General features: G+C 72.9%; 53 protein-coding genes and 1 riboswitch (2 of these 54 only partly in view). Of the genes, 22 read left to right on the forward strand and 31 right to left on the reverse strand.

Annotated elements, in window-relative coordinates:
• On the reverse strand, positions 1-356 hold the 5' portion of the coding sequence (locus QUG92_RS08205) for an SCO2097 family morphological protein (protein WP_289458672.1). 46 nt of this gene lie to the left of the window's left edge; only the first 356 of its 402 coding nucleotides appear in the window; its start codon is at positions 354-356; its stop codon lies beyond the left edge, outside the window.
• Between the two features lie 141 nt (positions 357-497).
• Here QUG92_RS08205 and QUG92_RS08210 point away from each other — a divergent pair, with 141 nt between their 5' ends.
• Complete coding sequence (locus QUG92_RS08210) at positions 498-1,616, forward strand: polyprenyl synthetase family protein (protein ID WP_182047848.1); 1,119 nt, start codon at positions 498-500, stop codon at positions 1,614-1,616.
• A gap of 77 nt (positions 1,617-1,693) precedes the next feature.
• On the opposite strand, the gene QUG92_RS08215 is transcribed toward QUG92_RS08210, so the two are convergent.
• Complete coding sequence (locus QUG92_RS08215; RefSeq protein ID WP_289458673.1) at positions 1,694-2,050, reverse strand: Rv2175c family DNA-binding protein; 357 nt, start codon at positions 2,048-2,050, stop codon at positions 1,694-1,696.
• 171 nt (positions 2,051-2,221) lie between these two features.
• On the opposite strand from QUG92_RS08215, the gene QUG92_RS08220 reads away from it, so the two are divergent.
• Both QUG92_RS08220 and pknB read left to right on the forward strand, forming a co-directional pair.
• On the forward strand, positions 2,222-3,493 hold the full coding sequence (locus QUG92_RS08220; RefSeq protein ID WP_289458674.1) for a LysM peptidoglycan-binding domain-containing protein: 1,272 nt from the start codon (positions 2,222-2,224) through the stop codon (positions 3,491-3,493).
• A 145-nt stretch (positions 3,494-3,638) separates the two neighbouring features.
• On the forward strand, positions 3,639-5,690 hold the full coding sequence (pknB, locus tag QUG92_RS08225; RefSeq protein ID WP_289458675.1) for a Stk1 family PASTA domain-containing Ser/Thr kinase: 2,052 nt from the start codon (positions 3,639-3,641) through the stop codon (positions 5,688-5,690).
• A gap of 110 nt (positions 5,691-5,800) precedes the next feature.
• Here the strand turns inward: pknB and QUG92_RS08230 are convergent, their stop codons facing one another.
• The 3 genes from QUG92_RS08230 to QUG92_RS08240 form a co-directional block, all read right to left on the reverse strand.
• Entirely contained in the window at positions 5,801-7,186 is a 1,386-nt protein-coding gene (locus QUG92_RS08230; protein WP_289458676.1) for a class II 3-deoxy-7-phosphoheptulonate synthase, read from the reverse strand.
• Between the two features lie 126 nt (positions 7,187-7,312).
• On the reverse strand, positions 7,313-8,065 hold the full coding sequence (locus QUG92_RS08235; RefSeq protein WP_289458677.1) for a lysophospholipid acyltransferase family protein: 753 nt from the start codon (positions 8,063-8,065) through the stop codon (positions 7,313-7,315).
• A gap of 40 nt (positions 8,066-8,105) precedes the next feature.
• Positions 8,106-9,059 (reverse strand): ROK family glucokinase, encoded by a 954-nt coding sequence (locus QUG92_RS08240; protein ID WP_182047844.1) that lies wholly within the window; start codon positions 9,057-9,059, stop codon positions 8,106-8,108.
• A gap of 174 nt (positions 9,060-9,233) precedes the next feature.
• On the opposite strand from QUG92_RS08240, the gene QUG92_RS08245 reads away from it, so the two are divergent.
• Entirely contained in the window at positions 9,234-11,081 is a 1,848-nt protein-coding gene (locus tag QUG92_RS08245) for an AMP-dependent synthetase/ligase (RefSeq protein ID WP_289458679.1), read from the forward strand.
• Between the two features lie 173 nt (positions 11,082-11,254).
• Here QUG92_RS08245 and QUG92_RS08250 read toward each other — a convergent pair whose 3' ends face one another.
• From QUG92_RS08250 to QUG92_RS08265, 4 genes are all read right to left on the reverse strand, one after another.
• Positions 11,255-11,383 (reverse strand): hypothetical protein, encoded by a 129-nt coding sequence (locus QUG92_RS08250; protein ID WP_259346265.1) that lies wholly within the window; start codon positions 11,381-11,383, stop codon positions 11,255-11,257.
• 137 nt (positions 11,384-11,520) lie between these two features.
• Entirely contained in the window at positions 11,521-13,056 is a 1,536-nt protein-coding gene (locus QUG92_RS08255) for a hypothetical protein (protein WP_289458681.1), read from the reverse strand.
• A gap of 180 nt (positions 13,057-13,236) precedes the next feature.
• The gene (locus QUG92_RS08260) at positions 13,237-13,740 is read right to left on the reverse strand and encodes a peptide deformylase (RefSeq protein WP_069711178.1); all 504 of its coding nucleotides are present in this window, start codon (positions 13,738-13,740) and stop codon (positions 13,237-13,239) included.
• A 1-nt stretch (position 13,741) separates the two neighbouring features.
• Positions 13,742-17,152 (reverse strand): pyruvate carboxylase, encoded by a 3,411-nt coding sequence (locus QUG92_RS08265; protein ID WP_289458682.1) that lies wholly within the window; start codon positions 17,150-17,152, stop codon positions 13,742-13,744.
• Positions 17,153-17,212: 60 nt separating this feature from the next.
• Here QUG92_RS08265 and QUG92_RS08270 point away from each other — a divergent pair, with 60 nt between their 5' ends.
• Positions 17,213-18,031, forward strand: coding sequence for a ParA family protein (locus tag QUG92_RS08270; protein WP_069711180.1), 819 nt, complete (start codon positions 17,213-17,215; stop codon positions 18,029-18,031).
• A 212-nt stretch (positions 18,032-18,243) separates the two neighbouring features.
• Here QUG92_RS08270 and QUG92_RS08275 read toward each other — a convergent pair whose 3' ends face one another.
• From QUG92_RS08275 to QUG92_RS08305, 7 genes are all read right to left on the reverse strand, one after another.
• Positions 18,244-18,768, reverse strand: a complete 525-nt coding sequence (locus QUG92_RS08275) for a MerR family transcriptional regulator (RefSeq protein WP_141718808.1) — start codon at positions 18,766-18,768, stop codon at positions 18,244-18,246.
• 235 nt (positions 18,769-19,003) lie between these two features.
• On the reverse strand, positions 19,004-19,708 hold the full coding sequence (gene ftsR, locus QUG92_RS08280) for a transcriptional regulator FtsR (protein ID WP_182047915.1): 705 nt from the start codon (positions 19,706-19,708) through the stop codon (positions 19,004-19,006).
• Complete coding sequence (locus tag QUG92_RS08285) at positions 19,708-20,187, reverse strand: FHA domain-containing protein (protein ID WP_182047916.1); 480 nt, start codon at positions 20,185-20,187, stop codon at positions 19,708-19,710. The genes ftsR and QUG92_RS08285 overlap by 1 nt, the downstream gene beginning before the upstream one ends.
• Before the next feature lie 193 nt (positions 20,188-20,380).
• A complete protein-coding gene (locus tag QUG92_RS08290) occupies positions 20,381-21,979 on the reverse strand; it encodes a chitinase (protein WP_289458683.1) in 1,599 nt (532 codons plus the stop codon).
• On the reverse strand, positions 21,979-24,426 hold the full coding sequence (locus QUG92_RS08295; protein WP_289458684.1) for a glycosyltransferase family 2 protein: 2,448 nt from the start codon (positions 24,424-24,426) through the stop codon (positions 21,979-21,981). Before QUG92_RS08295 ends, QUG92_RS08290 begins: the two co-directional genes overlap by 1 nt.
• A 413-nt stretch (positions 24,427-24,839) precedes the next feature.
• Positions 24,840-25,820, reverse strand: a complete 981-nt coding sequence (locus QUG92_RS08300; RefSeq protein ID WP_182046301.1) for a FecCD family ABC transporter permease — start codon at positions 25,818-25,820, stop codon at positions 24,840-24,842.
• Positions 25,817-26,869: a FecCD family ABC transporter permease gene (locus QUG92_RS08305; RefSeq protein WP_069711186.1), complete on the reverse strand. Its 1,053-nt coding sequence runs from the start codon at positions 26,867-26,869 to the stop codon at positions 25,817-25,819. The genes QUG92_RS08300 and QUG92_RS08305 overlap by 4 nt, the downstream gene beginning before the upstream one ends.
• A 189-nt stretch (positions 26,870-27,058) precedes the next feature.
• On the opposite strand from QUG92_RS08305, the gene QUG92_RS08310 reads away from it, so the two are divergent.
• Positions 27,059-28,567 (forward strand): S1C family serine protease, encoded by a 1,509-nt coding sequence (locus QUG92_RS08310; protein ID WP_289458685.1) that lies wholly within the window; start codon positions 27,059-27,061, stop codon positions 28,565-28,567.
• A 13-nt stretch (positions 28,568-28,580) separates the two neighbouring features.
• Here the strand turns inward: QUG92_RS08310 and QUG92_RS08315 are convergent, their stop codons facing one another.
• Together QUG92_RS08315 and QUG92_RS08320 are read right to left on the reverse strand one after the other, a co-directional pair.
• Positions 28,581-29,738 (reverse strand): hypothetical protein, encoded by a 1,158-nt coding sequence (locus tag QUG92_RS08315; RefSeq protein WP_289458686.1) that lies wholly within the window; start codon positions 29,736-29,738, stop codon positions 28,581-28,583.
• Positions 29,739-29,845: 107 nt separating this feature from the next.
• On the reverse strand, positions 29,846-30,106 hold the full coding sequence (locus QUG92_RS08320; RefSeq protein ID WP_289458687.1) for a hypothetical protein: 261 nt from the start codon (positions 30,104-30,106) through the stop codon (positions 29,846-29,848).
• A gap of 44 nt (positions 30,107-30,150) precedes the next feature.
• On the opposite strand from QUG92_RS08320, the gene QUG92_RS08325 reads away from it, so the two are divergent.
• The gene (locus QUG92_RS08325; protein ID WP_069711189.1) at positions 30,151-30,513 is read left to right on the forward strand and encodes an RNA-binding S4 domain-containing protein; all 363 of its coding nucleotides are present in this window, start codon (positions 30,151-30,153) and stop codon (positions 30,511-30,513) included.
• Positions 30,514-30,536: 23 nt separating this feature from the next.
• Here the strand turns inward: QUG92_RS08325 and QUG92_RS08330 are convergent, their stop codons facing one another.
• The 3 genes from QUG92_RS08330 to QUG92_RS08340 form a co-directional block, all read right to left on the reverse strand.
• Positions 30,537-31,484: a J domain-containing protein gene (locus tag QUG92_RS08330; RefSeq protein ID WP_182046304.1), complete on the reverse strand. Its 948-nt coding sequence runs from the start codon at positions 31,482-31,484 to the stop codon at positions 30,537-30,539.
• A gap of 209 nt (positions 31,485-31,693) precedes the next feature.
• Positions 31,694-32,446 (reverse strand): phosphotransferase enzyme family protein, encoded by a 753-nt coding sequence (locus QUG92_RS08335; protein WP_182046305.1) that lies wholly within the window; start codon positions 32,444-32,446, stop codon positions 31,694-31,696.
• Positions 32,447-32,615: 169 nt separating this feature from the next.
• Positions 32,616-33,554 carry an NUDIX domain-containing protein gene (locus QUG92_RS08340; RefSeq protein ID WP_289458688.1) on the reverse strand — a complete coding sequence of 313 codons (939 nt, stop codon included), beginning with the start codon at positions 33,552-33,554 and terminating at the stop codon, positions 32,616-32,618.
• A gap of 91 nt (positions 33,555-33,645) precedes the next feature.
• Positions 33,646-33,741, forward strand: a riboswitch (TPP riboswitch).
• Here QUG92_RS08340 and thiM point away from each other — a divergent pair.
• The 3 genes from thiM to thiD all read left to right on the forward strand — a co-directional run bounded on the left by thiM (position 33,730) and on the right by thiD (position 36,748).
• On the forward strand, positions 33,730-34,587 hold the full coding sequence (gene thiM / locus QUG92_RS08345; RefSeq protein ID WP_289458689.1) for a hydroxyethylthiazole kinase: 858 nt from the start codon (positions 33,730-33,732) through the stop codon (positions 34,585-34,587). It overlaps the preceding riboswitch by 12 nt.
• Entirely contained in the window at positions 34,584-35,252 is a 669-nt protein-coding gene (gene thiE, locus QUG92_RS08350; protein ID WP_182046308.1) for a thiamine phosphate synthase, read from the forward strand. The genes thiM and thiE overlap by 4 nt, the downstream gene beginning before the upstream one ends.
• A 17-nt stretch (positions 35,253-35,269) precedes the next feature.
• Complete coding sequence (gene thiD / locus QUG92_RS08355; protein WP_289458690.1) at positions 35,270-36,748, forward strand: bifunctional hydroxymethylpyrimidine kinase/phosphomethylpyrimidine kinase; 1,479 nt, start codon at positions 35,270-35,272, stop codon at positions 36,746-36,748.
• 77 nt (positions 36,749-36,825) lie between these two features.
• Here the strand turns inward: thiD and QUG92_RS08360 are convergent, their stop codons facing one another.
• The 4 genes from QUG92_RS08360 to QUG92_RS08375 all read right to left on the reverse strand — a co-directional run bounded on the left by QUG92_RS08360 (position 36,826) and on the right by QUG92_RS08375 (position 38,737).
• The gene (locus QUG92_RS08360; protein WP_289458691.1) at positions 36,826-37,335 is read right to left on the reverse strand and encodes a metallophosphoesterase family protein; all 510 of its coding nucleotides are present in this window, start codon (positions 37,333-37,335) and stop codon (positions 36,826-36,828) included.
• Positions 37,332-37,820, reverse strand: a complete 489-nt coding sequence (locus QUG92_RS08365; protein WP_289458692.1) for a MarR family winged helix-turn-helix transcriptional regulator — start codon at positions 37,818-37,820, stop codon at positions 37,332-37,334. The genes QUG92_RS08360 and QUG92_RS08365 overlap by 4 nt, the downstream gene beginning before the upstream one ends.
• 88 nt (positions 37,821-37,908) lie before the next feature.
• A complete protein-coding gene (locus tag QUG92_RS08370; protein WP_289458693.1) occupies positions 37,909-38,370 on the reverse strand; it encodes a VOC family protein in 462 nt (153 codons plus the stop codon).
• Between the two features lie 55 nt (positions 38,371-38,425).
• Positions 38,426-38,737: a GNAT family N-acetyltransferase gene (locus tag QUG92_RS08375; RefSeq protein ID WP_353062841.1), complete on the reverse strand. Its 312-nt coding sequence runs from the start codon at positions 38,735-38,737 to the stop codon at positions 38,426-38,428.
• Between the two features lie 41 nt (positions 38,738-38,778).
• Between QUG92_RS08375 and QUG92_RS08380 the strand changes: the two genes are divergently transcribed.
• Positions 38,779-39,426, forward strand: a complete 648-nt coding sequence (locus QUG92_RS08380) for an NADPH-dependent F420 reductase (RefSeq protein ID WP_182046313.1) — start codon at positions 38,779-38,781, stop codon at positions 39,424-39,426.
• A gap of 163 nt (positions 39,427-39,589) precedes the next feature.
• Positions 39,590-40,729 (forward strand): hypothetical protein, encoded by a 1,140-nt coding sequence (locus tag QUG92_RS08385; protein WP_289458694.1) that lies wholly within the window; start codon positions 39,590-39,592, stop codon positions 40,727-40,729.
• A gap of 44 nt (positions 40,730-40,773) precedes the next feature.
• Here the strand turns inward: QUG92_RS08385 and QUG92_RS08390 are convergent, their stop codons facing one another.
• Positions 40,774-41,631, reverse strand: coding sequence for a LysR substrate-binding domain-containing protein (locus QUG92_RS08390; RefSeq protein WP_069711201.1), 858 nt, complete (start codon positions 41,629-41,631; stop codon positions 40,774-40,776).
• A 148-nt stretch (positions 41,632-41,779) separates the two neighbouring features.
• Here QUG92_RS08390 and QUG92_RS08395 point away from each other — a divergent pair, with 148 nt between their 5' ends.
• Positions 41,780-43,105 carry an MFS transporter gene (locus tag QUG92_RS08395; protein ID WP_182046315.1) on the forward strand — a complete coding sequence of 442 codons (1,326 nt, stop codon included), beginning with the start codon at positions 41,780-41,782 and terminating at the stop codon, positions 43,103-43,105.
• Between the two features lie 294 nt (positions 43,106-43,399).
• Here the strand turns inward: QUG92_RS08395 and QUG92_RS08400 are convergent, their stop codons facing one another.
• The gene (locus tag QUG92_RS08400) at positions 43,400-44,053 is read right to left on the reverse strand and encodes an NAD(P)-dependent oxidoreductase (protein ID WP_289458695.1); all 654 of its coding nucleotides are present in this window, start codon (positions 44,051-44,053) and stop codon (positions 43,400-43,402) included.
• Positions 44,054-44,144: 91 nt separating this feature from the next.
• Here QUG92_RS08400 and QUG92_RS08405 point away from each other — a divergent pair, with 91 nt between their 5' ends.
• From QUG92_RS08405 to QUG92_RS08440, 8 genes are all read left to right on the forward strand, one after another.
• Positions 44,145-44,507, forward strand: a complete 363-nt coding sequence (locus QUG92_RS08405) for a winged helix-turn-helix transcriptional regulator (protein ID WP_289458696.1) — start codon at positions 44,145-44,147, stop codon at positions 44,505-44,507.
• 125 nt (positions 44,508-44,632) lie between these two features.
• Complete coding sequence (locus QUG92_RS08410) at positions 44,633-45,661, forward strand: NADPH:quinone reductase (RefSeq protein ID WP_182046318.1); 1,029 nt, start codon at positions 44,633-44,635, stop codon at positions 45,659-45,661.
• 96 nt (positions 45,662-45,757) lie between these two features.
• A complete protein-coding gene (locus tag QUG92_RS08415) occupies positions 45,758-46,930 on the forward strand; it encodes an ROK family transcriptional regulator (protein WP_289458697.1) in 1,173 nt (390 codons plus the stop codon).
• Positions 46,931-47,085: 155 nt separating this feature from the next.
• Entirely contained in the window at positions 47,086-48,201 is a 1,116-nt protein-coding gene (locus QUG92_RS08420; RefSeq protein WP_182046320.1) for an ABC transporter substrate-binding protein, read from the forward strand.
• A 160-nt stretch (positions 48,202-48,361) separates the two neighbouring features.
• Complete coding sequence (locus QUG92_RS08425; protein ID WP_182046384.1) at positions 48,362-49,126, forward strand: ATP-binding cassette domain-containing protein; 765 nt, start codon at positions 48,362-48,364, stop codon at positions 49,124-49,126.
• Positions 49,123-50,391, forward strand: a complete 1,269-nt coding sequence (locus tag QUG92_RS08430) for a sugar ABC transporter permease (RefSeq protein ID WP_289458698.1) — start codon at positions 49,123-49,125, stop codon at positions 50,389-50,391. Before QUG92_RS08425 ends, QUG92_RS08430 begins: the two co-directional genes overlap by 4 nt.
• A 93-nt stretch (positions 50,392-50,484) precedes the next feature.
• Positions 50,485-51,357 (forward strand): patatin-like phospholipase family protein, encoded by an 873-nt coding sequence (locus QUG92_RS08435; RefSeq protein WP_182046322.1) that lies wholly within the window; start codon positions 50,485-50,487, stop codon positions 51,355-51,357.
• Between the two features lie 86 nt (positions 51,358-51,443).
• Positions 51,444-53,543: a S9 family peptidase gene (locus QUG92_RS08440; protein ID WP_289458699.1), complete on the forward strand. Its 2,100-nt coding sequence runs from the start codon at positions 51,444-51,446 to the stop codon at positions 53,541-53,543.
• A 97-nt stretch (positions 53,544-53,640) separates the two neighbouring features.
• On the opposite strand, the gene QUG92_RS08445 is transcribed toward QUG92_RS08440, so the two are convergent.
• Positions 53,641-54,834, reverse strand: coding sequence for an acyl-CoA dehydrogenase family protein (locus tag QUG92_RS08445; protein WP_289458700.1), 1,194 nt, complete (start codon positions 54,832-54,834; stop codon positions 53,641-53,643).
• Between the two features lie 63 nt (positions 54,835-54,897).
• Here QUG92_RS08445 and QUG92_RS08450 point away from each other — a divergent pair, with 63 nt between their 5' ends.
• On the forward strand, positions 54,898-55,518 hold the full coding sequence (locus QUG92_RS08450; RefSeq protein WP_289458701.1) for a QsdR family transcriptional regulator: 621 nt from the start codon (positions 54,898-54,900) through the stop codon (positions 55,516-55,518).
• 102 nt (positions 55,519-55,620) lie between these two features.
• On the opposite strand, the gene QUG92_RS08455 is transcribed toward QUG92_RS08450, so the two are convergent.
• The 3 genes from QUG92_RS08455 to QUG92_RS08465 all read right to left on the reverse strand — a co-directional run.
• On the reverse strand, positions 55,621-56,187 hold the full coding sequence (locus QUG92_RS08455; RefSeq protein ID WP_434533043.1) for a class I SAM-dependent methyltransferase: 567 nt from the start codon (positions 56,185-56,187) through the stop codon (positions 55,621-55,623).
• 157 nt (positions 56,188-56,344) lie between these two features.
• On the reverse strand, positions 56,345-56,956 hold the full coding sequence (locus tag QUG92_RS08460) for a hypothetical protein (RefSeq protein ID WP_289458703.1): 612 nt from the start codon (positions 56,954-56,956) through the stop codon (positions 56,345-56,347).
• A gap of 111 nt (positions 56,957-57,067) precedes the next feature.
• A protein-coding gene (locus tag QUG92_RS08465; protein ID WP_289458704.1) for a VOC family protein crosses the window boundary here: on the reverse strand, positions 57,068-57,121 show its end. 384 nt of this gene lie beyond the right edge of the window; only the last 54 of its 438 coding nucleotides appear in the window; the start codon falls outside the window, past its right edge; its stop codon occupies positions 57,068-57,070.

A 57,121-nucleotide genomic window follows, 5' to 3' on the forward strand; every position in this document is an offset into this window, starting at 1 on the left:
CGGTCCATGAACGAACCACCGGACGACGACGGCCGCGCGGGACGGCGGGAACCGGCACCACCGGCACGCGGCGCCTTCGCCCCGGCCTTCGGCATCCGCATGCCCGGGCGCAGCGCGTACAGCACGCCGGCGAGCATCACGACGAAGCCCGGCAGACCGAGCAGCGGCTGCTTGAACACCAGCGCGAGGACGACGATCGCGATGCCGACCAGTGCACCGAGCACCCCGATCGTGATCGTGGTGTAGCTGGCGCGACCCTGGCGGCGCGTGACCCGCGCCACGAAGTCGGAGTCGTTCTGGTAGAGGCTCCGCTCCATCTCTTCGAGGAGTCGCTGCTCTTGCTCCGAGAGTGGCATCTCGTTTCCCTCTTGTTCTCGGGGATGCTGTCCTGAGGATGCTGTCCTGGGTGACGGCTGGTGGACCGCGCTGCCGCCGGGTTGTGGCAAGCGCTGAGTGGACCGATTCTATGACTCGACCGCTCCACTAGGGTAGGTACCGTGGCTGAGAGTACGCGATTAGTGGACCTCGTATCGGCGCGTCTCGACCGGGCACTCGACGAGCAGCGCGAGCGCCTCGTCGGCATCAGCCCCGACCTCGCTCCGTTCGACCGGTACGCCCGTGACCTGCTGTCCGGCGGCAAGCGCTTCCGGGCACTGTTCTGCTACTGGGGCTGGCAGTCCGTCGCCGGTCGGTCGGGCTCGTTCGACCCCCTCGCGGAGGGCTCGCGCCAGACCACCGCCGAGGCGGTCGTCACGGTCGCCGCGGCGCTCGAGGTCTTCCACGCCGCCGCCCTCGTGCACGACGACATCATGGACCGCTCGGACACCCGCCGCGGTCGTCCCGCCGCGCACCGCCGCTTCGAGTCCCTGCACGAGGAGTCCGGCTGGGTCGGCGACCGCGCGCTGTACGGCACGAACTCGGCGCTGCTGCTGGGCGACCTGCTGCTCTCGCTGAGCGACGCCGTCTTCGACGAGGGCCTCGCCCTGCTCGACCCGGCCCGCGCGCGCATCGTCCGCCAGGAGTTCCACACCATGCGGCTCGACGTCACGGCGGGGCAGTACCTCGACGTGCACGAGGAGACCGCCTGGCCGTCCATCGACGAGGCCGAGCACCTCGTCCGGGCCCAGCGCGTCATCGTCTTCAAGTCGGCGAAGTACTCGATCGAGGCGCCGCTCGTGATCGGCGCGCTCGTCGCCGGCGCCTCCCCGGCGCAGCTCGAGGGTCTGCGGTCGTTCGGACTCCCCCTCGGCGTGGCGTACCAGCTGCGCGACGACCTGCTCGGCGTGTTCGGCGACCCCGAGGTGACCGGCAAGCCGGCCGGGGACGACCTGCGCGAGGGCAAGCGCACCGTCCTCATCGCCTCGGCCCGGAAGTCGCTGGCGCCCGGTCCGCGGCAGCTGCTCGACGAGCTGCTCGGCGACCCCGACCTCGACGAGGGTCAGGTCCAGATGCTCCGCGCGACGTTGACCGAGTCCGGGGCGGTCGCCGCCGTCGAGCGATCGATCGACCGGCACGTGCAGCGCGCCAAGGCCGCCCTCGAGGCCACCCCGCTCACGCCGTCGGCGCGGGAGCAGCTGATGGCGCTGGCCGACACCGTGAGCCGCCGCGTCGCGTAGACGCGACCGACCGACGGACGGACGGGAGGCCCGTGGCGACGTCGCCACGGGCCTCCCGTCCGTCAGGTGGGTGACGATCAGAGCAGGGACTGCGCGACGCGCCGCACCTCGGACTTGCGGCCGGCGCGCAGCGCCGCGATCGGCGAGGTGCCGAGCGCGGGCTCGTCCGAGAGCATCCAGCGGACGGCCTCGTCGTCCGAGAACCCGTTGTCGCCGAGCACGATGAGCGTGCCGCGGAGCTCGGGCAGCGGCTCGTCACCGTCGAGGAACTCGCCGGGCACCCGCAGCACGCCGCCGACGCGGGCGGCCAGCAGGGTCTTCTGCTCGAAGAGGCGGTGGATGCGGCCCGGGCTCACCCCGAGCAGCTCCACCAGGTCGGGCACCGTCAGCCAGCGCTCGGAGAGGGTCGTGTCGTCGGTCGGTACAGCGCTCACGGCTCCATGTTGCCAGAGCGGTCGCCGTCCGCGGTCCCCCACGATTGGTCACACGAGTCACACCCGCAACATCCGGCTCTCTGGTTGACTTGGGAATCACGCCATGTCAGCGTGGAGCCACCTGTGAGTGCTCGCACCCGCGCAAGGCTCACCCAGGACAGGAGAAACCCCGTGGACAACGCTGCAGACGACGCCGCCCGGCGCGCCCGATCCGCCCGGTTCGCCACCATGCCCATCGTCCTCGCGGGCACGATCGCGGTGACCGCGGGCCTGACCGGGCCGGTGGCGCACGCCGAGCCGCGGCACGACGACGACGACGCGGGGAAGCGTCACGTCGACGAGGACCGGAACGTCGGCCACCGCGCCGTGTTCGACACCGCGGTCGCGCGACCCTCGACGACCGTGGTCACGCCGGTGGTGGCGGTCTCGAAGGCCCCCACGACCTACACGGTCCGCCAGGGCGACACGGTGTCCAGCATCGCCGCCCGGTTCGGCCTCTCCGCGCAGGAGGTCCTCGTGCGCAACGGCCTCGGCTGGAACACGATCATCCACCCCGGCCAGACGCTGCACCTGTCCTCGAAGCCCGCGGCACCGACGGCCGCGCCCGCCTCGACCGGCAGCACGGGCAGCTACCACGTCAAGCAGGGCGACACCGTGTCCGGCATCGCCGCCCGCGCGGGTGTGTCGACCTCGTCGATCCTGTCGGCGAACGGGCTGACCCAGCGCTCGGTGATCTACCCGGGGCAGACGCTGCAGGTCCCCCGCGCCGGGTCGGCCGCGAAGCCCGCGCCCGTCGCGAGCAGCGCCCCCGCCGCTCCAGCCGCGCCGGCCCGCGCGTCGAGCGTCAAGATCGCGGCCGGCGACACCATCGGCGGCATCGCGGCGAAGCACGGCGTGTCCGTCAAGGCGCTCCTCGCCGCGAACGGCCTCAGCTACACGAGCACGATCTACGCCGGGAAGACCCTCGTGCTCCCCGCGGCGACCTCGAAGCCCACCACGACCCCGACCGGCGGCGCCGTGACCACCGCGGTCGGCAGCGTCAACGGCGTCGAGCTCACCGGCGAGCAGCGTCGGAACGCCGCGACCATCGTCGCCGTCGGTCGCACCCTCGGTGTGCCGGACCGCGGCATCGTGATCGCCCTGGCCGCGGCCCTGCAGGAGTCGAGCCTCCGCAACCTGTCGCACGGCGACCGCGACTCGGTCGGCCTCTTCCAGCAGCGTCCGAGCCAGGGCTGGGGCACGAAGGCCGCCCTGCAGGACCCGGCGACCGCCGCCGAGCGCTTCTACGTCGGCAACCCGGGCAAGACCCGCGGGCTGCTCGGCGTCCGGGGCTGGTCCTCGATGAGCCTGACCGCCGCCGCGCAGGCCGTGCAGGTCTCGGCCTACCCGAACGAGTACGCCAAGTGGGAGCAGACGGCGCGCGCGCTCCTCGCCTCGCTCTGACGACGGCCCGCTCGCGCGTCCGGGGCTCGGCCGACCGGCGGCGCCCTGGTCGCCCGACGGAACGAGTCATCCTCGAGATCGAGATCGGGTAACGACCGGAGCGTCAGTACCGGCCCCACCAGCCCGCCTTCGTAGAATGCCGCCGATGACCACGAACGCCGCCACGGACCCGATGATCGGTCGCATGATCGACCAGCGGTACCGCGTGCGCTCGCGCATCGCCCGCGGCGGCATGGCCACGGTGTACCTGGCGACCGACGTCCGACTCGAACGCCGCGTCGCGATCAAGATCATGCACGGGCACCTGGCCGACGACCAGGCCTTCCGGGAGCGCTTCATCCAGGAGGCACGGTCGGCCGCGCGCCTGTCGCACCCGAACCTGGTCGGGGTCTACGACCAGGGCGCGGAGGACGACACCGCGTACATCGTCATGGAGTACATCCCGGGGATCACGCTCCGCGACCTGCTCCAGGAGCACCGGGCGCTGACCCCCGAGCAGGCGACCGACATCCTGCGCGCCGTCCTCGCCGGGCTGGCCTCGGCGCACCGCGCCGGCATCGTGCACCGCGACCTGAAGCCCGAGAACGTCCTGCTCGCCGACGACGGCCGGATCAAGCTCGGCGACTTCGGTCTCGCGCGTGCCACGACCGCGAACACCGCCACCGGCGCGGCCCTGCTCGGCACCATCGCGTACCTGTCCCCGGAGCTCGTCACGCGCGGGGCTGCCGACTCGCGCAGCGACATCTACGCCGTCGGCATCATGCTCTACGAGATGCTCACCGGCGAGCAGCCCTACAAGGGCGACCAGCCGATGCAGATCGCGTACCAGCACGCCAACGACACCGTGCCCGTGCCGAGCGCCGCGGAGCCCGGTGTCCCGCCGGAGCTCGACGACCTGGTCGCCTGGGCCACCGCCCGCAACCCGGACGACCGGCCGATGGACGCCCGCGAGATGCTCGACCACGTGTCCGGCGACCGGCAGCGCGCGACCGGGCAGTACCGGACCGCCGTCCTCCGCCCGGAGAACGCCACCGCGATCCTGCCGGCCGGTGACGGCCGGGCGGCCGGCGACGGCCGGGCGGCCAGCGACGGTCGGGCGGACAGCGGCGACGCGACCGACGCCACCCGCGTGATCGCGGGGTCGCCGGGCGGCGCCGCGGCCGCACCGGTCCGCCGCGGAGCGCCCGGACCGCGTCGGACGGGCTCGCAGCCCGGCGCGCTCTCCCCCGCCGGACAGCGGCTGGCCGACAAGTCCGCCAAGCGCCGGAAGCGCGGCTGGATCGCGCTCGCGGTCATCCTCGTGCTCGTGATCGCCGCCGGCGTCGTCGGGTGGGCACTCGGCCCCGGGCCCTGGGGCAACGTCCGGATCCCGGAGGTCGCCGGCAAGTCCGTCACGCAGGCACGCCAGCTGCTCCAGGCGCAGGGGCTCCAGCCCGCGGCACGGACCGGCACGCGGTTCGACGCCGTCGTGGCGAAGGGGCAGGTCTCGACGACCAAGCCCGCGGCCGCACGCGAGGTCCGCAAGGGCACCGCGGTGCAGATCGTGGTGTCGGGCGGACCACGGATGATCGCGCTGCCGGCCATCGTCGGACAGCCGCTGTCCACCGTGACCGCGGCGCTCGACGACGACTTCCAGCTGCAGGACGACCGGTACGAGTTCTCGGCCGACGCCCCGGCGGACACCGTGATCGCCGCGACCGGGGTGCTCCCCGGCGGCGACACGGTCGACCTGTCCACCGTCGACGAGTACGGCGAGCGCGGCCCGGTGACCCTGACGGTCTCCCTCGGCGCCGTACCGGACGTCACCGGCAGGACCGTGGCCGACGCCACGACGACGCTCCAGGGCGTCGGCCTGACGGTCGGCGCGCAGCAGGAGCGCTACGACGACGACGTGCCGAAGGGGCAGGTGATCTCCTCGCAGGTCGAGGGCTCCCCCGCCGTCCGTGGCTCGACGGTGGACCTCGTGGTCTCCCGTGGTCCGACGCCGATCACCCTGCCCGACGTCGCGGGCAAGACGATCGCCGACGCCACCTCGACCCTCGAGAACCTCGGGCTGCAGGTCACCGTGCCGGACTGCACGAACGTGCTGTGCCGGCTGACGGACTGGAAGGCCCTGCTCCGCGTGGACGCGACCGACCCGGTGCAGGGGTCGACGGTGTACCGCGGCGACGAGATCACGCTGTCCTACCGGCAGTAGCCTGCTCGACGACGCGCCGGTCGGCAGATCGACGGGCGCCCACGACGACGGACGGGAGGCGCGGTGCCGGCTGGCACCGCGCCTCCCGTCCGTCGGTGGGGACCTGCGCGCTACGGGCGTGCGGTCGGGTGCGCCGCCAGTTCCTCCGCCACCAGGAAGGCCAGCTCGAGGGACTGCATGTGGTTGAGGCGCGGGTCGCACAGCGACTCGTACCGGGTCGCCAGCGTCGCCTCGTCGATCTGCTCGGAGCCGCCGAGGCACTCCGTGACGTCGTCACCGGTGAGCTCGACGTGCATGCCGCCCGGGTAGGTGCCGACCTCGCGGTGGGCCTCGAAGAAGCCGAGGACCTCGTCCACCACGTCGTCGAACCGACGGGTCTTGTACCCGGTCGGCGTCGTCAGGCCGTTGCCGTGCATCGGGTCCGTGACCCAGAGCGGCTTCGCGTCCATGCCCTGCACCGCCTCGAGCAGCTTCGGCAGCTCGTCACGGATCTTGCCCGCGCCCATGCGCGTGATGAAGGTCAGGCGACCGGGCTCGCGCTCGGGGTCGAGCTTCTCGATGAGCGCCCGCATGTCGTCGACGCTCGTCGTCGGGCCGAGCTTGACGCCGATCGGGTTCCGCACGCGCGACAGGAAGTCGACGTGGGCACCGTCGATGTCGCGGGTCCGCTCACCGATCCAGATGAAGTGGCCCGAGGTGTCGTAGGGCAGACCGGAGCGCGAGTCGATCCGGGTCATCGGCCGCTCGTAGTCCATCAGCAGCCCCTCGTGCGAGGCGTAGAACTCGACGTGCTTGAGCGCCTCGAAGTCGGCACCGCAGGCGCCCATGAAGCGGATCGCGCGGTCGATCTCGGCCGCGAGGTGCTCGTAGCGGGCGTTCGCCGGGTTCGACGCGAAGCCCTTGTTCCACGAGTGCACCTGGCGCAGGTCGGCGAACCCGCCCTGGGTGAAGGCGCGGACGAGGTTCAGCGTCGACGCGGCCGTGTGGTACCCCTGCACCAGGCGGCGCGGGTCGGCCTGCCGGCTCTCCGGCGTGAAGTCGTAGCCGTTGACGATGTCACCGCGGTACGCCGGCAGGGTGACGTCGCCCCGGGTCTCGAGGTCGCTCGACCGCGGCTTGGCGAACTGCCCCGCCATGCGGCCCATCTTGATGACGGGCATCGAGGCGCCGTACGTCAGCACGACGGCCATCTGCAGGATCGTCTTCACGCGGTCGCGGATCGAGTCCGCGGTGGCGCCGGCGAAGGTCTCCGCGCAGTCACCGCCCTGGAGCAGGAAGGCGCCGCCCGAGGCCGCGACCGCGAGCCGGGCCCGCAGGTCGTCGACCTCGCCCGCGAAGACCAGCGGCGGGAGCGTCGCGATCTCGGCGGAGGCGGCCTCGGCGGCAGCCACGTCCGGCCAGGTCGGCTGCTGCTTGATCGGCAGGGTGCGCCAGTGGTCGAGGCCCGCGATGACGTCCGGATCCTGCAGGGCGACGGGGTCGATCGACTCGATCAAGGAGGTACCTCGGTGTTCTGGGTCGGTGGCCGGGGCGGCACCCGCGGGCGGGGACCCCGGCTCGGGCTCGGAGTCCTCAGATCCTACCGTCCGCCGCGCGGCGTCCGCGTGCGTGTGACGGGTCGGCTACCGGTCCGCGGCGGTCGCCTCGGTTGCAGCGGCGGCCGGGGTGCGCCGGTCCTTCATGACCTGCTCCCGCGCGCTGGTCGCCCGCTCCTTGACGCTCGTGGCGTAGACGTCGACGTACTCCTGACGGCTCAGGCCGGCGAGCTCGTGCATGACCTCGTCGGTCACGCTGCGCAGGATGAACCGGTCGGTCTCGAAGCCCGCGAAGCGCGAGAAGTCGAGCGGCTTGCCGAAGACGACGCCGACGCGCTTGGCCTTCGGGATCTTCTGCCCGATCTGCTGCACCTCACGCGTGCCGATCATGGCGACCGGCACGACGGTGACGCGGCCCTCGAGGATCATCCGGGCGATGCCGGTGCGACCGCGGTAGAGCTTGCCGTCCGGGCTGCGGGTCCCCTCCGGGTAGATGCCGAGCTGCTCCCCGCGCGCCAGCACCTGCAGTCCGGTGCGGAGCGACGCCTCGGACGCCTTGCCGCCGGAGCGGTCGATCGGCAGCTGTCCGATGGCGTTGAAGAACGTCTTCGTCGCCCAGCCCTTCAACCCACGACCCGTGAAGTAGTCGCTCTTCGCCAGGAACGAGATGCGACGGTCGAGGACCGCCGGCAGGATGACCGAGTCGATGAACGAGATGTGGTTCGAGGCGAAGATCACCGGCCCCTTCGCGGGGACGTGCTCACGCCCGATGACCCACGGTCGGAAGAGGGTGAGGATGAGCGGGCCGAGCAGGAAGTTCTTGAGCAGCCAGTAGGTCATCGTCGACTCCAGTTCGGGGCGCGGGTGCCGTCAGGTGACCCTACGCCGTGCGCGCGTGGATGCGGGCGAGGTCGGCGGCGCCGACGACACCGGCGTCGTTCACGAGCTCGGCGATGACGAAGTCGGGCTCCGGGTGGTAGCCACGGGCCGGCAGGTTGTTCAGGTACGCCTGCTTGATGGGCTCGAGCAGCCGGTCGCCCGCGCTGGCGACCCCGCCGCCGAAGACGAAGAGCTGCGGGTCGAGCACGGCGGACAGCGAGGCGCAGGCCTCGCCGAGGTGCCGACCGAGGCGGCGGAGGGCCGCGAGGGCGCCCGGGTCGTCGGCCAGGATGAGGTCACCGACGATCGCGCCGTCGAGCTGGCCGCCGTTCTGCTCGCGGGCGTCGGCCAGTGCCGACCCGATCCCGCCGGCGTCGGCGACGTCGTTCGCCATGCGCTGCAGGGCGCGTCCGGAGCCGTACTGCTCGATGCACCCGCGGGCGCCGCAGCCGCACGGGAGCCCGTTCGGCACGACGCGCAGGTGGCCGATCTCGCCGCCGGTGCCGAAGCCACCCCGGAACAGTCGGTCCTCGGTGACGATCGCGCCGCCGACCCCGGTACCGATGGTGAGCATCGTCATGTCGGAGACCAGGCGGCCGGCACCGAAGCGGAACTCGGCCCAGCCGGCCGCGTTCGCGTCGTTGTCGACGGTGATGTGCAGGTCGCCGAGACGCTCCTGCAGCTTCTGGCGCAGGGGCTCGTTCCGCCACCGGATGTTCGGCGTGTAGTAGACGATCGACTGCGAGGCGTCGATGAAGCCCGGCGCGGCGACGCCCACGGCACCCACGTCGTGGGCGGCCCGGAGTCGCGACACCATGGTCACGACGTCGTCGAGCATGGCGTCCGGGTCCGCCGCGTTGGTGGCGACGCGGTCCTCGGCGAGGATCTCGCCGAGCTCCGAGACGACCGCACCAGCGATCTTGGTGCCCCCGATGTCGATTCCGATGGCATGCACGAGCATCGACCCTACCGTCTCCGGGTGGCGCCGCCGAACGCCGGACCGTGCCTGTCGAGGTGCTGCGAACCGCGGCCGTGCCCGGTCGGCGGCCCGGGTCGTCGCCGTAAGCTGGCGGTGTCGCCTCACCGTCGAGGCGTCCTCGTATCGAACCGGCCGACAAGGGAGTCCACCGTGAACGATCAGCGGCAGTCCGCACCCACCTCCGCTCCGGACCGCGGGTCCGCGGCGAGCCTGCTCGCCGACCGGGCGCGACGGACCCCGGACCGACCGATCCTGGCCCAGCGCCACGGCGACACGTGGACGACCATCACCGCCGCGGAGACCCTCGCCCGGGTCCGCGGCATCGCGAAGGGCTTCGTCGCCGCCGGGCTCGCTCCCGGTGCGCACGTGGCGATCCTCTCGCGCACCCGACTCGAGTGGACCCTCGTCGACTTCGCCGTGTGGACCGCGGGCCTGGTGTCGGTCCCGGTGTACGAGACGAGCTCCCCCGACCAGGTGCGCTGGATCCTCTCCGACTCCGAGACGGTGGCCGTCGTGGTCGAACAGGAGGAGCACGCCCGCCGCGTCGCGTCCGTCGCCCCCGACCTGCCGCACCTCGGACAGCACTGGACGATCGACGGCGGCGGGCTCGACGACCTCGTCCGGCTCGGTGAGACCGTCACCGACGCCGAGCTCGACGCCCGGACGTCGGACGTGCACGGACACGACGACGCCACGATCATCTACACGTCGGGCACCACCGGTCGGCCGAAGGGCTGCGTGCTGCGGCACGACAACTTCACCGCGACGGTCGAGGGGGCGACGGAGGCGATGCCCGAGGTCGTCGCCGACGGTTCGTCGACGCTCCTCTTCATCCCGATGGCCCACGTGTTCGCACGCTTCATCGCCGTCATGTCGATCTCCACCGGCGTGGTCGTGGGGCACGAACCGGACACCCGCGACCTCATGCGCGCGGTGTCGACCTTCCGCCCCACGTTCCTCCTCGCCGTCCCCCGCGTCTTCGAGAAGATCTACAACTCGGCCGAGCAGAAGGCCGACCTCGGCGGGAAGGGCCGGATCTTCCGGGCCGCGGCGGACGTCGCGGTCGCGCACTCCGAGGCCGTCGCGGCCGGTCGGGTGCCGGTCGGCCTGCGGCTGCGCTTCGCGCTCTTCGACCGACTCGTCTACGCGAAGCTGCGGAACGCGATCGGCGGCCGGGTGACGCACGCCATCAGCGGTTCCGCCCCGCTCTCGCCACGGCTGTCGCACTTCTTCCGGTCGGTCGGCGTGCACATCCTCGAGGGCTACGGCCTGACCGAGACCACCGCGCCGGCCACGGTGAACCGCGCGCAGGAGCTGCGGATCGGCACGGTCGGGCGCGCGCTGCCCGGTGTCGAGGTCCGGATCGCCGAGGACGGCGAGGTGCTCGTCCGCGGTGTCGACGTCTTCGACCGCTACTGGCACAACGAGGAGGCGACCGCGAAGGCCTTCGTCGACGGCTGGTTCCGCACCGGCGACCTCGGACGGCTCGATGCCGACGGGGTCCTCACGGTGACCGGCCGCGCGAAGGAGCTCATCGTCACGGCGAGCGGCAAGAACGTCGCCCCCGCCCCGATCGAGGACGGCATCCGCGAGCACCCGCTGGTCGGACAGGTCGTCGTGGTCGGCGAGGGCAAGCCGTTCGTCGCGGCGCTCGTGACCCTCGACCGCGAGATGCTGCCCGGCTGGTGCGAGGCCCGCGGGATCGTGCCCGCCCTGACCCCGACCGCCGCCGCCTACGACGAACGCGTCCACGTGGCGGTCCAGGAGGCCGTGGACGCCGCGAACCAGCGGGTGTCGCGGGCCGAGTCGGTCCGCTCGTTCACCATCGTCGACACGGAGCTCACCGAGGCGTCCGGTCACCTGACGCCCAAGCTCACGATCAAGCGTGCCGTCGTGATGCGGGACTTCGCGGCCGACGTCGAGCACATCTACTCGGGGTCGAAGGTGCAGACCACCGCGACCCCCGTGGTCGCGTCCCGTCGCCGCGACCGCGCGTAGCACCGCGACGGACGGGAGGCCCGGTGCCGGTCCCTGGGACCGGCACCGGGCCTCTCCCCACCGGCACGGCCGGCACGCCGCTGGCGCGTCGCGCCGGTACCGGCGGCGTGGGCCCAGTGCGTCCGTCTGCGTGTGTCCGCGCCACCCGTGTCCGGGTCGCGCCACGCGCCCCCTCAGGCCTCCGGGGCCTGCTGCACCTCCGGCGCGTCGAGGACGGCGGTCGAAGCCGTCACGGGCATCGGCTCGGGGCGGCGGTTGGTGCGGGTGCGGTGCGAGCTGAGCTCGTCGTTCTGAACGGTCATGCTGGGTCCTGGGGTGTGGGAAGGGCGTCGGTGGGTGGCCGACGAGAGCACGGTACCTCCGTCCGGCGCCGGAGCGACAATCCCGCGTCCGGGTGTCACCGACTGTTCGCTCGGAGCGGTGGTCCGGACGGTGGTGGTCAGCGCGACATCACGACGGGCGCCGGCGCGAACGAGGTCGAGGTGCTGCCGTCCGGGTGGGTCAGCGTGACCCGCACCCAGTAGCGTCCCGGAGCCATCGAGCCGAGCCGGAAGGGCACGCTGTTCGCGCCCTTCGCCACGGCCGTCCCCTTGGCCGCGATGGCGACGTAGCCCCGGCTCCCCGGCGGGCGCGTCCCGACGGCGACCTCGGCGGTGGTGCCCGGCACCCAGGCCGCGTCGTGGAACTGCACCGAGGTGGAGCCCTTCGCCGCGGGGTCCGCGCGCAGGTGCAGCGAGCGGAGGTGCCAGACCGCGGCTCCCGGGTCCTCGTTCGGGTCTAAGCGCAGGCTCGTGATGGTCCGACCGGCCCAGCCGAGGCGGGGGTTCAGCGCGTTCTCGTCGAGCGGGTTCCGCGCGGTCAGGTCGACGGTCACCTCGGACTGGTTGCCCGAGTCGTACGTGAGGATGTCGTTGCTGATCTGCGGGGTCCCCGAGCCGGAGGCGTTCCAGATGAGACGCGCCATCTTGCCGCCGCCCGGGTGGTCGGCCAGGTCGAACTTCCCGTCGTACGTCATGTCGAACTGCAGGTAGTGGTACGTGCTGCCGGGGAACGGCGACACCGGGAAGAGCAGCCGGGGGTCGTTCTGGGCGGGCGGCGCGTTCCGGGCGTTCAGGCCGCGGGAGTCGCGGGGCAGGCGGGTGATGTCCTGGTAGCGGACCCCGCCGGTGGCGACGGCCGACCGGAAGTCCCACGACCGACCGTGCTGGACGGCCGCGAGGTCCGCACCCTGCGACGGGTTGGGCGAGTCGACCACCGTCTGCGGACGCGGCCGGATCGTCGTCGTGCCCGTGGTCCCCGGCGGCAGCGCCGCGTTCGGGTGCTGCGCGTCCGGCGCCGCGTGGAGCCGGACCCAGTCGATGGAGGCGGTCCCGCCCTTCTCCTTCGCGCGCATGACCACGGGGTCGAGGCGGACGACGACCATCTTCGCCGACTTCCACGGGCGCTTGCCGAGCAGCGTCGACGTCTTGGCGAGGTCGATGTCGTAGGTGTGGCGCCCCGGCACGGTCGAGAACGTGGCACCGCCGCCGCAGGCCGACGTCTGCTCACGGCAGGTGAACCAGTAGACGGCACCGATGCGCTTGGCGAGCGGCTGGTCCATCGAGAACGAGAGCCGGGTGTACTTCGCCGTGTCGACGGGCTGGAGCGCCCCGTCGCGGCCGAAGGGCAGGCTGCCCGAGACCGAGTGCACGAGGAAGAGGTGGTCCTGGTCCACGAGCTCGACGCTCAGGGCGCCCCCGCCGACGGACGCCCGGGCGGACGTCGAGCTCGTGTTGATGTCGGCCGCGTTCGAGAAGTCCCACGCGTCGCCGAACACGTCGGTGGCGTAGTCGGCGGCCTCCGGCTCCGAGGTCGCCGCGACGGCCGGCGACACCGGCCCCGTGACGACGACGCCGGCTGCCAGCGCGGTGAGCACCGCGAGCAGCGTCGCGGTCATGCGCCGTGCCCGGCGCGTGGTCGTGGTCCGTCCCTGCACGGCCGTCCTCCTGGTCGGTGCGCGCCCGCCGACCCGGCTGGTGCGGGGTGCGCGTCGACGCAGAACGCTACGTCGTACGGGTGACGTCGGCGACCCCCACGATCGGGTGTCCGCAGGTGTGCGGACCAGGACCGACCCCGGTCCGCACGTCCCGGCGCGGGGTCGGGCGCGTGGTCGGGGTCAGTGGAACCAGTCCTGCGCGCGGATGTCGCGGAGCGCCCCGCGGCGGACCTCGGGGTCGAGCGTCATGACGTAGACGGTGCCGTCGAGGTGGTCCACCTCGTGCTGCAGCGCCTCGGCCATCAGCCCGGTGCCCTCGAGCACGACCTCGGCACCGTCGACGTCGACCCCGCGGACCCGCGCCCACGGGTGGCGGGGTGTCGGGTAGGACAGGCCGGGGACGGAGAGGCAGCCCTCGTCCATGTGCTCCCGTTCGCCGCGGACCTCGACGACCTCCGGGTTCAGGACGTAGCCGACCTCGCCGTCCACGTTCCAGGAGAAGGCCCGCAGCCCCACGCCGATCTGCGGGGCGGCGACGCCGGCACGGCCGGGTTCCTTGACGGTGTCGATGAGGTCCTGCACGAGGTCGCGCACACCGGGTGACCCGAGGGCCTCCGGTGCGATCGGGTCCGCGGGGGAACGGAGGACGGGGTCGCCGAACAGGCGGATGGGACGGACGGTCACGTTACTGCAGCACCACCAGGAGGTCGCCGGCGTCCACCTGCTGGGTCGCCGGGATCGCGAGACGGCCGACGGTGCCCGCCACGGGCGCCGTGATGGCCGCTTCCATCTTCATCGCCTCGATGCTCGCCACGGCCTGACCGGCCCGGACGACGTCACCGACGGCGACCTTGAGCGTCACGACACCGGAGAACGGTGCGGCGACGTGCTTCGGGTCGGACGGGTCGGCCTGCTCGGCCACCTTCGTCTCGACCTCGACCGAACGGTCGCGGACGGTGACCGGGCGGAGCTGCCCGTTCATCGTCGTCATGACCGTGCGCATGCCCCGCTCGTCGACCTCGCCGATCGCCTCGAGCCCGACGAGCAGGTCGACGCCGCGACCGAGCGGCACGACGTGCTCCTGACCGGGACGCAGCCCGTACAGGTAGTCCGTGGTCGGCAGGACGGAGAGGTCCCCGTACTGCTCGCGGACCTGCTCGAACTGCCGGGTCGGCTGCGGGAAGAGCAGGCGGTTGAGGGCCTGCTGGCGTTCGGGACCGGAGGCGGCGAGGTGCACGCGCTCCTCGTCGGGGACCGGGGTGACCGTCAGTCGGACCTCCCGCCCCGCGAGCACCTTCGACCGGAAGGGCTCCGGCCAGCCGCCGGGCAGGTCGCCCAGCTCGCCGGCCATGAACCCGACGACCGAGTCCGGGATGTCGTACTTCTGGGGGTTCTGCTCGAAGTCCTCGGGATCGGCCCCGACCGCGGCGAGCTGCAGCGCGAGGTCGCCGACGACCTTCGACGACGGCGTCACCTTCGTCGGCCGGCCGAGGATCCGGTTGGCCGCCGCGTACCAGTCCTCGACCTGCTCGAAGCGGTCGCCGAGCCCGAGTGCGATGGCCTGCTGCCGGAGGTTCGAGAGCTGCCCGCCGGGGATCTCGTGCTGGTAGACGCGACCGGTCGGCCCGGGCAGGCCGGACTCGAACGGCGCGTACGCGCGACGCACGGCCTCCCAGTAGGGCTCCAGCGCGCCGACCGCGGCGAGGTCGAGCCCGGTGTCGCGCTCGGTGTGCGCCAGCGCCGCGACGAGCGCGGACATGCTCGGCTGGCTCGTGGTGCCGGCCATCGGCGCGGCGGCGACGTCGACGGCGTCGGCGCCGGCGCCGGACGCGGCGAGGAGGGTCGCCAGCTGGCCGCCCGCGGTGTCGTGAGTGTGCACGTGCACGGGCTGGTCGAACCGCTCGCGCAGTGCCGTGACGAGCCGCTCGGCGGCGCCGGCGCGGAGCAGGCCGGCCATGTCCTTGATGCCGATGACGTGCGCGCCGGCCTCGACCATCTGCTCCGCGAGGCGGAGGTAGTAGTCGAGCGTGTAGAGGTCCTCGGCGGGGTCGAGGAGGTCGCCGGAGTAGCAGAGCGCCGCTTCGGCGACGGCCGTGTCGGTGGCGAGCACGGCCTCCAGGGCGGGACGCAGCTGCGAGACGTCGTTGAGCGCGTCGAACACCCGGAAGACGTCGACGCCGCTGGCGGCGGCCTCGGCCACGAACGCGTCGGTGACCTCCGTCGGGTACGGGGTGTAGCCGACGGTGTTGCGACCGCGCAGGAGCATCTGGACGGGGATGTTCGGGATCGCCGCGCGGAGCGAGGCGAGGCGCTCCCACGGGTCCTCGCCGAGGAAGCGCAGCGCCACGTCGTAGGTGGCGCCGCCCCAGGCCTCGACACTGAGCAGCTGCGGCGTGAGCCGGGCCACGTGCGGGGCGACGGCCACCAGGTCCTTCGTGCGGACCCGGGTCGCGAGGAGGGACTGGTGCGCGTCGCGCATCGTCGTCTCCGTGACCGCGAGGGCGGTCTGCTCGCGGAGCGCCCGTGCCCACGCGGCCGGACCGACCCGGCGCAGCAGGTCGCGCTGCCCCTCCGGCGGCGCGACGGACAGGTCGACGGCCGGCAGCTTCTCGCTCGGCTCGACGGTCTGCGGGCGACGCTCGCCGTTCGGCTTGTTCACCGTGACGTCGGCGAGCCATCCGAGGACCTTCGTGCCGCGGTCCTTCGAGACGTGACCGCCGAAGAGCTGCGGGCGCTCCTCGATGAACTGCGTCGAGACGTCGCCGCGGGCGAAGTCCGGGTCCTCGAGGACGGCCTGCAGGAACGGGATGTTCGTGCTCACGCCGCGGATGCGGAACTCGGCGAGGGCACGCTTGGCCCGCGCCACCGCGGCCGGGAAGTCCCGCCCGCGGCAGGTCATCTTCGCGAGCATCGAGTCGAAGTGCGGGCTGATCTGCGCGCCCGTCGCCACCGTGCCGCCGTCGAGGCGGACGCCGGCGCCGCCCGGGCTGCGGTAGGTGGTGATGCGGCCGGTGTCCGGACGGAAGCCCTGCGTCGGGTCCTCCGTCGTGATGCGGGTCTGCAGGGCGGCGCCGTGCACGCTGACGGTGTCCTGCGACAGCCCGAGGTCGGCGAGGGTCTCCCCCGCGGCGATGCGCATCTGCGACTGGACGAGGTCGACGTCGGTGACCTCCTCGGTCACGGTGTGCTCGACCTGGATGCGCGGGTTCATCTCGATGAAGACGTGCTGACCCGCGCGGGCGCCCTCGGTGTCGAGCAGGAACTCGACGGTGCCGGCGTTGACGTAGCCGATCGACCGCGCGAACGCGACGGCGTCCCGGTGCAGGGCGGCCGCGACCGACGGGTCGAGGTCCGGCGCGGGCGCGATCTCGACGACCTTCTGGTGGCGACGCTGCACGGAGCAGTCGCGCTCGAACAGGTGCATCGTGCCCGCGTCGGAGCCGGTGGCGTCCGCGAGGATCTGCACCTCGATGTGCCGCGGACGGATGACGGCCTGCTCGAGGAACATCGTCGGGTCGCCGAACGCACTGTCGGCCTCGCGCATGGCGGCCTCGAGTGCCCCGCGCAGCTCGGCCTCGGTCTCGACCCGGCGCATGCCGCGACCGCCACCGCCGGCGACCGCCTTCGCGAAGACCGGGAAGCCGATCGCGTCGGCCCCCGCGAGGAGCTCGTCGACGTCGCGGCTCGGCGGGGTGCTCGCGAGGACCGGGACACCGGCCGCGATCGCGTGCTCCTTCGCGGTGACCTTGTTGCCCGCCATCTCGAGGACGTGCTCGCCGGGGCCGATGAACGTGATCCCCGCAGCGGCGGCAGCGGCCGCCAGCTCCGGGTTCTCGGACAGGAAGCCGTAGCCCGGGTAGATCGCGTCGGCGCCCGACTCGCGGGCGACGCGGATGATCTCGGAGACGTCCAGGTAGGCCCGGACGGGGTGACCCGGCTCGCCGATGACGTAGGCCTCGTCGGCCTTCAGCCGGTGCAGGGAGTTGCGGTCCTCGTACGGGTAGACGGCGACCGTGCGGGCCCCCAGCTCGTACGCGGCACGGAACGCGCGGATGGCGATCTCGCCACGGTTCGCCACGAGGATCTTGCTGAACACGACGTCCCTTTCAGCCCGGGTTGAGGTGTCACAACCCTACTGGCGGTAACGTGGCCCACCGTGCATGTACTCAGCGTGAGCTCCCTCAAGGGTGGTGTCGGCAAGACGACGGTGACGCTCGGCCTGACATCGGCCGCGTTCGCCAAGGGACTGCGCACGCTGGTGGTGGACCTCGACCCGCAGTCCGACGTCTCCACGGGCCTCGACATCGACATCTCCGGCCACCTCAACGTCGCCGACGTCCTCGAGAACCCGAAGGAGAAGATCGTCCGTCAGGCGATCGCCCCGTCCGGGTGGACGAAGGGCTCGCAGGGCAAGGTCGACGTGCTCGTCGGCTCGCCCTCGGCGATCAACTTCGACGGGCCCCACCCCTCGATCCGTGACATCTGGAAGCTCGAGGAGGCCCTGGCCAACGTCGAGCAGGACTACGAGCTGGTCCTCATCGACTGCGCGCCGTCCCTCAACGCGCTCACCCGCACCGCGTGGGCGGCCTCCGACCGCGTGACCGTCGTCACCGAGCCGGGTCTGTTCTCCGTGGCCGCCGCCGACCGTGCCCTCCGTGCGATCGAGGAGATCCGACGCGGACTCTCCCCCCGCCTGCAGCCGCTCGGGATCATCGTGAACCGCGCTCGCGTGCAGTCGCTCGAACACCAGTTCCGCATCAAGGAGCTCCGGGACATGTTCGGCCCGCTCGTGCTCTCGCCGCAGCTGCCGGAGCGCACGTCGCTGCAGCAGGCCCAGGGTGCCGCGAAGCCCCTGCACGTGTGGCCGGGTGAGTCGGCGCAGGAGATGGCGCGGAACTTCGACCAGCTGCTCGAGCGCATCATGCGCACGGGCAAGATCGGTCCGTACGCCGAGGGCGCTGCGATCCAGGCCTGACGCCGCGGCGCCCGGCGCTGAATGCCGGTGCCGGCGCCGCGACTGCGCACGACTCGCCGCTCACGTCCGCCGAGCGTGCACGACTCGTCGTCCGAGCACGGCGGGAGTTCCGAATTCTGCGCTCTCGGCGTCACGCACGCGGCAGGTCGCGCGACCTCGGCGTCAGGCGCGGGGACGACCGCTGCCCCGGGGCAGCACCAGCGGGCCCGGCGTCAGGAAGCGCGGTTCGCCCGGCGGGCGGCGAGCTCGTCGGCCGGGTCCGCCGCGGGGGTGGCGTCGAGCTCGACGAGGGAGCTCTCCACCTCGCGCAGGACCTTGCCGACGGCGATGCCGAACACGCCCTGGCCGCGGGACACGAGGTCGATGACCTCGTCGTCGGAGGTGCAGAGGTAGACCGAGGCACCGTCCGACATCAGCGTCGTCTGGGCGAGGTCGGAGACGCCCGACTCGCGGAGCTGGTTCACGGCGGTGCGGATCTGCTGCAGCGAGATGCCCGTGTCGAGCAGGCGCTTGACGAGCTTGAGGACGAGGATGTCGCGGAAGCCGTACAGGCGCTGCGACCCGGAGCCGGCCGCGCCACGGATCGTGGGCTGGACGAGCTCGGTGCGGGCCCAGTAGTCGAGCTGGCGGTAGGAGATGCCTGCTGCCCGCGCGGCGACGGTGCCGCGGTAGCCGTTCTGCTCGTCGTGCTCGGGGAGGCCGTCGGTGAAGAGCAGGCCGAGGTCGTACCGAGTCATCTCGGACTCGGTACCGGGGGTGTCAGTCCCACTCATGTGCATGCCTTCCACGACGTTCGAGCTCCCACCCGAAGGTTCAACGACGGGTTGAGAGTTGTTCCGAGGTCCACGGTAGCGACTCGGACACGGTGATCGCGGCACATCCGTCCCGGCGAGTCCGGCGTGTCGAGGATACGCCCCGACCACCGACGCCCGACAGGCTCGTGCTCCCGGACGGAAGCCCCCGGAGTGACGCTCATGCGTCGAGGCGACCGATCGCCGCGCGGATGAGGTTCGACCGGACGACCTCGAGGTGCCCGGCGATCTCGCGGGCGAGCTCGTTGGCCTTGGCGCGCGACGTCGCGTCGCCCCGGCGGGAGACCGGCATGAGCGCCGACTCGATGAGCCCGACCTCGCGGTCGACGACGCCGCGCATGGTGCGCAGGTGCCGCGGCTCGATGCCGGTGCGCTGCAGGTCGACGAGCGCCCGGAGCACCGCCACGGCGTCGTCGCCGTAGGTGTCGGCCGCCGGCAGCAGCGAGGCGGAGACCGCGTCGCTCAACAGCATCGGGCTCGCGCCGGCCGCGCGGACGGTCTCGTCGCGGGTGTACCGGCGCTCACGCCCGAGGATCGACGGCCTCGGCGCATCACCGCCGCCGGGGAGGACCGGATCGCGTCCGGCGTCGAGGTCGGCGAGGTAGTCCTTGATGACCTTGAGCGGGAGGTAGTGGTCGCGCTGCAGGCCGAGGACGATCCGGAGCCGCTCCACGTCGGCCCCCGAGAACTTCCGGTAGCCGCTGGCCGTGCGGACCGGGGTGACGAGCTCGCGTTCCTCGAGGAAGCGGAGCTTCGAGCTCGACAGGTCCGGGAACTCGGGCTTGAGCCGCGCGAGGACCTGCCCGATGGTGAGCAGGTCCGGCACCGCGGACCCGGTCCGGGCCGCGGCGGACCGCGCTGCCACTACGCGGTCGCCAGGCGCGCCAGGTCGACCCGGGATGCGTAGAAGGTCAGGCGGAACTTGCCCACCTGCACCTCGGCGCCGTCGGTGAGCAGTGCCTCGTCGATGCGGACACCGTCGAAGTACGTGCCGTTCAGCGATCCGTTGTCCCTGACGCTGAAGGCGGTGCCCTGACGGATGAACTGGGCGTGCTTCCGCGACACGGTGACGTCGTCGAGGAAGATGTCCGCGTCGGGGTGTCGACCCGCGGTGGTGACGTCGGAGTCCAGGAGGAACCGCGCACCCACGTTCGGACCGCGACGGACCACGAGCAGCGCCGACCCGGAGGGCAGGGCGTTGACCGCGTCGCGCTCCTCGGCCGAGACACCGGACTCGGCGGTGAGCGCCGCGCCCATGTCCATGCTGAAGGTCAGGGTCGTGTCGACCAGCCGCTGTTCCGGTGTCTTCTGACCACCCGGCTGCGGGACCACTGGCTCTGGCATCGTGGACCTCCTCCTCTTGGCGCACCAGCGTATCGGAAACGGGTGGTGGTGCGGGAGCCCAGAACGGGGCCTGGGGAGAACTGGACAGGACGCGCTCAGCGAACACACCGCCGCGACCCAGCCGACGGACGGGAGGCGCGGGGCGGACCCGCACCGCGCCTCCCGTCCGACACGTGGTCGCGGCTGCCTGCGCTCAGGACGCCGGCGTCGCCGTCGCGGTCGCCGACGGGGCCGGTTCCCCCGAGGCGAGCGCGTCGAGGATCCTGCGCACCTCGGCGTCCTTGAGCCGCACCCAAGGCGAGCCGTCCGGATCGCTCGTCGACGCCTCGGGGCTGTCGCCGGTGTTCCACCACTTCGACTGGTACGGGATGCCGTGGAACAGGACGCGGGCGCCCGTGTCGTACTGCTTCGTCCCGGACCACGCGGCGTAGGTGCCGTCGGGCAGGGTGAGCGGTTCGACGGGCTTCTCCCCCGGCAGCACCGGTCCGATGATCTGCCACGGCGTCTCGTAGGCGCTGAGCACCGGGTCGTCGGGCAGGTCGCCGGACGTCCACCACTTCGCCTCGTAGACGTTGTGGTGCCACACCACCTTGGTGCCCTCGAGGTAGGACGCGTCCTGGTCCCAGACGGGGTAGGGACTCGTCCTCGGGTCGTCCGTGGGCTGCTCGGTGGCCGAGGGCTCCGCCTCGGTCACGTCCGATGCCGCCGCGACGATCCCGCCGCCGAAGCCCTTGCCGAGCACGTCGGCGAACAGCAGGCCGTCCTGGTCGATCCCGGAGCACGAGTTCGAGACGGTCGACAGGTTGACGTAGTTCGAGCCGCACGTCGTGTCGCGGTTCAGCGACCACATCGACATCCGTCCCAACCCGCGGTCCCGCGCCCAGGCGTTGAGCTTCCGGGCGTCGCTCAGCGAGAACACCTCGTCGCGGACGTCGTTCTGCCCGATCATCGGCGTCGCCCCGACCTTGTGCCAGAGGGAGTCGTCACCGAGGGGCGTCCCGGCGCGCTGGTAGAGGACGCCGAGCTGGCGCTGGACCTCCTGCAGCGCCTGCACGGAGGCCGAGTACATGCTCTGGCTCGACCCCTTGGCCGCGCCGTAGTCCATCGTCATCGCGTTCACCCCGGCGAGGTCCACGCCGGCGGCGAGGAACTGCGCGACCGCGGTGGTGCCGTCCTCGGTGAGGCCCGTCGGCGCGGCCGGCAGCGTGAGCCACACCGCGAGCGGGTGGCCGGCGGCCCGGCGCTCCTCCTGGAGCGCCGCCACCGCCTTCGCCCGCCGCTCCCCCGCGGCGCGGTTCGTGAGGTCGTCGCCCTCGACGTCGAAGTCGACGGTGGACAGGTCGTAGCGGTCCACGACCTGCCGGTAGGCACCGAGCAGGTCGGACGCCTTCGTGCAGGTGGTGGCGAGCTCGTCGTTCGCGAGTCCACCGAACGAGACGCCGACCTCGCCGTGCTGCTGCTGCAGGCGGGCGACGCGTCGGTCGAGGTCGAGCTGGTCCGCCGCACCCTGCAGCGAGTAGTACGAGCCCCACGTCGGCGAGCAGGCGTCGTCGTGGTCGGCCACGACGAAGGACAGCATCACGTTGCGGCCCTTCGTCGACTTGACGTCCTCGAACGCGAAGACCGGCGTCGCGGTCACGTCCGTGTAGGCCGCGAACCACGCGGGCTGCCGCTCGGTCGCGCGGGCCGAGTGCCAGCGGTCGAAGCCGGCGTACCCGGCGACGGCGACCGCGGCGGCGACCACGACCGCGATGGTGACCCGGACCGGGGAGAGTCGTCTCGTCGTCGCCATCAGGCTGCGCTCCGTTCCTGGCGGGGGCCGGTCGCACCGGCCGGGGTGGAGGTGGCGGGGCGTGCGCCGGCCGCCCCGACGACGTCGGCGTCGTGCCGGACCGGCATGTTGCCGCCGCCGTGTCCGAAGTACAGCACGGCGTGCCAGTCCTCGAGGACGGGCTCGGGAGCGGGACCGACACCGTCACGACGACGTCCGTGCCGACGGCCGCCACGGGCAGCCGGATGATCGGCCCGACGAGCAGCACGACGAGCGGCACGACGGGCTGCGCGCGCCGTGGGGTCGTAGTACATCCAGCGGGTGGCCCACAGCCAGATGTCCACCACGGAGTTCCACACCCCGATGTAGGCGACGATCGCGTACGTGGCGAGGAGGGCGTTGAAGGCCGCGAAGACCGCGTTCCCCCAGTTCTGCGCGCCGTAGTCACGCACGAACGTGAACACCGAGAACGCGACGATCGCGTACGGGGCGAGGACGTACAGCGCCGGCGATGCGGTGCGGTCCCGCACCTTGGGCGTCCTGGCGAAGGGGATCTTCTTCGCCGTCAGGGCCTGCTGGATGCTCTTCAGCACGCCGGCCACGTTCACGGGCATGAGGATCAGGTTGAAGCCGTAGATGCGGAAGACGTCCGTGCGCTTGTACCCGCAGTACTTCAGGTCGCTCGACAGCAGCCAGAAGTACGGCAGCGCGGCGAGCAGGACCATCGGGCTGAGCAGTCGCGAGTCGTACGGGTAGGCGAGCAGGAAGATGAGCCCGAAGGACGCCCACGCGATCGACGCCATGTAGTTCACGCGGAGGGACATCTCGACGATGCCGACACGCTCCCCGCGTGCGCGGCGCTCGCGGACCTGCCGGATGTACTTCGGCAGGATCAGGAGCCCGCCGTTCGCCCAGCGGCGTCGCTGGACGACGAGCGAGCCGAAGTCCGGGGGCGTCGCGCTGTACGACAGTCGCTCCGGGTAGTTGACGAGCGTCCAGCCGTGCATGCCGAGGTCGACGCTCGACTCGGTGTCCTCGATCACGGTGCGGTCCTGGACGTAGCGCTTCACCTCGAAGCCACCGACGGTCTCGACCTCCTCGATGTCCTGGAGGGCCCGCGTGCGGATCACGGCGTTCGCCCCGACCCAGAAGGTGGCGTCGTGGCGGGACATCCCCTGGTGGAGGATGTGCTGGATGTCGGTGGTGGCGCCCGCGAGCCGTTCGATGCGCGTGGCGGCACCGCGGAAGGACGAGTACGGGGTCTGCGTCACCGCGACCCGGGCGTTCTCCGGCTGCTCGAGGAAGTAGACCAGGCGCAGGCAGTAGTCGCGGAGCAGGACCGAGTCGGCGTCGAGCGTCAGGACGTAGTCGGACGCCGGCACCACGAGGTCGGCCGCGTCCGGGTCGTCCACGGTGCGCAGGACGGTGCCGGACGCGGTCTCGTCGAACGCGTAGGCGCCGCCCATCAGGCCGATGTACGCGTTGAGGTTCATCGCCTTGTTGGCCTCGTCGGAGAGGTTCACGTACCGCTTGCGCTCGAAGGTCGTGAGTTCTGCCGTGAAGGTCCAGGCGAGCCGGCGCTGCAGCTCGAGCGCCCGGGCGGAGGTCACCTCGCTGAAGTCCTGTCCGAGTGCGACGGCGTCGGCGATCGCCGACTCCAGGGCCTGCGCGGTCAGGCCGAACTCGTCGGCGAGCCCGACGAGCACCTGGTCGTGGAAGAACCGGTCGACGTGGTCGGCGACGTCGTGCCCCCGGGCCTGGCGACGGAGCCACGCGTCGGCCCACCGGTGGTGCTCGACGAGGGTCCGGAGCGCCTGCGTGCTCGCGAAGGGCGCTGCGTCCGCCTCGACCTCGGCCGAGAACAGCGCCTCGTGGAACCGGCGGGAGGGAGCTTCGAGCTGCTCCTGGATGCGGCTCGCGACCGCGCGCGTGCGCTCCAGCCGGTCGAGCGTCTCCGGGTCGGTCGGGAAGGGTGCGTCGTCGACCAGCAGCACGATCCGCAGGGACGGGTACTCCTGCAGCGCCGCCGACCACAGGGTGGTCGCGACGACGTCCGGCTCCTCGGCGTAGCTCGGCACGAGGACGGTCATCGGTGCGTCGTGGCCGGACGCGAAGTGCCGGTCGAGCTCGGCGCGCGGGACCCGCACGTGGCTCGCGAAGCGCTCCATCGCGCCCTGGCGGGCGACCAGGTGCATGAGCGCGGAGAAGGTCAGGAAGGTGACGACCACGAGGTACGAGAGCGCCTCGGTGGTGAAGCGGAAGCTCTCGGTGCCGTAGTCGAGGAACTGGCGGATCACGGTGTAGACGACGTACGCCAGCCAGAAGGCGATGGTCAGGATGATCGCCACCCGGCCGGAGACGAGCTTCCGGTCGGAGGGACGTGCGTGCAGGGTGTCGAGCGGACGGGTGCGGCGCTCCGCCCCCCACTGGCGTCGGCGCGTCGGTGCGCCGGCGGACGGATCGGGCATGGCAGTCCTTCGTTCCGTCCGGACCAGCGCTCCGTCGGGTCGGGCGCTGTCGGGGGTCCGGCCGGTCGGGACGAACGTACGAGAGATCCAGCCGCGCGCCGACACCCGAACGGGGGGTCTGGGCGGTCGCGTGCGGGATCGCGCAGCGCGGTGCGGCATCGCGTGACGCCGCGCGGGTCCGCGCAGGGGCGCACCGCACGCGCGTCCTGACGGGACCACCTGACGAACGGGAGGCGCGGTGCGGGCTGGTCCCGCGCCTCCCGTCCGACCGTGCGCCCGTCCCTTCCCAGAACAGGTGTCGTGGAATGCGGGAACGGGCGTACCTGGTGCTCCTAAACCGCCGAGTACGCCCGGAAGCACCGGGTACGCCCGGGAGCACCGGGCTAGCGAGCGGACGGAAGGGCCCCCCACGCCTACCGGCCGCGCGCCAGCAGCCAGAGCAGGTACGGCGCCCCGACGACACCCGTGACGACCCCGACGGGCAGCGCGTTGCCCGGGATCGCGAACTGCGCCAGCAGGTCGCTCGCGAGCGTGATCACCGCGCCGACCGCGGCGACGGCCCCGAGCGCGACGCGACCGTTCCCGACGAGCCGCCGGGCGACCGGTGCCGCCATCAGCGCGACGAACGCGACCGGGCCCGCGGTCGCGACCGCGCCGGCGGTCAGGCAGACGGCGGTGAGCAGCAGCAGGACCTTGGCGCGGTCCGGCCGGAGCCCGAGGGCGGCGGCGACCTCGTCCCCGAGCGCGAGGACGGTGAGGCGACGGGACTGCACGAGCGCCGCGGCGAGGAGCACGACGACGGCGACCCCGAGCACGCCGACGAGCGTGCGGTCCACGGCGTTGAGGCTGCCGGACAGCCACAGGAGCGCCGTGCCCGCCTGCTGGACGGTGCCGGACGTCAGCATCCACCCGGTGATGCTCAGGCAGATCGCCGCGACCCCGATGCCGACGAGCACCACGCGGTTGCCGGTGATGCCCCGGCGCCAGGACAGGGCTGCGATCACGACCGAGACGAGGACGGCACCGACGACCACGGACCCGAACAACGCACCGCCGCTGGCCCCGAAGAGGACGATCGCGGTCAACCCGGAGGCGCTCGCCCCGGAGGTGATGCCGATGACGTCGGGGCTGGCGATCGGGTTCCGGACGACGCTCTGCACGATGCCGCCCGCCGCACCGAGGGCCGCGCCGACGAGCACGGCTCCTGCGACGCGGGGCCCGCGGAGCTGCCCCACGACGAAGTCCGAGACGGTGTCGCCGTGCCCGACGAGGGCACCGGCCACCTGCAGCGGCGAGAGCGGGATCTCCCCGACCCCGAGGCCGACGAGCACCAGGGCGACGAGCAGCAGGAGGACCGCACCGAGGACGGTGACCTCGCGGCGGACGGCGCTCACAGGCCGGTCACCACCCGCGAGCGGACCAGCCAGATGAACACGGGTGCGCCGATGAGCGCGGTGACGATCCCGACCTGCAGCTCCCCCGGGTACGCGACGACGCGGCCGATCACGTCGGCGACGAGCAGGAGCGCGGGCGCGACGAGGGCGGACAGGAGGATCGTCCAGCGCTGGTCGGGTCCGCTCAGTCGACGGACGGCGTGCGGGACCGCGAGGCCGACGAACGCGACCGGTCCGGCCGCGGCGACGGCGGAACCGGCCAGCAGGACCGTCACGACCCCGCCGACGATCCGCACGAGCACGACGCGCTGCCCGAGGGACGCCGCGAGCTCGTCGCCGAGCGCGAGCGTGTTGAGCGAGCGGCCGAGCCCGACGGCGACCACCAGCCCGACGAGCACCGGGACGGCGATGACCCCGGCGGTGCCGAGGTCCTTCCCGGCGAGCGCCCCGACCTGCCAGAAGCGCAGCTGGTCGAGGAGGCTCTGGCTCGACACGAGGACGGCGGTCGTGACGGACGAGAGCGCCGCGGCGACGACCGCCCCGGCGAGGGCCAGCCCGACGGGCGACAACCCGCGTCGGGCCACCGCCGCGACCGCGTAGACGAGCAGCGCGGCGAGGCCGGCACCGACGAAGGCGAACGGCAGGTAGGCCGCGGTGCCGCTGATCCCGAAGACCGCGATGCCGACGACGACCGCGAGCGCCGCACCGGCGTTGATGCCGAGGATGCTCGGGTCGGCCAGCGGGTTCCTGGTGACGCCCTGCATCACCGCGCCCGCGACACCGAGGGCGGCTCCGGCGAGGAGGCCGACGACGGTCCGGGGCACGCGGTTGCCGAGGACGATGAGGCCGACGTCGTCCTGCCGGCCCGGGTGCAGCACGGCGTCGAGCACCGTCCCGAGCGGGATCGGCCGGGAGCCGAACGCGATCGACAGGGCGACGGCCACGGCCAGCGCGACGACGGCGACCACCGCGGCGCCGACGAGCCGGGAGCGGGACGCCGGCTCCGGTCGGGGTCGCAGGACGGGGGTTCGGGGGGACGACGCGCGCATGGGAGGTCAGGCAAGCCTAACCGCGACCGTCGCACGGCGGGCCCCGAGGAACCCCTGAGCACCCGCCGGGCTCGTTCATAGGGTCGTCATGGGTTCGGGTCCTGTACTGGTCTCCGTCGACGCCCGCCCGGGTCGTCGAGGAACGGATCGACACCCCACGGGTGGTCGAGGGACGACCGGAGAGCACCGATGAACGAGAACCCCGCCGACGACCAGCGCGCGACCGACGGCCCCGCCTGGGAGGCCCCGCACGCCGACCGCACGACCCTCCGGCCGGCGTACGCCTTCGACGGCAGCGGCCCGTACCTCTACGGCCCCGACGGTTCCGGCCCCTACGCCTACACGCCGGACGGCCGCGGGCCGTACCTGCTCGGCAGCAGTGCGCTGGGCGGGAGTGCACTGGGCGGGACCGGCACCCCGCAGACCGCGTGGACCGCCGGAGCGGCGGCGGCGAACCACCCGGGGGCGGGGCGTCCCCGTCGCCTCGGGCTCCTGATCGGCTCGGGCGTCGCCGCCCTCGCGATCATCGGCGCCGCGGGCGGGACCGCGCTCGGGCTCTCCTCGCACGGCACGACCACGACCTCGAGCCAGTCGCAGGGCTCCACGACCCTGCCCGGCGGTGGGAGCGGGACGGGCGGCGGCACGAACGGCTTCACCGTCCCCGGGTACGGCGGCGGGACCGGCGGACTCGGGGACGGGAGCACCGGGGACGGGAGCACCGGGGACGGCAGCACCGGCAGCGGCGGCACGGGGACGGGCACCACCGAGTCCGCGGCGACCCCCGCGACGGCCGCACAGAAGCGGGGCGTCGTCACGATCGACACGGTGTTGAACTACGACACGTCGTCCCAGGCCGCGGGCACCGGGATGGTGCTGACGTCCGACGGCACCGTCCTGACGAACAACCACGTGGTGCAGGGCGCCACGAGCATCACGGTCACCGACGAGACCACGGGCAAGGAGTACCGCGCGCAGGTCGTCGGGACGGACGCGACGCACGACGTCGCGGTCCTCAAGCTCGAGGACGCCTCGGGCCTGTCGACGGTCACGCTCGACGACGACGGCGAGCCGGCGACCGGCGACGCCGTGACGGACGTCGGCAACGCGGAGGGCACCGGGAACCTCGTGGCCGCGGCGGGGACGGTGACGGCGCTCGACCAGGACATCCAGGTGCAGAGCGAGTCCGGCACCGGGACCGAGTCGCTGCAGGGCCTCATCCAGGTGGCGGCCGACATCGTGTCGGGTGACTCCGGCGGCCCGGTGCTCGACAGCGAGGGCGAGGTCGTCGGCATGGCCACGGCGGCGTCCTCGGGCTCGGCCGAGGTCACCGGGTACGCGATCCCGATCACGACCGCGAAGGCGATCGCCGACAAGATCCTGGCCGGGGAGTCCTCGGACACGATCACCATCGGCCTGCCGGCGTTCCTCGGCGTGCAGGTCGGGTCGAGCGGCACGACGCAGACCGGCGGCGGCGTGGCGGTGGCGGGCACGGTCGAGGGATCCGGCGCCGCCGCGGCCGGGCTCGTCGCCGGCGACACCATCACGAGCCTCGACGGCACGGCGGTCGCCAGCAGCGATGCGCTGACCGCGGCGGTGCAGTCGCACGCGGTGGGCGACCGGGTCGTCGTCGGGTACACCGACGCCAGCGGCGCCGCGAAGACCGTGACCGTCACGCTGACGGCCGGTCCGGCGGCCTAGCCCGGCAGCGGGTTCAGCCCAGCAGCGCCCGCACCACCGACCGGTACACGTTGGCCGGGGAGTCCGTCCGCAGGGACGTCTCCCCGGCCGTCGTGCGTCCGACGCGCGCGAAGCCGATGCCCTCGGCGTGCACGACGACGACGGGCTCCGGCCGCCCGGGACGCCGGAGCGACGACACCGTCCACGGAGCCGCCCAGAAGCGCGCGAGCCGGGGGTCCTCCGCGGCGAGGGCCGCCGGCAGGTCGGTCCCGGTGCCGGCCGTCCCCGTCCGGCGGGCGAGCAGGTCGGACGGGACCGACCCCGTGCGGAACGGGAAGGTCCACGTCGGACGGATGCCGAGCCTCCCGGCCGCCACCGCGACCACCTGCTCGGCGGGGAGCCGGGCGACCGTCCCGCCCGTCTCGTCGGTGCCGTCCACGACGGTCTCCGACCAGGCCTGGAGGCGCGTGGTCCGTCCGTCGGGCAGGTGCTGGTCCAGCGTGACCGGCTCGACCGCGTCGGCCCAGGGGGCGAGGAGCTCCTGCGTCGGCTCGGGGAGCGTCCCGAGCCGACCGACCAGACCGGTCTGCACGAGCTCGCGGCCCGCGGGCGACCGCAGGAGCGCCGGGTTCCACCGACGTCCGGCGAGGCTCCAGAGCGTCGTGAGCGCCGCGGCGCCGAGGTGCACGCCGTCGAGCTGCGGGGCCGGCGCGGCGGCGGGCAGCGCCTCGAGCTCGCGCTGCGGCCGGACCGGGGTCGGCTCCGTCGCGCGGACGGACTCGAGGACGGCGGAGACGAGGTCGTCGGTCGCCAGCATCCGGGCGAGCGGCCGCTCGACCGTGAGGTCGACCCGGTGCCGTCCGGTGACGAACAGCAGGTGGGCGCCGGCGACGTCGCCGTCCTCGTCGGGTCGGACGTACTCGACCAGGCGCGCGGGTGCCCCGGCGGTCGTCCACGGGTCGCACCCGATGAGCCGGAGCCCGTCGACCGACCCGGGCAGCCGTTCGAGCAGCCCGGCGTGCTCCTCCGCGATCGTGCGGTCGGACGGCCGGGAGCGCACCGTCAGCACGACGTCGTCGCCGGTCAGCCGGAGGTCCGCGCGCGGGGCGTCCTCGCGGCGCCAGTGGTCCGGGCGGTGGAGCGTCAGGCGGGGGGTTCGGTCCTCGGTGCCGAGCGGGACGGGGACGGCCATGCTCCGAGGCTACGTCGGGGGCACCGCGCGGCCCGGGACGGCTCGCCGGGCGCGGTCGTCTGCGGGCCAGGGGCCGGGCGACACGTCGTCCGGGGGCGGCACGTCGTTCAGGGCCGGGGCCGGCGCGGTGCTGGTGGCGGTGGGACCGGCTTGGCGGCGACGACGTCGGCGAGCGGGACCTCGTCGGGGCCGCGGCGGGTGTCGATCGTCACCGTCGTCGCGGAGCGGGAAGCCAGCGTGCCGAGCGCGTCGCGGGCACCGTCGCCGTGGCGGGCGCGCACGACGAGCCGGTCGCCGATCGCCGCGTCGCGCAGGACCCCGAGCGCGAGGGCACGGGCGAGGGCGTCCTGCTCGAGCGGTTCCGGCACGGGGTCGAGCGTAGACGCCGAGCGGGCCCGCCTAGGGTGGGGGCATGGAGAAGGCACGCGTCGACAGCTGGATCTGGGCGGTGCGGATCACGAAGACCCGCTCCGCCGCGACCACCGCGTGCAAGGCCGGCCACGTCCGGGTCAACGGCGAGCGGGCGAAGCCGGCGCAGCCGGTCGGCCCCGGGGACGAGGTCCGGGTGCGGCAGCACGGCTTCGACCGGATCGTCGTCGTCACCGGGATCGTCGTCAAGCGCGGGAGCGCCGCCGAGGCCGCGAAGCACTTCGAGGACCGGACGCCGCCGCGCCTGCCGAAGGAGGAGGCGGGGTTCGTCCCGATGCGCGACCCGGGTGCCGGGCGCCCGAGCAAGCGGGAGCGCCGCGACCTCGAGAAGCTCCGCGGGTACTAGTCGCGGTCCGGCCCACGGTCAGCTCAGACGAACCGGACGGTCTGCTGCAGGCGGTCGCGGACGTCGAACACGTCGACCGAACCCTCGGGCGACCAGACACCGTTGAGCACCTGGCCGAGGGCGCTCCGTCGGACCACGAGCGCCGTCGGCTTCCGGGGCGAACCGACGACCTGCACGTCCTCGTCGACCGCGGCGTCCGGCACGACGAGCAGTCGGCCGGTGAACTTGACGCGGGTCTGCTTCTGCACCGCCCGTGCGGCGCGGACGAGCTCCTTCACCGGGCGCTCCCCGGGTGCCAGGGTCTCCCCCGCGATCTCCCCGTGCTCGATGCGGACCGGTGCGCCCCAGTCGATGGACTCGACGGCCCACAGGCCGCTCGGGGTGAGGACGGCGTGGTCGAGCTTCCCCTCGGCTCCGGCGTCCAGGTCGTGCCACACCGTCACGCCGATGCCCATGTCGGCGACGATCGCCGCCGTGGCCTCCTCGGCGAGGGCCTCGCCCAGGAGCCGACGGATGTGCCGCGGTGCCGAGCGGACGAGCGCCGGGTCGTACGGGTCCTCGATCGGGTCGCCGAGGCCGACCCACTCGCGCTCGGCCTGCAGGAAGACCTCGCGGGACCGGCCGCCGGGGTGACCGTGGGACCGGGCACGCGGGCGGGAGTCGCGACGCGCTGCCGGCGGTGCGTAGGCGTCGCGGCCGGAGTCGGGCCTCCAGGCCGCGGAACCGGACGGACCGGACGCGCCCTGCGGGGTCGACGTGCGGGAGCCCGCGTCGTAGGCGCGGCGCGCTGCGGGCGTGCCGATGCGCTCCCAGGCGACCTGCACCTGGCGGAAGCGCTGGGCGTCCCCGCCGAGGTCCGGGTGCGTCTCGCGGGCGGCCCGGCGGTACGCGCGGCGGAGTGCGTCGTCGTCGGCGGACGAGGGGACGCCGAGCACCTCGTACGGGGTGGCGTCGGCCGGGCTGTCGGTCATGGCCCGACGACACTACCCGAGGCACCTTCGGAGTCCGCCGCGTGCCCGCTGGGAGCTGGCGGGGGGCCCGGTGCGCGCCGCTCCTCCGGCGAGACGCCGCCCCCGGGTCGAGACGCCGCCGGTTCCGACGGCGTCTCGACGGCGCACAGGTGTCTCGACAGTCCGACGGCGTCTCGACGGGTCCGGAAGGAGTGCCGGATCCGCCCGGGTCAGCGGGCGGTGACCGCCGCGCGGACGTCCTCGGCGTGCGCCTCGAGCCAGGCGACGTCCGCCCGGTACAGGTCGGCGTGGCCGTGCTCGAGGTCGCTGACGAACTTGGGGTTGCCGGCTGCGGCCTCGGTCTCCATCGTCGTGACGAGGGCGACGAGCGACGCGGTCATCGTCTCGACGAGCACGCCGCGCGACCGGTCGTCGAGGCCGTAGGCGCGGCAGAACTCCGCCGCCCGGTCGAGCCGTTCGTCGAGGCCCGGCGCGGTGCTGCCCTCGACGAGCCCCGTCGTGAAGGGCGCGAAGCGGTAGACGGCACTCGCGACGTCCCAGACACGCGGGCCCGGGTGCGCCGTGTCGAAGTCGATGAGCCCCACGGCGGCGATGCCGTCGTAGACGCAGTTGTACGGCGCGAAGTCCCCGTGCACGATCGTCTCGACCGGCAGGCGCTCGGCCTGCGACCACACGTCGGTGTCCCCGGACCGCGGGTAGGTCGCCGCGGCATCGTGGTACTGCCGCAGCAGTCGTGCGCTCGTGACGAGGGCCGCCTCGCTCGCGATCTCGGTGCTCCACGGGTAGTTGCCCGCGGTGCCCGGGACGAAGGTGACCGTCTCGAGGACGTCCCCGACGGCGATGGGCTCCGGCGCCGCCACGAACCCCTGCTCGTGCAGGTGGGCGAGCAGCCGGTGCACCGTGGGCGTCCAGGGCCCCGCGGGGCGGTGGACGCGGTCGTCGGCTCTGGTGACACGCTCCATCGTGACCTCCTGATCAGTACGTCTCCGTTGACGTGGGTGCCAGCGTATCCGTCCGGCTCCCGGTCCTGTCCGGGTGGCGTGTGAACATCACGTCACACGACCGTGTGCGTCCCCGGGACGGACGGCGTCCCGCACGGGGTGGACGGCGTCGCGCGCGGTGACGTCGTGTTCAGGCCCCGACGGACGCCGTCCGGTCCCGGAACCAGCCCGGTCCGCGGACCTCGGCGCCGAGGGCCTCGACGCGCGCCCGGAGCTCGCGGTCCGCCGTCACCACGACGACCGGCGCGTCCCCGGCCGCCACCGCCGCCCGGGTGGCCGCGACGACGGCGTCGTCGCCCGATCCCGCCGCACGCACGACCTCGACCGCGGCACCCGTCGCGACGCCGCCGGCCCGGCCCGGGTCGGTGCCGACGCCCGCTGCCCGCGCCGCGCCCTCGAGCACCACGGTCCACCGGGGCCACCACCGGGCGAACGGCAGCCCCAGCCCGTCCGCGTCGGTGCCGACGGCGGCGAGCGCCGTCACGGCGGACAGCAGCCGGTCCGCGGCACCCGCTCGGTCGCGCCACCAGCCGTCGGGCACGCTGCCCACGACGTTGGCCGCGTCGACGACCACGTGCGGCACGGTCGCGATCGATGCGCGCAGCGCCGCCCAGGACGCCCCGAAGCCCGGGTGCAGGGGCAGGTCGTCCACCTCGGCGACCGGCACCCAGGACAGCGCGAGGCTCTCCCGGTCGGCGATCACCGGTTCGAACGGCTCGCGTGCCCGTCCGACGACGGTCGTGTAGGTCCAGAAGCCCAGGTCGAGCACCGCCGCGTGCCGGAGTGCGATGCCGTCCTCGGGCACCCCCGCCTCCTCGGCGGACTCGCGGAGCGCCGCCGCGACGGCGTCCTCGCCCTGGTGCCGCGCACCGCCGGGGATCCCCCACGTGCCCCCGTGGTGGCTCCACTCGACGCGGTGCTGGAGCAGCACCCGCCCGGCCCCGTCGTCGACGAGCAGCCCGGCCGCGCCGAAGCGGCCCCAGGCCTTCGTCCCGTCCGGGCCGTACGCCCAGGCGTCGCCGGGGTCGCGGGGACCGGTCGGAGGGCCGGGAGGGGTCGCAGCAGGCACCCGTCAACCCTGGCACACGGCACCCGCCCGATGTCCGGATCCGCCCCGTACGACGTCGCGCGACGTGTCACGGGACGTCGTGTACGGTGACGACCGAGACACGGGGTGCCGCACCGAGCGGCTGAGATCACACCCGTCGAACCTGCTCGAGCTCGTACTCGCGAAGGGATCGTCCATGCACACTGCTGCGCCCGTACCCCCGTCCCCGGACTGGGCCGACCGCACCGCCGCGCTGCTCGAGGGGGTGCGTGCCCGCGGCCCCCTGGTGCAGTGCATCACGAACACCGTCGTGCAGAACGTCACGGCGAACGTCCTCCTCGCGCTCGGGGCGTTCGCCGCGATGGTCGACGTCACCACCGAGGCCGGCGCGTTCGCCCGGGTCGCCGACGCCCTGCTCGTCAACACCGGGACACCCCACCCCGAACCGCGTGCCGCGTCGCTCGAGGCCGCGCACGCGGCACACGACGCCGGCACCCCGTGGGTGCTCGACCCCGTCGCGGTCGGCTCGCTGCCGGTGCGCACGGCCCTGGCCCGCGACCTGCTCGCGCTCCGGCCGACGGTGCTCCGCGGCAACGCGTCCGAGGTCCTCGCCCTCCTCGGCGGGTCCGCCGGCGGGCGCGGGGTCGACAGCACCGCGGGTCCGGACGACGCACGTGCGGCCGCGGTCGCGGCGACGGACGGGAGGACCGTGGGCGCCCTGGCGGTGTCCGGTCCCGTCGACCTGCTGGTCGCGCCGGGCACGGGTGTGGTCCGCGTGGCGAACGGCACCCCGCTGCTGACCCGCATCACCGGCGGCGGCTGTGCCCTCGGCGCGGTGGTCGCGGCCTTCACCGCGGTCGCCCCGGAGGACCCGGGTGCCGCCGCGGTCGCCGCGACCGCGGTCCACACGATCGCGGCCGAGCTCGCCGCCCGCGACGCCGGCGGACCGGGCACCTTCCAGCCGCTGTTCCTCGACCGGCTCGCGACCCTGACGCCCGAGGACGTGGTCCGCGAGGCCCGGATCACGACCGAGCCGACGGCGGTGTCGGCGTGAGCGCCACGACGGACGTCGGCGTCTACCTGGTGACCGACGGGCCGCTCGCCGACCGCCACGGACTCGGTGTGCTCGGCGTCGTCCGCGCCGCCGTGGCCGCCGGGGTCCGGACGGTGCAGGTCCGCGACAAGGACGCCTCCGCTCGGGACCTGCTCGCGCTCGTCGCCGCGGTCGCGGACGCCGTGGGCGACCGGGCCACGGTGGTGGTCGACGACCGCCTCGACGTCGCGCTCGCCGCACGGCACAGCGGACACCGGGTGGCCGGGGTGCACCTCGGACAGTCGGACGTCCCGGTGACGGCCGCGCGGGCGCTCCTCGGTCCGGACGCCCACGTCGGGCTGACCGCGAACACCCCGGCGCACGTCGCCGTCGTCGCGGGGCTCCCCCGCGGCACGGTCGACCTGCTCGGGGTCGGGGTCGTCCACCCGACGACGACGAAGGCGGACCACCCGCCGGCACTCGGGCACGCGGGCTTCGCGGACATCGCCGCGCTGGCCCGCCGCTCCGGCGTGCCGTGCGTGGCCATCGGCGGGATCACGCTGGCGGACGTCGCACCCCTGCGGGCCGCGGGCGCCGCCGGGGTCGCCGTCGTGTCCGGCATCTGCGCGGCAGCGGACCCCTACGCGGCCGCGGCCGCACACGTCGACGCGTGGACGCTCCGGTGACCGGGAGCGTCCCCCGCGTGCTCAGCATCGCGGGCACCGACCCGACCGGCGGCGCGGGGCTGCAGGCCGACCTCAAGGCGATCGCCGCGCTCGACGGGTACGGCATGGGCGTCGTGACGGCACTCGTCGCGCAGAACACGCACGGTGTCCGCTCGGTGCACGTCCCCGATCCGACGTTCCTGCGGGCGCAGCTCGACGCGGTGTCGGACGACGTCGTCGTCGATGCGGTCAAGATCGGGATGCTCGGCACCGCCGAGGTCGTCCGCACCGTCACCGCGTGGCTCCGCGAGCACCGTCCGCCCGTGGTCGTCGTCGACCCGGTGATGGTCGCGACGAGCGGCGACCGGCTGCTCGACCCGTCCGCCGCGACGGCGATGGGCGACCTGTTCGCCCTGGCCGACCTGGTCACCCCGAACCGGGCCGAGCTGACCGAACTGGCCGTGCTCGCCGGAGCGTCCGGGACGATCGACCGCACGACCACCGACCGCACGCCCACCGACCTCGCACTGCTCGTCGCCCGACGGTGGGACGTCCTGGTGCTGGCGAAGGGCGGGCACGACCACGGGCCGACCGCGGACGACGTGCTCGTCGCACCCGACGGCACGACCCGGACCTTCACCGCGCCGCGCGTCGACACGACGAACACACACGGCACCGGGTGCTCCCTGTCGAGCGCGATCGCGACGCTCGCCGCGGACGCCGGCGACTGGGAACTGGCGGTCGGCGGTGCGAAGACCTGGTTGACCGCGGCGCTCCGCGGCTCCGACGCCCTGCACGTCGGTACGGGCAACGGGCCGGTCGACCACGGGGCGGCGGCACGTGCCGCCCGGCCGCCGGTGGTCTGGACGGACCGCTGGTGGGACGACGTGGCGGCGACGCTCGACGAGGTCCTGGCGTGCGACTTCCTGGTCGCCCTGCGCGACGGCACCCTCGACGAGGACGTGTTCGCCGGGTACCTCGCGCAGGACGTCCACTACCTGCGGGCCTACGAGCGGCACCTCGCCCGGCTCGCCGACGTGTCGGCCGGGCCGGCGAGCACCTCCTGGGCGGCTGCGGCGCAGGGCTGCGCGGACGAGGCCCGCGACCTGCACCACCGCCGCCTGGCGGGTTCGCACGCGGAGGACCCGGTCCACCCGACGTGCGCCGGCTACCTCGCGCACCTGCAGGAGGCGGCCGACTCGGGTTCGGCCGCCGTCCTCGCCGCCGCCGTCCTGCCGTGCTTCCGGGTGTACGCGTGGGTCGGCACCCGACTCGGGCAGGCGCCGGAGGGACACCCCTTCGCGGACTGGCTCGGGGCGTACGGCGACCCGGGGTTCGCGGCCGCGAGCGCCGAGGCGACCGCGATCGTCGAGGAGCTCGCGGCCGCGGCAGACCCCGACGAGCGCGGCCGGATGACGCGTGCCTTCCGCCGGTCCACCGAGTGGGAGGCCGCGTTCTTCCGGATGCCCACGGAGGCCGCGGCGGCGGAGTCGGAGGCGGCGGAGGAGCCGGCCTGACCGGAGCACCCGCGCCGTGGACGCACCACGGGACGGACGGGAGGCACCCGGCGGGCCCGCCCCGCGCCTCCCGTCCGTCAGCGCGCAGCCGGCGGCAACCGGACCAGCTCGACCGTCAGGTCGCGCCCGTCGACCGTGCCGCGCATCCAGGTGAAGTCGGGCTGCCGCCGTCGGTCCGTCGGCGACCCGGGGTTGAGCAGCCGCATCCCCGACGGTGCGACGGAGTCCCACGGGATGTGCGAGTGCCCGAAGACGAGCACGTCGGTGTCCGGGTGCGCCGCGTCCGCCCGGCGCTCCCGCCCGGTCGCGGCACCGGTCTCGTGCACCAGCGACCAGCGCAGGTCCTCGACGGTGAAGCGCGCCACGAGCGGCAGGCGGTCGTCGAACGCCGGGCCGTCGTTGTTGCCGCGGACGCCCGCGAACCGGCGGGCCCGGCCCTGCACCGCGTCGAGCGTCGCGAGGTCGACCCAGTCCCCCGCGTGCACGACGAGGTCCGCCGTGTCCACGTCGGCCCAGAGCGGTGCCGGCAGGTCCTTCGCGCGCTTCGGCAGGTGGGTGTCGGACAGCAGGACGAACGAGGTCGTCACGACGCGGCGGGGTCCCGATCGGCGGCGCGCGCGGGCATGGGCAGGCCCGCCTCGTCGGCGGCGCCGAGTCGTTCGAGCAGGCCGGCGAGGAGCGCGATGTCGTCGTCGGACCACTCGGCGAGCCGTTCCTCGAGCGCGTCCCGGTGCAGCCGGACCGAGCGCTCGAGGGCAGCGCGGCCGGCGTCGGTGACCTCGAGGGGCTTCGCGTTGCCCGAGCCGCCGTCCGTCGTGCGGACCAGGCCCGCGGCGAGCAGGCCGGAGAGCTGCCGTGAGATGGTCGAGCGGTTCAGGCGGAGGTACCGCGCGATGTCGATCGCCATGCACCCGGGGTGCTCGACGACGAAGTCCACGAGCGACTGGTCGACGACGCTGAGCACCAGGTCGTCGCCGCGTGCGCGGATGCTCGCGCGTCGGGTGATGCGCGAGAGTTCCGTGTAGGCGCGTCCGATGTCGGCGTTGCGGACGTCCGGGCCCGGGCTGCTCATCGCGGTCTCCAGCCTGTCACTGCGGGCGCCGGGTCCCCGGCGCTGGTCGGGTCCCGCCACTGTACCGGCGGGCGTGCTCGGGTCGGACTCAGCGGCCCGCCGCGGCGGCCTGGAGCGCCGGGATGTCGAGCTTGACCATGTCGCGCATCGCGGCGAAGACCCGGGCGTTCGCGTCGGGGTCGCCGCCGCCGGTCATCAGGTCGCCCATCATCGACGGGGTCACCTGCCACGCCAGGCCCCAGCGATCGTGGAGCCACCCGCAGGCGAGCGGCCGACCGCCGTCGGCGAGCAGCGCGTCCCAGACCCGGTCGAGCTCGTCCTGCGTGTCGACGTCGACCTGGAACGAGACGGCGTCGGTGTGCGGGTGCCCGGGGCCGCCGTTCATCGCGCGGTACGGCTGGCCGAGCAGGGTGAACTCGACGACGAGCGCGGTGCCGTCGGGGGTGCGGGCGACGCTGTCGACCCGGCTGTCCGGGAAGAGCTCCGTGTAGTACGTCGCGGCCTGCTCGGCCTGGTCGTCGTACCAGAGGAACGGGGTGATCGTCGGCATGGTGTCTCCCAGCGGGACGGGCCGACCGCGACGCTGCGGCCGGTCGGGGTGGGTCTCAGTCCGCCGTGCCGCGGCTGAGGAGGTGGGCCTTGTCGGGGTGCTCGTCGAACCACTTGCCGACGAACCAGCACATCGGCACGATGCGCTTCGTGGTGCGGGCCTCGACGTCCGCGACGGCGTGCTCGACGAGCTGCGCCGCGTAGCCGTGGCCGCGGTGCGACGGCACCGTGTACGTGTGCGGGAACGACACCGCGTCGTCGGTGGCCCGGCGGTCGAGGACGCTCACGAGCTCGCCGTCGACGTACATCGCGTAGCGGTCGCGGTCGGTCTCGTCGCGGAACTCGTGGGCCATGGCGCCATCATGCACCCGCGGGGAATGCGCCGCACGGAGGCGCGTTGCACGGTGCCATGACAACCATCGGCATCATCGGAGCAGGCAACATCGGATCCCAGCTCGCACGCCTCGCGGTGCAGCACGGCCACCAGGTCGTGATCGCGAACTCGCGCGGACCGGAGACGCTGCAGGACCTCGTCGCGGAGCTCGGCGACGGTGCCCGCGCGGCGACCCGTGACGAGGCGGCAGCGGCCGGCGAGATCGTCGTCGTGACCACCCCGCTCGCGGCGATCGAGACGATCCCCGTCGAGCCCCTCGTCGGCAAGGTCGTCGTGGACACGAACAACTACTACCCGCAGCGCGACGGTCACATCGCGGCGCTCGACGACGAGACCACCACGACCGCGGAGCTCCTGCAGGACCACCTGCGCGGTGCCCGGGTCGTCAAGGCGTTCAACCACATCGCCGCGCCGGCGCTCACCGACGAGGCCACCCCGGCCGGTACCGCCGACCGTCGCGCACTCGTCGTCGCCGGTGACGACGCCGACGCCAAGCGCGTCGTGTCCGACCTGATCGACGCGTTCGGCTTCGACGTCGTCGACGCCGGTCCGCTCGCCGAGGGGTGGCGCATCCAGCGCGACACCCCCGGCTACGTGACGCGCTTCACGGCCGACGAACTGCGCGCGAAGCTCGCCGAGGCGAAGCGCTACCGCGACATGTAGTCGCCGCAGCTCCAGGAGCCCCGGGCGGCTCCGCACAGCCGGACGGCGCTGTGCGGGGCCGCCCGTGGCGTCTTCCGGACACACCCCCGGAACTGGGGCTGCGCCCCGGTGCATGCGGACGGATAGAACTGACGATGGATCAGCAGACCGAGGGAGCACGGAAGTGGCGCTGCACCGCATGTCGGACCGGGACCGGCCGCGTCGAGCGGTCCCCGCGTGGGTCGTCGCGCCCCCGGAGGACGCGACCGGAGACGTCGGCCGGGAGGACCGTCCCACCTCCGCCGCCCACCCGTCGGCCGCCGACCCGGTCGCCAGCGGCCCCGCACCCGCCGCCGTCGCGACGATCGCGCCCGCCGGCACGCTGCCCGGGGTCCTGACCGGTCCGCTGCCGGACGGCGACGTCGTCGTGCCCGACTACCCGCCGCAGGAGCACCTGCTCCCGCCGGCCCCCACGTCCCCCGCCGTGCAGGTCGCCCCGTTCGACACCGCCCCGCTGCCCGTGTCGCCCGCCGAGGCCACCGGTGCACCGCTGACGCCCCCGACCGACCCGACCCACCCCGCCGTCACGCACCCGGTCGCGGCACGACCCGCTCCGCCGGCCGCCCCGGTCGTCGGGCAGCCGCGCTTCTCGGTGCCCGGTCTCGAGCACGTCGTCGTCGAGGGCACCGAGCCGGAGCCCTCGGGGCCGATCGGCTACCGGACGCCCGCGCGCTTCGCCCGGCAGCAGGCACCGCAGCCCGTCGTGGCCGACCCCGCGACGACGCCGTTCGACGCGATCATCGCTCCGCTGGCACCGACTCCGCAGTCGCAGTCGCCGAGCCCCGCGGACGGCTCCGCCGCCCCCGCGGACACCGCCACGGCCGACGACGAGACCGGAACACCGTCGGAGGATCCGACCGAGGCGGAGGCGAGCGGACCCGACCAGGGCGCGACGGGCCTCCCGGCCGCAGGTCGAGCGTCCCGTGACCGCAGCCGGACCGCGATCGGTGCCGCTCCGGCCGCCGTCCTCGGTGCGGTGACCGGCGCGGGTGCCCTCGGGCTGGCCGCCTGGTGGTTCACCGCCCCGGCGACCCTGCACGCCACCGGGCTGGTGCTCGGTGTGCTGGCCCTGATGCTCTCCGGGACGGCGCTGCGCAGCTCCTCGGCGGCGTGGCAGCGGCCGGTCGCCCTGCTCGGCGCCGTGCTCGGCGGGGTGGGCACGCTCGTGCTGCTCTGGGCGCTCGCGACGGCGCTCCTGCCGCTCGCCGGTGTGACGCTGCCGGACCTCACCGGTACCGGCGTCGTGCCGACGGTCGCGCCGTAGGGCGCGGGCGGGTCCGCGTACGACACCGCGCGTCACAGCGCGTGTCAGACCGCGCGGACGACGCCGCGCGACAGGATCGCGCTCGTCAGGGCGTCGATCGGCTCCCGCTGCACCGTCGGGTTGGCGATGAGCACGTAGTCGACGGCGGGCAGGTCCGGCAGCGACAGGCGCTGCGAGACCTTGACGAGGTCGGCCGGGATGAGCGAGTGCGGGAAGACCGCGACGCCGATGCCGGCCCGCACGGCGGCGAGCACCCCGTTGACGTCGCGCGTGTTGCAGGTGATCCGCCACGTCCGCCCCGCGGCCTCGAGGGCGTCGATCGCCATCTGCCGGCTGATGCTCGGCGCCTGGTAGGCGATCAGCGGGACGGGTTCGTCCCGCTCGAGGGCGATGCCGTCCTGCGCCATCCACACCATCTGGTCGGTGGCCACGCGCGTGCCCTCGGCGGACTCCCCCGCGGTCTGCTTGATGAACACCAGGTCGAGCTGACCCGCGTGCACCCGGCGGAGCAGCGGCGCGGACTGGTTCACCGTGAGCTCGAGGTTGACCTGCGGGTGCAGGCGGCGGAAGTCGCGGAGGATCCGCGGCAGCTGGGTGATCGCGAGGTCGTCCGCCGCCCCGAAACGCAGACGGCCCCGGGTCGCCGCACCCGAGAAGTAGGCGTCGGCCGTCGCGTGCGCCGCGAGGATCGACCGTGCGAAACCGGCCATCGCGTCGCCGTTGTCGGTGAGCGCGACCCCGCGGGTGTCCCGGGCGACGAGGGTGCGGGCGACCGCCGTCTCGAGCCGCCGGACGTGCTGCGAGACCGTCGGCTGGCTGATGCCGAGGCGCTGACCGGCGAGCGTGAAGCTGCCGGTCTCGGCGACCGCGAGGAACGTGCGGAGCAGGACCGGGTCGAGCACGGTGGACCTCCCGTCGGGACCGGGTCGTCCGACCGGCCATTCGACATCGCAATGGACTGATAGCCACCATAGGGGTGTCGAATGTGTCGGCACCACGTAGTTTCGCAGGGGAACGAAACCGCCCCCGACGATCCGGAGCCCCACCACCGTGAGTGCGTCATCGACGACCCTCCCCCCACCCACCGAACCGCTCCCGATCCAGGCCGACCGACCGCCGTGGCGCCACACGCTCATCGCCCTGTCCGTGCCGAACTTCCGCCTGTTCACCGCGACGAACCTCGTCGCGATGACCGCCGGGTGGATGCAGCGCATCGCCCAGGACTGGCTCGTCCTGCAGCTCACCGGGTCGGTCGCGCAGGTCGGCATCACCGTCGCCTGCCAGTTCGCGCCGATGCTGCTGTTCGGGCTCTGGGGCGGGGTGCTCGTCGACCGGTTCTCGAAGCGGGCGCTCATGATGATCACGCAGGGGGCCTTCGCCCTGCTCTCCGCGCTGCTCGCCGTGCTCACGCTCACCGGGGTGGTCGAGGCGTGGCACATCTGGGTCATCGCGTTCCTGGTCGGCGTGGTCACCGTGATCGACAACCCCGCCCGTCAGGTCTTCGTCACCGAGATCGTCGGGCACCAGCACCTGCGGAACGCCATCAGCGTGAACTCGAGCGTGTTCCAGCTCGGCGGCATGATCGGCCCGGCCCTCTCGGGTGCCCTCCTCGTCGCCGTCGGCGCCGGGTGGTCCTTCGGGGTGAACGCCGTCGCCTGCGTCGCGGTGGTCGTGACGCTCGGGTTCCTCCGCACCGCCGACCTGCACCGGACACCACCCGCGCCGCGCTCGAAGGGCCAGCTCGTCGAGGGGCTGCGCTACGCCGTGCGGAAGCCGACGATCCTGGTGCCGGTCGTCCTCATGGCGTTCTTCTCGGTCTTCGCGCTGACGATGCCGGTGCTGCTGTCCGCCTTCGCCTCCGAGGTGTACGACGTCGGCGCGGGCGGCTACGGCGTCTTCAACTCGGCGGTCGCCGTCGGTGCGCTGGCGGGGGCACTGCTGTCGACCCGGCGCGCGGTCGTCCGGCTGCGGACCATCGTCGGCGGGGTCTTCTGGACGGGCGTGCTGCTCGTGCTGTCCGGCTCGATCCCGGTGATCGCACCGTTCACGGCCGCGCTGGTGGCCGTCGGCATGTCGCAGCTGCTCTTCATGACGGCGTCGAACTCGCTCGTGCAGCTGTCGTCGAACGTGGCGATCCGCGGTCGGGTGATGTCGCTCTACGTGCTCGTGCTGCTCGGCGGCCAGGCGATCGGCGGTCCGGTCATGGGCCAGGTCGTCGACCACTTCGGGGCGCACGTCGGGATGGTCGTCGCCGGGGGCGTGCCCGCGGTGGCGGCGGTCGTCGTCGGGCTCGTGCTCGCGCGGCGCGGCGGGCTGCACCTGGCGGTCCGGATGCGGCACCACCTGCCGGTCCCCGCGATCGTCGGGCACCGGTAGCGCCGCCCGCTGCGGCGCGCTGCGGCGCGCGCTGCGGCGGCAGGACCAACGCGAGGCACGTCGCGCCACGGGACGACGTGGTGCGACGTGCCCTCCGTGGTGCGGGAGCACGCCGCACCACCCACCGGACGGGAGGCGCGGTGCCGGGCCGCCCCGCGCCTCCCGTCCGTCAGCGGTGCGGCCGCGACGCCCTGCCCCGGACCGAACCACGGAACCGACGTCGAACCAGCCGCGGGGACTGGTTCGACGTCGGTTCCGTGGTTCGACGACGCCGCCGAGGCGGCGCCGCGAGCGTCAGTACGCGACGCCGAAGCGGGCGCGGTGGTGCGCCGGGCGCTCGACCTCGTCGACGACGGCGATCGCGTAGTCCGCGCCGGAGATGTCCGAGTTGCCCTCGGCGTCGGTGAGGAGCAGGTCGTCCGTCGTGCGGTAGGTGCCCTTCCGCTCGCCGGGGTTCCAGCTGCCGAAGGCCGCGGCCGGGCTCACGTAGAACCAGTCGACATCGCCGGTGTAGTCGCCCGCGCGGAGCGCCTCGAGGATCTTGCCGTGGCTCTTCGCCTCGGGCTTGACCTCGTCCGGGAACTCGGCCGTGTCGACGAGCGCCGGGCCGCCCTCGGCGACGAGCAGCGAGCCCGCGCCACCGACGATGCCGAGCCGTGCTCCGGCAGCTGCCGCTGCGTCGACGAAGTGCTGGAACTTGTCCTTGAGCTCACTGCCGTCCGCCTGGACCGCCGACAGCGAGACGATGACGACGTCGGCGTCCTTCGTGACGTCGGCCACGAAGGAGGCGTCGAAGGCGTCGCCCTGCGCGAGGGTGAGGCCCTCGGCGGCGTCGAGCTTGGAGGTGTCGCGGGCGACGGCGGTGACGGCGATGCCGCGGGACAGGGCCTCGCGGACGATGGCGGAGCCGGCGTACCCGGTGCCGCCGAAGACGACGATGCTGGTCATGTGGGGTCCTCTCGTGACTGGTGCACCCGACCGTACTCGCGTTACTCTCTCCCGGGAAGTAGGCACCTGTCGGTGCGTAACGGAGGTCACGATGTCAGCGCTCGAGTACAGCCCCTACGCGGCGGACTGCCCCTCGCGGCAGCTGCTCGACCGCATCGGTGACCGGTGGAGCGTGCTGACGATCGGCTCGCTCGTCGACGGGCCCCGGCGCTACTCGGCGATCGCGGCGCGGGTGCAGGGCGTCTCGCAGAAGATGCTGACGCAGACGCTCCGTGCGCTCGAGCGGGACGGGATCGTGACGCGGACCGTCTTCCCCGAGATCCCGCCGCACGTCGAGTACGAGCTGACCGAGCGCGGCCGGTCGCTCCGCGCCGTGCTCGAGCCGCTCGAGGACTGGGCGACGTCGCACATGGCGGACGTGCAGGACAGCCGCGACGCCTACGACGCACGCTGACGCCGCCCGCTGACGCCGCCGGGTCGACGACGCGCGCGGCCACCGCCGGACCGACGACGCGCGCGGCCGTCGTCCGCTGACCGTCGCCCGGAAGACACGTCGACGCCCGGTGGTTGCCTGGTGGCATGCGATCGATCGTCTACACGAAGCCCGGTGACAGCAGCGTCCTCGACCTGGTCGAGCGGGAGGTCCCGCAGCCCGGCCCCGGCGAGGTCCGCGTCCGCGTCGTGGTCTCCGGCGTCAACCCCACCGACTGGAAGGCCCGCGCCGGCGGCACCTACGGCGACGGCCTGCCCTTCCCCGAGATCACGCCGAACCAGGACGGCGCCGGCGTGGTCGACGCGGTCGGCGAGGGCGTCGACACCCTGCACGAGGGCGACCGCGTCTGGCTGTACATGGCCGCCGCGAGCCGCCCGACCGGCACCGCGCAGGAGTTCACCGTCGTCCCGGCGGAGCGCGCCGTACCGCTGCCCGAGGGCACGAGCCTCGACGTCGGCGCCTCCCTCGGCGTCCCGGCGATGACCGCCCACCGCGCGCTCACCACCCACGAGGACGGCCCGAGCCGCCTGGCCCCCGGTGCGCTCGAGGGCCGGACGGTGCTCGTCGCCGGCGGCGCCGGAGCCGTCGGGCACGCCGCGATCCAGCTCGCCCGTTGGGCCGGTGCCACCGTCGTCTCGACGATCAGCTCCGACGCCAAGGCCGCCCTCGCCACCGCCGCCGGCGCGCACCACACGGTGAACTACCGCGACGAGGACGCCGCCGCCCGCATCCGCGAGATCGCCCCCGACGGCGTGGACATCGTCGTCGAGGTCTCCATCCCGCAGAACGCGCAGCTCGTCGCCGACGTCCTGGCGAACCACGGCGTCGTCTCGATCTACGCGAACAACGGCGGTGACGACGCCACGCTGCCGATCCGTCCGAACATGTCGGTCAACGCCCGCTACCAGTTCCTGCTCCTCTACACGATCGGGGACCGCGCGCTGTCCGCAGCGGCCGAGGACGTCACCGCCGCGCTCCGCGACGGCGTGCTGCCCGTCGGCGAGGAGGCGGGGCTCCCCCTCGTCCGCTTCGCGCTCGAGGACACCGCCGCCGCGCACGACGCCGTCGAGGGCGACGCGGTGGGCAAGGTGCTCATCGACGTCCAGGGCGAGTAGCGCGCCGGACGGGAGGCGCGTGGCGGGTCCGCCACGCGCCTCCCGTCCGCTCGCGGTCACGGCTGTCCGCCGTGAGCCGCCCGTTACGCTGTCCCCGTGTCAGAGCCACGCCGCAGTCCCGGGAACCAGACTTCACTGCGTGAAGCCAACCGGGGCCGTGTCATCGCCGCGGTCAAGCGGCACGGCGGACTGACCCAGGTCGAGCTGGCGGGCGTGACCGGGCTCTCCCCGGCGACGGTGTCGAACATCGTCAAGGAGCTCGTCGCCACCGGCTCCCTGCACGCCACCCCGAGCACGTCGAGCGGCCGACGGGCCCTGCGCGTCACGCTGCCGCACGGCCTCGGCCTGGTCGCCGGCGTGCACGTCTCGCCCAGACACCTCCGGGTCGCGCTCTCCGACCTCAACGCGACCGTCCTGGCCGAGCGGCACATGCCCCTCGCCCGCGACCACCGGGCGGACGCCGAGCTCGACAAGACCGCGCTGCTCGTGATGGACACGGTCGAGTCCATCGGGTCGTCGATGAGCGAGGTGCTCGCCGTCGGTCTCGCCGTGGCCGCGCCGATCGACCGACGGACCGGCATGACGGCCCGGGGCGGGATCCTCCGCGGCTGGGACGGCGTGCCGCTCGGGGCGTCCCTGGCGAGACGACTCGACAAGCCGGTGCAGGTGGACAACTCGGCCAACCTCGCGGCCCTCGCCGAGCACCGCAGCGGTGCGGCGCGCGGGCGGAGCACGGTCGTCACGCTCGACGTCGGGAACGGCATCGGCGCGGGGCTCGTGCTCGACGGGCGGCTCTTCCGCGGGCACCACGGTGTCGCGGGCGAGTTCGGGCACACGCCCGTCGTGCCGCACGGTCCCGTGTGCCGGTGCGGAAACCGCGGGTGCCTCGAGGCGGTCGCCGGCGCCCCGGCGGTCCTGGCCGGCATCCGCGACGAGGTCGGCACGCTCAAGCTCGCGGACCTCGTCCTCCGTGCGATGGCCGGCGACGACGTGTGCATCCGGGCGATCGCCGACGCGGGACGCACGATCGGCACCGCGGCCGTCGGCCTGTGCAACCTGCTCGACCCGGAGCGCCTCGTCGTCACCGGGGAGTTCGCCCGCGCCGGCGAGCTGCTGCTCGGGCCGATGCGGCACGCCCTCGAGTCGTCGCTCATCGTCGACGCGGACGGCACCCCGGACGTCGTGCAGGGGCAGCTCGGCGAACGCGCGGCGGTGACCGGGGCGCTCGCGCTGGCGATCGAGTCGGTGGACGTCACGCGGGCACGCTGACCCGGGCATCGGTCGGCGGCCGGACCGTCCGGCCTAGATAACGTTTTCGGTACCACCCGCGAATCCCTTGCGTTCAAGTCTTGCAGCCAAGGACGTCCGCTGCCACACTCAGCACACCGCCACTGTGGGCGGTCCACCTGTTGGAGGACGTTTCAATGAAGAAAGCCACCACACGCGCCATGCTGGGTGCCGGCGCCCTGCTGCTCGCGATCACCACACTCGCCGGTTGCTCGAACGGAGCGGACGCGAACAACGGCTCCGGGGGAGGCGGCGGGGACGCGTCGAACGCGAAGATCGGCCTGCTCCTGCCCGACTCCGTCACCGCCCGCTACGCCAGCGCCGACCGCCCGCTCTTCACCGCCGAGGTGAAGAAGCAGTGCCCGGACTGCTCGGTCGTCTACGCGAACGCCGACGGCGACGCGTCGAAGCAGCTCCAGCAGGCCCAGTCGATGCTCACCCAGGGCGTCAAGGTCCTCGTCCTCGACCCGTTCGACGGCGAGGCCGCCGCCTCCATCGTGCAGCAGGCGAAGGCCAAGAAGGTCCCGGTCATCTCCTACGACCGGCTCATCAACAGCCCCGACCTGAGTTACTACATCTCGTTCGACAACGAGAAGGTCGGCGAGCTGCAGGGTCAGGCGCTCGTCGACGCCCTCGAGGCGAAGAACGTGCCGTCCGGATCAGGGATCATCATGGTCAACGGCTCCCCGACCGACAACAACGCCTCGCAGTTCAAGAAGGGCGCGCACTCGGTCATCGACAAGAGCGGGTACAAGGTCCTCGCCGAGTACGACACCCCCGGATGGGACCCGGCCAAGGCCCAGGACTGGGCAGCCGGGCAGATCAGCAAGCTGGGCACCGACGAGATCGCCGGCGTGTACGCGGCGAACGACGACACCGGCGGCGGTGTCATCGCGGCCCTCAAGGCGGCCGGTGCGAAGACGCTCCCGCCGGTCACCGGTCAGGACGCCAGCCTCGCCGGCATCCAGCGCATCCTCGCGGGTGAGCAGTACATGACCGTCTACAAGGCGTTCAAGCCCGAGGCGTCGAAGGCCGCCGACCTGGCGATCCAGTTCGCCAAGGGCGAGGACCCGAAGGGCGAGACCACGGTGCAGACCGCCGGTGGTGCGTCCGTGCAGTCGACCCTGCTCGAGCCCGTCGCGGTGACGACGAAGAACGTGCAGGACACCGTCGTGAAGGACGGCCTGTACAAGGTCGACCAGATCTGCACCTCGCAGTACGCCTCGGCCTGCTCCAGCGCCGGCATCCAGTAGTCCCGACGCGGGTCCGGGACGTCCCCGAACCCGGGGCAGCCCGGACCCGCACCGACCCACCCGCCCGTCCGGTCCCGCAGGACCGGGCGGGCCCCACCTCGGAGAGGACGCTCCCGTGAGCAACGAGGCACCCGCACCACACCCATCCGCCGAACCGGTGATGTCCCTCCGCGGCATCACGAAGCGGTTCGGCGCCGTCCAGGCCCTGAGCGAGATCGACTTCGACGTGTACCCGGGTGAGGTGGTCGCCATCGTCGGCGACAACGGCGCCGGCAAGTCCACGTTCGTGAAGATCCTCGCCGGGGTCTACACGCCCGACGGCGGCACCATCACGTTCGGCGGCGACGAGGTCACCGTGCCGAACCCGGCCGCCGCGCAGAGCCTGGGCATCGCGACCGTCTTCCAGGACCTCGCCCTCGCCGACAACCTCGACGTCGTGTCGAACCTGTACCTCGGGCGCGAGATCGCGCACCCGTTCCTCGACGAGGAGGAGATGGAACGCCGCTCGTGGGAGCTCCTGCAGCAGCTCGCCGCGCGGATCCCCTCGGTCCGGATCCCGATCGCCTCGCTCTCCGGCGGGCAGCGGCAGACAGTCGCGATCGCCCGCTCGCTCATCGGGGACCCCCAGGTCGTGATCCTCGACGAGCCGACGGCCGCGCTCGGCGTCGCACAGACCGCCGAGGTCCTCAACCTCGTCGAGCGCCTCCGCGAGCGAGGCCTCGGCGTGATCCTCATCAGCCACAACCTCGCGGACGTGCAGGCCGTGGCCGACCGGGTCGCCGTGCTCCGCCTCGGCCGGAACAACGGCACCTTCCGCATCGACGACGTCTCGTACGAGGAGATCATCGCCGCCATCACCGGCGCCACCGACAACGCCGTCACGCGCCGTGCGGCTGCCCGGACCGAGCAGGAGACCCCAGCATGAGCAAGACCGACGAGACCCTCACCGCGGCGACCCCGACGGCCTCCGCGGCGGACCTGCAGGACGAGCGGCTGCTCCGCGACCAGGGGCTCGGCGGCGCCGCGAAGGCGTTCGTCCGCCGGGTCCGCGGCGGCGACATCGGATCGCTGCCGGTGGTCGTCGGCCTCATCGTCATCTGGGCGGTGTTCCAGGCCCTCTCCCCCGACTTCCTGTCGCCCGGCAACCTGGTGAACCTCGCGCTGCAGTGCGCGGCGGTCGGTACCATCGCGATCGGCATCGTCCTCGTCCTGCTGCTCGGCGAGATCGACCTCTCCGTCGGCAGTGTCAGCGGACTCGCCGCCGCGATCCTCGGCCAGGGCCTGACGACGCTCGGCTGGCCGCTCTGGCTCGTCCTCGTCGTCGCGCTCGCGGTCGGCGCAGCGGCCGGACTGCTCTACGGGCTGCTCTTCACCCGGTTCGGGGTCCCGAGCTTCGTGATCACCCTCGCCGGGCTGCTCGGCTTCCTCGGCCTGCAGCTGCTCATCCTCGGGCCGAACGGGTCGATCAACCTGCCGTACACCGACCCGATCGTGCAGTTCGCCTCGGCGTCGTACCTGCCGCCGTGGCTCGCGTACCTGCTCGCCGCCATCGCGGCCGGCGGGCTCTTCGTGACCGAGGTCCGCCGTGCCGCCCGCCGCCGGAAGGCCGGGCTCTCGACGGGTGCGATGTCCCTGACGATCACGAAGTCCGTCCTGCTGTTCGTCGGGCTCGCCGTGATGGTCTGGTACCTCTCCCGCGACTTCGGCACCGGCACCTCGTTCGTGTTCTTCGTCGTCCTCGTCGTGCTCATGAACTTCCTGCTCAAGCGCACGCGCTGGGGCCGATCGGTCTACGCGGTCGGTGGCAACGTCGAGGCGGCTCGACGCTCCGGCATCCGGGTGAACCGCATCTACATCTCGGTGTTCGTGCTCACCTCGCTCTTCGCCACGGTCGGCGGGATCCTGGCGGCTGCGCGGCTCAACTCGGCCAGCCTGTCCTCGGGTGCCGGCGACACGAACCTCAACGCGATCGCCGCGGCGGTCATCGGCGGGACGAGCCTGTTCGGCGGTCGGGGCAGCGCGTGGTCGGCGCTGCTCGGCATCATCGTCATCCAGTCGATCTCGAACGGCCTGACCCTGCTGAGCCTCGACTCGTCGATCCGCTACATGATCACCGGCGCCGTGCTGCTGCTCGCCGTCATCATCGACTCGCTGTCGCGGCGGAGCCGCGCCAGCCACGGGGCCGCCTGATCCCCTGACCGGGGTGACAGACGGACGGGAGGCGCGTGGCTGGATCGCCACGCGCCTCCCGTCCGTCTGCCGGTCACCTGGTAAGCAGGACCCATGACCGACGTCGCCACGCCCACGCCCGGAACCAGAGCACTCGTCCTCGGCGGAGGCGGCGTCGCCGGCATCGCGTGGGAGGTCGGGGTGCTCTCCGCCCTGCAAGACGCGGGCGTCGACCTCGACGCCGCCGACCTGGTCGTCGGCTCGAGCGCCGGCAGCGTCGTGGGCGCCTTCGTCCGCGGCGGCGGCATCGCCAGCGCGTACGAGCAGCAACACGCGCCCGTGCCGAGCACCTACGTCGAGCCGGAGCGGATCGGCGGCGAGGACTTCCAGCAGCGCCTGGCCGCGGTGCTCGCCGGGGCCACCTCGGAGCAGGACGCCCGGGCCCGCCTCGGCGCGGTCGCGCAGCAGGTCGTCACCGGGCAGACCGACGACGAGCGCACGGCGACGTTCAGCGAGACGCTGCCCTCGCCCGAGTGGCCGGAGAAGCCGCTCGGCGTCACGACCATCGACGCGGTCGACGGCACGTTCAAGGTGCTCACCGCGACCACGGGCGTGCCGCTCCCCCGCGCCGTGGCCGCGAGCTGCTCGGTGCCGTTCGTGTGGTCCCCGGTCCGGATCGACGGCGTCCCGCACATCGACGGCGGCCTCCGCTCGGCCACGAACGCGGACGTCGCCGCCGGACACGAGCGGGTGCTCATCGTCGCCTGCGGCCCCGAGGGCCCGTCGCCGCTCGGTCCGTGGCTCGACCTCGCCGTCGAGTCGCTCCGCGCCGGCGGGAGCTCGGTGGAGGTCGTCGTGGCGGACAGCGGGGCGCAGCACGCCTTCGGCGACAACTCGCTGTCGCTGTCGACGCAGGCGCCCGCGGCGACGGAGGGACGCCGGCAGGGTGAGGCCGTGGCCGAGGCGATCGCCGCGTTCTGGGCCTGAACCGCTCGCGCACCGGTGCGGACCACTCGTCCACCGATCCGGTCCGGGGCTGTTGCAGGTTGCACGTCGCCCCGTAGCGTGAGGTCATGACGACGCCGTTCTCAGACCTGGACCAGTTCATCGCCCTCCCCCGCGTGGACGGGATCGCGCTCAGTCCGGACGGGCAGCGGGTCGCGCTGACGGTGAGCACGCTCGCTCCCGACGCCACCGGGTACCGGCGCGCGGTGTGGTCCGTCGCCTCGAGCGGCGACGGCGTGCCCGTCCGACTCACGCGGAGCGCGAAGGGCGAGTCCGGCGCGTCGTTCACCCGGAACGGCGACCTGCTGTTCGTCTCCGGCCGGCCCGACGCCGACTCCGAGGACGACACCGCGCAGCTGTGGCTGCTGCCGGCCGCGGGCGGTGACGCCCGCCCGGTCACCCGCCTGGCCGGGGGCGTCGGCGGGCTTCTCGCGACCGCCGACGACGCCGACGTGGTCGCGCTCACCGCCGACCTGCTGCCCACCGCCGCCGCCGGAGAGCGCGTGGGCGTCGTCTCGCGAGACGCCGCGCTGCGGAAGCGCCGTGACGACGCGGGGGTGCACGCGATCCTCCACGAGACGTACCCGGTCCGCTTCTGGGACCACGACCTCGGGCCGGCCGAGCCGCACGTGCTCGCGCTCGACCTGGGCGACCTCACCGAACCGATCGCGGCCGAGCCCGCGACCGGTGTCACCACGGACGCCAGCGCCGGACGCCCGTCCGACGCTCCTGCGCCCTACCCGGCACACCTGCCGGAACCGCTCGACGTCACGCCGGCGCCGGGTCGCTCGCTCGACCACGTGTCCGGTGCGCTCACGCCGGACGGCCGGACGCTCCTCGCCGCCGTCGGGGTGCAGACCGAGCGCGGCCACCGGAGCGTCATCGTGTCGATCGACGTCGACACCGCGGCGCGCACCGTGCTGTTCGACGAGCCGGACACCGACCACGAACTCCCCACGCTCTCGCACGACGGCACCACGATCGCCTGGGTCCGCACGGTCCGCTCCACCCCCGCGGGCGCGAACGAGCAGGAGGTGTGGACCGCCGGCATCGACGGCTCCGGTGCCCGCCGGATCGCCGAGGGCTGGGACCGCTGGCCGTCCGAGCTGGTGTTCGCGCCCGACGACGGTGCGCTCCTGGCGGTGGCGGACCAGGACGGCCGCGCGCCGGTCTTCCGCATCCCGCTCGACGGCGGCGCCGTCGTGCAGTTGACCACCGACGACTGGGCGTACTCGGGTCTCCGCGTGTCGGCCGCGAGCGGTGTCGTGGTGGCGCTCCGTGCCTCCTGGGCGGCACCGCTGCACCCGGTCCGGATCGACGCCGACGGCACGGTGACCGCCCTGCCGACCCCGGCGCCGCTGCCCACGGTTCCCGGACGGCTGGAGGAGGTCGAGACGACCGCCGCCGACGGCGCTCGGGTCCGCGGGTGGCTCGTGCTGCCCGAGGGCGACGGTCCGCACCCGCTGCTGCTCTGGATCCACGGCGGTCCCCTCAACTCGTGGAACCAGTGGTCGTGGCGGTGGACCCCGATGCTCGCGGCGGCGCAGGGCTACGCGGTGCTCCTGCCCGACCCGGCGCTGTCGACCGGCTACGGACTCGACTTCGTGAACCGCGGGTGGAACGCCTGGGGTCAGGCGCCGTACACCGACCTGATGGCGATCACCGACGCCGTGGTCGCCAGGCCCGACGTCGACGAGACCCGGACCGCGGCGATGGGCGGATCGTTCGGCGGGTACATGGCGAACTGGATCGCCGGGCACACCGACCGCTTCCGAGCGGTCGTCACGCACGCGAGCCTGTGGGCGCTCGAGCAGTTCGTGGGCACCACGGACATGTCGCAGTACTGGCAGTCGATCTTCGACGAGCAGGGGATGCGGGACAACGACCCGCACCGGTTCGTGGCTGACATCACGTCACCGATGCTCGTCATCCACGGTGACCGCGACCACCGGGTGCCGATCGGCGAGGGACTCCGGCTGTGGTCCGAGCTCGCCGAGCACCACGCGGCGTCGGACGGCACGATGCCGCACCGGTTCCTGTACTTCCCGGACGAGAACCACTGGGTCCTCAAGCCGCAGCACGCGGTGGTCTGGTACCAGACGGTGTTCGCGTTCCTCGGGCAGCACGTGCTCGGTGAGGAGTGGGAGCGGCCGGAGCTGCTCGGCTGAGCCGCGCTCGTGCCGGCGGCCGCTGGCCTCCGCCTCCCGTTCGCGACATCGCACGTGTCGATCGACACGTGCGATGTCGCGGGAGCGGACCTCCGCCTCAGACGAACGCGGCCTCGCCCGTGATCGCACGCCCGACGATGAGCGTGTTCACCTCGCGCGTGCCCTCGTACGAGTAGATCGCCTCGGCGTCCGAGAAGAACCGCGCGACGCCCTTGTCGAGGACGATGCCGTTGCCGCCCTGCACCTCGCGGCACCACGCGACGGTCTCGCGCATCTTCGCCGTCGCGAACGCCTTCGCCATCGCCGAGTGCTCGTCCCCGCCGACGCCCTGGTCCTGCATCGCCGACGCCTGCGTGCACAGTGCGATCGACGCGGTGATGTTCATCAGCGAACGCACGAGCAGGTCCTGCACCATCTGGTGCGCCGCGATCGGCTTGCCGAACTGGATCCGGTTCCGCGCGTAGTCGAGCGCCGCCTCGTAGGCGCCGATGGCGATGCCGATCGCCTGCCACGCGACCTCCGTCCGGGTCAGGCGGAGCACGGCGGCCGTCGTGCGGAACGAGTCGGCGCGCTGCAGCCGGCGCGACTCGGGCACGCGGACGCCGTCCAGGACGATGTCGGCGTTCTGCACGGTCCGCAGCGCGATCTTGTCCTCGATCTTCGTCGCGGTGAACCCGGGGGTGTCCGTCGTGACGAGGAAGCCCTTGACCTGCTCGTCGGCGACGTCCTTCGCCCAGATCACGACGACGTCGGCGAAGGTCGCGTTGCCGATCCAGCGCTTCTCGCCGTCGAGCACCCACGTGTCGCCCTCACGACGAGCGGTCGTCCGGAGTCCGCGCGCCGAGTCGCTGCCGGACAGCGGCTCCGTCAGACCGAAGGCGCCGACGACCTCGCCGCGCGCCATCCGCGGCAGCCACTCCTGCTGCTGCTCGTCGCTGCCGCCCACGGCGATCGAGTTCATGGCGAGCCCCGACTGCACGCCGATGAAGGTCGAGACGCCCGCGTCGATGCGGCCGAGCTCGAGTGCGGCCCACCCGCGGTACACGGCCGAGTTCTCGAACTGCCGCACGAGCGGGATGCTCGGGCCGTACATGCCGAGCGCGGCGAGCGGCGCGATCGTCTGCACCGGGAACTCGGCCCGGGCCCAGTACTGGTCGGCGATCGGACGCACCTCGGCCTCGAGGTACGCGCGCAGCTGCCCGAGCGACTCGCGCTCACGGGCCGTGAGCCCCTCCTGGAACCGGTAGAAGTCGGACTCGAGCAGGGGCGTGTCGGTGATCGACGTTGACATGGGACCAACGATGCATCATTCTCGAAAACGTTGCAAGACAGACCAGGCAGCTCAGGGGGAACAGTGAGCAAGCAGCCACTCGGCACACTCGGATCGGCGCTCGTCCCGAGCGTGCTCGCGGCCAGACTGGAGGCCCACGGCGACGCCCAGCGCGCGTTCCGGTCCGCGCGACGTGCGTTCATCGACGGGGCCAGGATCGACATGGGCGCGCTCGCGTCGTCGCTCGGCGTGGACCGCACGTCGCTGTTCCGGTGGGTCGGCAACCGCGACCAGCTCCTGTCGGAGATCCTCTGGTCGTTGGCCGTCCCCACGCTCGACGCCGCGGGTCGCGCCGCATCGCCCGCGGGCGCCGCCCGCATCGTCGACGTCCTCGACCACTTCACGGCGGACCTCATCCGGGCGCCGTACTTCCGCGCGTTCCTCACGCGGGAGCCCAGCCGCGCCCTCCGGCTCCTGACGACCACCGACAGCGACGTGCAGCGGCGGTTCGTCGCCGTGGTCGCGACCGTCATCAGCGCGGAGCAGGAGGCCGGCACCTTCGACCCGGCGCCGCTGTCCGCCGAGGAACTCGCACGGTTGCTCGTCCGGGTCTCGGAGTCCTTCACGTACGCCGACCTGATCTCGGGCGACACCCCCGACCCGGCTCGCGCGCGGGCGACCTTCGAGTACATTCTCCGCCCGTGACGGTCGGGATCCGGCGCCGTCCGGTCACCTTTGTGCGTCGTGCGTCAGTCCTGCACAAATCACAACACGCAGCTTCGGACATCCGACCAGACCACAGCTGTATCAGCGACGCAGTTCGAGTCCGATGAAGCGCGGATAAGGGAAATCGCGAGAATCTTCTGTTCCTCGAAGTTCGGCCACGTTGGCGATCGCAAAACCCACCCGCCTCGCTGCCGAGAGATAATTCTCGAGAGGGCGGTGGTAATGAGTAGTGAGGTGACCGTAATCTTTCGCAGCAGTGCGAAACTGCGAGACTACCGCAAATTCGCGGGAATAATCGAATTCTGGAAGCTTGTCGTAACCCCAGTAGCGCGGCCAAAAAGCGGGATGGGTGAAAGTGGCGACAACCTGTCTAACCGCGCGAACATTCGCAAGCGCTTTCATAGCCTTACTCAGATCAGGAACATCCATCAGAACCATGTTGAGGACCGCTACAGGGAAGCACTCACCGGCATGTAGCGCAGACCAATCCTCGACCGTCGCACACTCGAATTCCAAATTGGAAAGCGCCGTTGATTCTCGTCGAGCAATGGCGATACTCTTGGCGCTTGGATCCATACCGAGCACTCGAGGCGAGGTTGCGGCGAGCGATGCACTCAACACTCCCGTCCCGCAGCCCACGTCGAGCACGGGCACCTCCGTCGAGATCGCGCCAAGAATCCATGGAGCTAGTACCTCAGAGAACGATCTGTCCGCTCCGGTGCGAAGCTGTGCGTCCCTCTCATCCGCAATCGAATCCCATTGCTTGGAAATGAGAGCTTGATCGGATCCCTGCAGAATTCTCAAATTAGGGACTCACTTTCGCGTGCCGTTCCGCCAACCGCCGAAGGTCATCAGCCAGACTCACGGCCGGGTCCGATTTCTCTCCCGCAATCCGGATGAAATGAGTTTCATGCGCGCCGTGACCGATTGCCACATAAGAGTCAGATCTGCCGGCGTTCACAATTGTGAAGCGACTCTTGAACTTAAAATCTTCGTCTCCGTAGTAGTGAACTTTCGCTCCAGCAGCGGCGAGGCGTTTGCTTTTGGCAACCTCACGAGGCATAAGCAACTCGAGTGAACCAGCCTTGGCTTTTGCCTTGAGGACTTTCTCAGCCTCGGAATCCACCCAACTCAGGTCATTGGAGGACATAACGCAATGCCCCCCTCCCTCGACGAGTTTCACCATGAAAGCCTTGACCTTCTCATCCCTACTTCGACCGCTGAACTTCCGCACCCGATTGGCGAGCGCCTCGCGAACCTCTACGACGAAGACGATGCCAGCGACGATAACAGCTGCGATCGCGAAGATTACTCCGAGGTGATTCTCGAACAGTTTACGCGGATCACCAGTCAGAAGAATCCCTACAAGTAGCGCCAGCACTGAGGCGGTTTGAGCAATGATCGTCTTTCCAAGCATGGGACGATCATAGGGCACCCGCTCTCCAGGCCTGACGACGAGGTTCGCTCTCGTCGATTCGAGCAGTAGCGCTTGTCAGACTGGAAGCCTCGAAAGTCGCGGCGGGCACCGCTACTTCTGCGCGGCGAGCTCCAGGTTGATGTCGTCCGGGTCCTGGACCGACAG

The sequence above is a fragment of the Curtobacterium citri genome (genome assembly GCF_030362955.1).
GTDB classification, from domain to species: Bacteria; Actinomycetota; Actinomycetes; order Actinomycetales; family Microbacteriaceae; genus Curtobacterium; species Curtobacterium citri.

What these genes read in the sequence shown, in the direction of transcription:
- pknB (WP_289458675.1), top strand. Translation starts at nt 3,639, where the DNA reads ATGACCACGAACGCCGCCACGGACCCGATGATCGGTCGCATGATCGAC.
- QUG92_RS08235 (WP_289458677.1), bottom strand. Translation starts at nt 8,065, where the DNA reads ATGACCTACTGGCTGCTCAAGAACTTCCTGCTCGGCCCGCTCATCCTC.
- QUG92_RS08250 (WP_259346265.1), bottom strand. Translation starts at nt 11,383, where the DNA reads ATGACCGTTCAGAACGACGAGCTCAGCTCGCACCGCACCCGCACCAAC.
- QUG92_RS08275 (WP_141718808.1), bottom strand. Translation starts at nt 18,768, where the DNA reads ATGACTCGGTACGACCTCGGCCTGCTCTTCACCGACGGCCTCCCCGAG.
- QUG92_RS08285 (WP_182047916.1), bottom strand. Translation starts at nt 20,187, where the DNA reads ATGCCAGAGCCAGTGGTCCCGCAGCCGGGTGGTCAGAAGACACCGGAA.
- QUG92_RS08290 (WP_289458683.1), bottom strand. Translation starts at nt 21,979, where the DNA reads ATGGCGACGACGAGACGACTCTCCCCGGTCCGGGTCACCATCGCGGTC.
- QUG92_RS08295 (WP_289458684.1), bottom strand. Translation starts at nt 24,426, where the DNA reads ATGCCCGATCCGTCCGCCGGCGCACCGACGCGCCGACGCCAGTGGGGG.
- QUG92_RS08305 (WP_069711186.1), bottom strand. Translation starts at nt 26,869, where the DNA reads ATGCGCGCGTCGTCCCCCCGAACCCCCGTCCTGCGACCCCGACCGGAG.
- QUG92_RS08310 (WP_289458685.1), top strand. Translation starts at nt 27,059, where the DNA reads ATGAACGAGAACCCCGCCGACGACCAGCGCGCGACCGACGGCCCCGCC.
- QUG92_RS08315 (WP_289458686.1), bottom strand. Translation starts at nt 29,738, where the DNA reads ATGGCCGTCCCCGTCCCGCTCGGCACCGAGGACCGAACCCCCCGCCTG.
- QUG92_RS08325 (WP_069711189.1), top strand. Translation starts at nt 30,151, where the DNA reads ATGGAGAAGGCACGCGTCGACAGCTGGATCTGGGCGGTGCGGATCACG.
- QUG92_RS08330 (WP_182046304.1), bottom strand. Translation starts at nt 31,484, where the DNA reads ATGACCGACAGCCCGGCCGACGCCACCCCGTACGAGGTGCTCGGCGTC.
- QUG92_RS08335 (WP_182046305.1), bottom strand. Translation starts at nt 32,446, where the DNA reads ATGGAGCGTGTCACCAGAGCCGACGACCGCGTCCACCGCCCCGCGGGG.
- thiM (WP_289458689.1), top strand. Translation starts at nt 33,730, where the DNA reads ATGCACACTGCTGCGCCCGTACCCCCGTCCCCGGACTGGGCCGACCGC.
- QUG92_RS08365 (WP_289458692.1), bottom strand. Translation starts at nt 37,820, where the DNA reads ATGAGCAGCCCGGGCCCGGACGTCCGCAACGCCGACATCGGACGCGCC.
- QUG92_RS08370 (WP_289458693.1), bottom strand. Translation starts at nt 38,370, where the DNA reads ATGCCGACGATCACCCCGTTCCTCTGGTACGACGACCAGGCCGAGCAG.
- QUG92_RS08380 (WP_182046313.1), top strand. Translation starts at nt 38,779, where the DNA reads ATGACAACCATCGGCATCATCGGAGCAGGCAACATCGGATCCCAGCTC.
- QUG92_RS08400 (WP_289458695.1), bottom strand. Translation starts at nt 44,053, where the DNA reads ATGACCAGCATCGTCGTCTTCGGCGGCACCGGGTACGCCGGCTCCGCC.
- QUG92_RS08405 (WP_289458696.1), top strand. Translation starts at nt 44,145, where the DNA reads ATGTCAGCGCTCGAGTACAGCCCCTACGCGGCGGACTGCCCCTCGCGG.
- QUG92_RS08410 (WP_182046318.1), top strand. Translation starts at nt 44,633, where the DNA reads ATGCGATCGATCGTCTACACGAAGCCCGGTGACAGCAGCGTCCTCGAC.
- QUG92_RS08420 (WP_182046320.1), top strand. Translation starts at nt 47,086, where the DNA reads ATGAAGAAAGCCACCACACGCGCCATGCTGGGTGCCGGCGCCCTGCTG.
- QUG92_RS08425 (WP_182046384.1), top strand. Translation starts at nt 48,362, where the DNA reads ATGTCCCTCCGCGGCATCACGAAGCGGTTCGGCGCCGTCCAGGCCCTG.
- QUG92_RS08430 (WP_289458698.1), top strand. Translation starts at nt 49,123, where the DNA reads ATGAGCAAGACCGACGAGACCCTCACCGCGGCGACCCCGACGGCCTCC.
- QUG92_RS08435 (WP_182046322.1), top strand. Translation starts at nt 50,485, where the DNA reads ATGACCGACGTCGCCACGCCCACGCCCGGAACCAGAGCACTCGTCCTC.
- QUG92_RS08440 (WP_289458699.1), top strand. Translation starts at nt 51,444, where the DNA reads ATGACGACGCCGTTCTCAGACCTGGACCAGTTCATCGCCCTCCCCCGC.
- QUG92_RS08445 (WP_289458700.1), bottom strand. Translation starts at nt 54,834, where the DNA reads ATGTCAACGTCGATCACCGACACGCCCCTGCTCGAGTCCGACTTCTAC.
- QUG92_RS08460 (WP_289458703.1), bottom strand. Translation starts at nt 56,956, where the DNA reads ATGCTTGGAAAGACGATCATTGCTCAAACCGCCTCAGTGCTGGCGCTA.